This is a genomic window from Bartonella sp. AC70YNML, assembly GCF_042196545.1.
Lineage (GTDB): Bacteria > Pseudomonadota > Alphaproteobacteria > Rhizobiales > Rhizobiaceae > Bartonella.
Map to the genome: position 1 here is coordinate 1 of NZ_JBHIQK010000005.1, position 57,671 is coordinate 57,671.

At 36.9% G+C, this 57,671-nt stretch carries 43 protein-coding genes, 2 tRNA genes and 5 pseudogenes (1 of these 50 running past the window's edge); 41 read left to right on the top strand and 9 right to left on the bottom strand.

The window, feature by feature from the left end; all coding sequences use genetic code 11:
• Window positions 1-1,437, top strand: a pseudogene (locus ACFIMU_RS04785) (filamentous hemagglutinin); the annotation flags it as partial.
• Window positions 1,434-1,835 carry a hypothetical protein gene (locus ACFIMU_RS04790; RefSeq protein WP_375607604.1) on the top strand — a complete coding sequence of 134 codons (402 nt, stop codon included), beginning with the start codon at window positions 1,434-1,436 and terminating at the stop codon, window positions 1,833-1,835. The pseudogene ACFIMU_RS04785 and the gene ACFIMU_RS04790, both read left to right, overlap by 4 nt.
• 102 nt (window positions 1,836-1,937) lie before the next feature.
• On the opposite strand, the gene ACFIMU_RS04795 is transcribed toward ACFIMU_RS04790, so the two are convergent.
• Window positions 1,938-2,138, bottom strand: a complete 201-nt coding sequence (locus ACFIMU_RS04795; protein ID WP_012231078.1) for an AlpA family transcriptional regulator — start codon at window positions 2,136-2,138, stop codon at window positions 1,938-1,940.
• 208 nt (window positions 2,139-2,346) lie between these two features.
• Window positions 2,347-3,515 (bottom strand): annotated as a pseudogene (locus ACFIMU_RS04800) (tyrosine-type recombinase/integrase).
• 806 nt (window positions 3,516-4,321) lie between these two features.
• Between ACFIMU_RS04800 and ACFIMU_RS04805 the strand changes: the two are divergent.
• Together ACFIMU_RS04805 and ACFIMU_RS04810 are read left to right on the top strand one after the other, a co-directional pair.
• Window positions 4,322-5,089 (top strand): alanine-zipper protein, encoded by a 768-nt coding sequence (locus ACFIMU_RS04805; RefSeq protein WP_375696863.1) that lies wholly within the window; start codon window positions 4,322-4,324, stop codon window positions 5,087-5,089.
• A gap of 214 nt (window positions 5,090-5,303) precedes the next feature.
• Window positions 5,304-5,516 (top strand): hypothetical protein, encoded by a 213-nt coding sequence (locus ACFIMU_RS04810; RefSeq protein WP_375606919.1) that lies wholly within the window; start codon window positions 5,304-5,306, stop codon window positions 5,514-5,516.
• A gap of 394 nt (window positions 5,517-5,910) precedes the next feature.
• Here ACFIMU_RS04810 and ACFIMU_RS04815 read toward each other — a convergent pair whose 3' ends face one another.
• A complete protein-coding gene (locus tag ACFIMU_RS04815; protein ID WP_375696864.1) occupies window positions 5,911-6,540 on the bottom strand; it encodes a hypothetical protein in 630 nt (209 codons plus the stop codon).
• A gap of 216 nt (window positions 6,541-6,756) precedes the next feature.
• The gene (locus tag ACFIMU_RS04820) at window positions 6,757-7,230 is read right to left on the bottom strand and encodes an ATP-binding protein (RefSeq protein WP_375696878.1); all 474 of its coding nucleotides are present in this window, start codon (window positions 7,228-7,230) and stop codon (window positions 6,757-6,759) included.
• Window positions 7,231-7,497: 267 nt separating this feature from the next.
• Here ACFIMU_RS04820 and ACFIMU_RS04825 point away from each other — a divergent pair.
• Window positions 7,498-7,899: pseudogene (locus tag ACFIMU_RS04825) on the top strand (XRE family transcriptional regulator).
• Window positions 7,900-8,001: 102 nt separating this feature from the next.
• On the opposite strand, the gene ACFIMU_RS04830 reads toward ACFIMU_RS04825, so the two are convergent.
• Window positions 8,002-8,077 (bottom strand) — tRNA-Val (locus ACFIMU_RS04830).
• Window positions 8,078-8,251: 174 nt separating this feature from the next.
• On the opposite strand from ACFIMU_RS04830, the gene ACFIMU_RS04835 reads away from it, so the two are divergent.
• The 24 genes from ACFIMU_RS04835 (at window position 8,252) to ACFIMU_RS04950 (ending at window position 36,490) form a co-directional block, all read left to right on the top strand.
• A tRNA-Asp gene (locus ACFIMU_RS04835) sits at window positions 8,252-8,328 on the top strand.
• 300 nt (window positions 8,329-8,628) lie between these two features.
• Window positions 8,629-8,994 (top strand): NADH-quinone oxidoreductase subunit A, encoded by a 366-nt coding sequence (locus ACFIMU_RS04840; protein WP_375606830.1) that lies wholly within the window; start codon window positions 8,629-8,631, stop codon window positions 8,992-8,994.
• The gene (locus tag ACFIMU_RS04845; RefSeq protein ID WP_375606831.1) at window positions 8,985-9,566 is read left to right on the top strand and encodes a NuoB/complex I 20 kDa subunit family protein; all 582 of its coding nucleotides are present in this window, start codon (window positions 8,985-8,987) and stop codon (window positions 9,564-9,566) included. The genes ACFIMU_RS04840 and ACFIMU_RS04845 overlap by 10 nt, the downstream gene beginning before the upstream one ends.
• A 17-nt stretch (window positions 9,567-9,583) precedes the next feature.
• Window positions 9,584-10,192 (top strand): NADH-quinone oxidoreductase subunit C, encoded by a 609-nt coding sequence (locus ACFIMU_RS04850; protein WP_375610413.1) that lies wholly within the window; start codon window positions 9,584-9,586, stop codon window positions 10,190-10,192.
• Between the two features lie 119 nt (window positions 10,193-10,311).
• The gene (locus ACFIMU_RS04855) at window positions 10,312-11,502 is read left to right on the top strand and encodes an NADH-quinone oxidoreductase subunit D (protein ID WP_375606832.1); all 1,191 of its coding nucleotides are present in this window, start codon (window positions 10,312-10,314) and stop codon (window positions 11,500-11,502) included.
• Window positions 11,502-12,173, top strand: coding sequence for an NADH-quinone oxidoreductase subunit NuoE (gene nuoE, locus ACFIMU_RS04860; protein ID WP_375606833.1), 672 nt, complete (start codon window positions 11,502-11,504; stop codon window positions 12,171-12,173). Before ACFIMU_RS04855 ends, nuoE begins: the two co-directional genes overlap by 1 nt.
• Window positions 12,174-12,315: 142 nt before the next feature.
• Window positions 12,316-13,623, top strand: coding sequence for an NADH-quinone oxidoreductase subunit NuoF (gene nuoF, locus ACFIMU_RS04865; RefSeq protein ID WP_375606834.1), 1,308 nt, complete (start codon window positions 12,316-12,318; stop codon window positions 13,621-13,623).
• A 63-nt stretch (window positions 13,624-13,686) separates the two neighbouring features.
• A complete protein-coding gene (gene nuoG, locus ACFIMU_RS04870) occupies window positions 13,687-15,756 on the top strand; it encodes an NADH-quinone oxidoreductase subunit NuoG (protein ID WP_375606835.1) in 2,070 nt (689 codons plus the stop codon).
• A 22-nt stretch (window positions 15,757-15,778) separates the two neighbouring features.
• Complete coding sequence (gene nuoH, locus ACFIMU_RS04875) at window positions 15,779-16,825, top strand: NADH-quinone oxidoreductase subunit NuoH (RefSeq protein ID WP_375606922.1); 1,047 nt, start codon at window positions 15,779-15,781, stop codon at window positions 16,823-16,825.
• A gap of 14 nt (window positions 16,826-16,839) precedes the next feature.
• Window positions 16,840-17,331 (top strand): NADH-quinone oxidoreductase subunit NuoI, encoded by a 492-nt coding sequence (gene nuoI, locus ACFIMU_RS04880; RefSeq protein WP_375606836.1) that lies wholly within the window; start codon window positions 16,840-16,842, stop codon window positions 17,329-17,331.
• Between the two features lie 94 nt (window positions 17,332-17,425).
• Complete coding sequence (locus tag ACFIMU_RS04885) at window positions 17,426-18,046, top strand: NADH-quinone oxidoreductase subunit J (RefSeq protein ID WP_375696865.1); 621 nt, start codon at window positions 17,426-17,428, stop codon at window positions 18,044-18,046.
• A 14-nt stretch (window positions 18,047-18,060) separates the two neighbouring features.
• Window positions 18,061-18,369 (top strand): NADH-quinone oxidoreductase subunit NuoK, encoded by a 309-nt coding sequence (gene nuoK / locus ACFIMU_RS04890; protein WP_015856359.1) that lies wholly within the window; start codon window positions 18,061-18,063, stop codon window positions 18,367-18,369.
• Between the two features lie 6 nt (window positions 18,370-18,375).
• Window positions 18,376-20,340 (top strand): NADH-quinone oxidoreductase subunit L, encoded by a 1,965-nt coding sequence (gene nuoL / locus ACFIMU_RS04895; RefSeq protein ID WP_375696879.1) that lies wholly within the window; start codon window positions 18,376-18,378, stop codon window positions 20,338-20,340.
• The gene (locus tag ACFIMU_RS04900) at window positions 20,340-21,809 is read left to right on the top strand and encodes an NADH-quinone oxidoreductase subunit M (protein WP_375695754.1); all 1,470 of its coding nucleotides are present in this window, start codon (window positions 20,340-20,342) and stop codon (window positions 21,807-21,809) included. The genes nuoL and ACFIMU_RS04900 overlap by 1 nt, the downstream gene beginning before the upstream one ends.
• A gap of 17 nt (window positions 21,810-21,826) precedes the next feature.
• Window positions 21,827-23,281, top strand: coding sequence for an NADH-quinone oxidoreductase subunit NuoN (nuoN, locus tag ACFIMU_RS04905; RefSeq protein ID WP_375610346.1), 1,455 nt, complete (start codon window positions 21,827-21,829; stop codon window positions 23,279-23,281).
• A gap of 5 nt (window positions 23,282-23,286) precedes the next feature.
• Window positions 23,287-24,093, top strand: a complete 807-nt coding sequence (locus tag ACFIMU_RS04910) for a biotin--[acetyl-CoA-carboxylase] ligase (RefSeq protein WP_375615195.1) — start codon at window positions 23,287-23,289, stop codon at window positions 24,091-24,093.
• Between the two features lie 49 nt (window positions 24,094-24,142).
• Window positions 24,143-25,819 (top strand): ribonuclease J, encoded by a 1,677-nt coding sequence (locus ACFIMU_RS04915; RefSeq protein WP_375606841.1) that lies wholly within the window; start codon window positions 24,143-24,145, stop codon window positions 25,817-25,819.
• 200 nt (window positions 25,820-26,019) lie between these two features.
• The gene (proS, locus tag ACFIMU_RS04920; protein ID WP_375606842.1) at window positions 26,020-27,345 is read left to right on the top strand and encodes a proline--tRNA ligase; all 1,326 of its coding nucleotides are present in this window, start codon (window positions 26,020-26,022) and stop codon (window positions 27,343-27,345) included.
• An 11-nt stretch (window positions 27,346-27,356) separates the two neighbouring features.
• Entirely contained in the window at window positions 27,357-28,625 is a 1,269-nt protein-coding gene (locus ACFIMU_RS04925; RefSeq protein WP_375614586.1) for a lipoprotein-releasing ABC transporter permease subunit, read from the top strand.
• On the top strand, window positions 28,625-29,305 hold the full coding sequence (locus ACFIMU_RS04930) for an ABC transporter ATP-binding protein (protein ID WP_375606844.1): 681 nt from the start codon (window positions 28,625-28,627) through the stop codon (window positions 29,303-29,305). The genes ACFIMU_RS04925 and ACFIMU_RS04930 overlap by 1 nt, the downstream gene beginning before the upstream one ends.
• A 65-nt stretch (window positions 29,306-29,370) precedes the next feature.
• Window positions 29,371-29,658 carry a succinate dehydrogenase assembly factor 2 gene (locus tag ACFIMU_RS04935; RefSeq protein ID WP_375606845.1) on the top strand — a complete coding sequence of 96 codons (288 nt, stop codon included), beginning with the start codon at window positions 29,371-29,373 and terminating at the stop codon, window positions 29,656-29,658.
• A 5-nt stretch (window positions 29,659-29,663) separates the two neighbouring features.
• A complete protein-coding gene (gene mfd, locus ACFIMU_RS04940; RefSeq protein ID WP_375696866.1) occupies window positions 29,664-33,164 on the top strand; it encodes a transcription-repair coupling factor in 3,501 nt (1,166 codons plus the stop codon).
• A gap of 264 nt (window positions 33,165-33,428) precedes the next feature.
• Window positions 33,429-34,268 (top strand): hypothetical protein, encoded by an 840-nt coding sequence (locus tag ACFIMU_RS04945; protein ID WP_375606847.1) that lies wholly within the window; start codon window positions 33,429-33,431, stop codon window positions 34,266-34,268.
• Window positions 34,269-35,878: 1,610 nt separating this feature from the next.
• The gene (locus ACFIMU_RS04950) at window positions 35,879-36,490 is read left to right on the top strand and encodes an invasion associated locus B family protein (protein WP_375610352.1); all 612 of its coding nucleotides are present in this window, start codon (window positions 35,879-35,881) and stop codon (window positions 36,488-36,490) included.
• An 89-nt stretch (window positions 36,491-36,579) separates the two neighbouring features.
• Here the strand turns inward: ACFIMU_RS04950 and ACFIMU_RS04955 are convergent, their stop codons facing one another.
• Window positions 36,580-39,210: an Rne/Rng family ribonuclease gene (locus ACFIMU_RS04955; protein ID WP_375606849.1), complete on the bottom strand. Its 2,631-nt coding sequence runs from the start codon at window positions 39,208-39,210 to the stop codon at window positions 36,580-36,582.
• Window positions 39,211-39,816: 606 nt separating this feature from the next.
• On the opposite strand from ACFIMU_RS04955, the gene ACFIMU_RS04960 reads away from it, so the two are divergent.
• From ACFIMU_RS04960 to ACFIMU_RS04975, 4 genes and pseudogenes are all read left to right on the top strand, one after another.
• Window positions 39,817-41,046, top strand: coding sequence for an N-acetylmuramoyl-L-alanine amidase (locus ACFIMU_RS04960; RefSeq protein ID WP_375606850.1), 1,230 nt, complete (start codon window positions 39,817-39,819; stop codon window positions 41,044-41,046).
• Window positions 41,047-41,216: 170 nt separating this feature from the next.
• The gene (locus ACFIMU_RS04965) at window positions 41,217-43,682 is read left to right on the top strand and encodes a penicillin-binding protein 1A (protein ID WP_375606851.1); all 2,466 of its coding nucleotides are present in this window, start codon (window positions 41,217-41,219) and stop codon (window positions 43,680-43,682) included.
• A gap of 167 nt (window positions 43,683-43,849) precedes the next feature.
• A protein-coding gene (prfB, locus tag ACFIMU_RS04970) for a peptide chain release factor 2 (RefSeq protein ID WP_375686531.1) occupies window positions 43,850-44,978 on the top strand; the annotation gives its coding sequence in 2 pieces (ribosomal slippage) (window positions 43,850-43,918 and window positions 43,920-44,978; 1,128 coding nt in all).
• Window positions 44,979-45,368: 390 nt separating this feature from the next.
• Window positions 45,369-45,855, top strand: a pseudogene (locus ACFIMU_RS04975) (integrase); the annotation flags it as partial.
• Window positions 45,856-46,048: 193 nt separating this feature from the next.
• Here ACFIMU_RS04975 and ACFIMU_RS04980 read toward each other — a convergent pair.
• The 3 genes from ACFIMU_RS04980 to ACFIMU_RS04990 form a co-directional block, all read right to left on the bottom strand.
• Window positions 46,049-46,534, bottom strand: a complete 486-nt coding sequence (locus ACFIMU_RS04980) for a peroxiredoxin (protein WP_375608374.1) — start codon at window positions 46,532-46,534, stop codon at window positions 46,049-46,051.
• Window positions 46,535-46,747: 213 nt separating this feature from the next.
• A complete protein-coding gene (tyrS, locus tag ACFIMU_RS04985; protein ID WP_375606854.1) occupies window positions 46,748-48,001 on the bottom strand; it encodes a tyrosine--tRNA ligase in 1,254 nt (417 codons plus the stop codon).
• A 320-nt stretch (window positions 48,002-48,321) separates the two neighbouring features.
• Window positions 48,322-49,002 (bottom strand): alpha/beta hydrolase, encoded by a 681-nt coding sequence (locus ACFIMU_RS04990; protein ID WP_375610356.1) that lies wholly within the window; start codon window positions 49,000-49,002, stop codon window positions 48,322-48,324.
• 160 nt (window positions 49,003-49,162) lie between these two features.
• Between ACFIMU_RS04990 and ACFIMU_RS04995 the strand changes: the two genes are divergently transcribed.
• The 8 genes and pseudogenes from ACFIMU_RS04995 to ACFIMU_RS05030 all read left to right on the top strand — a co-directional run.
• Complete coding sequence (locus ACFIMU_RS04995; protein WP_375608373.1) at window positions 49,163-50,338, top strand: cysteine desulfurase family protein; 1,176 nt, start codon at window positions 49,163-49,165, stop codon at window positions 50,336-50,338.
• 139 nt (window positions 50,339-50,477) lie between these two features.
• Entirely contained in the window at window positions 50,478-51,989 is a 1,512-nt protein-coding gene (sufB, locus tag ACFIMU_RS05000) for a Fe-S cluster assembly protein SufB (RefSeq protein WP_375606857.1), read from the top strand.
• A gap of 159 nt (window positions 51,990-52,148) precedes the next feature.
• Window positions 52,149-52,904 (top strand): Fe-S cluster assembly ATPase SufC, encoded by a 756-nt coding sequence (gene sufC / locus ACFIMU_RS05005; RefSeq protein WP_375606924.1) that lies wholly within the window; start codon window positions 52,149-52,151, stop codon window positions 52,902-52,904.
• An 11-nt stretch (window positions 52,905-52,915) separates the two neighbouring features.
• Window positions 52,916-54,178, top strand: coding sequence for a Fe-S cluster assembly protein SufD (gene sufD / locus ACFIMU_RS05010; protein WP_375606858.1), 1,263 nt, complete (start codon window positions 52,916-52,918; stop codon window positions 54,176-54,178).
• Window positions 54,179-54,188: 10 nt separating this feature from the next.
• The gene (locus tag ACFIMU_RS05015) at window positions 54,189-55,433 is read left to right on the top strand and encodes a cysteine desulfurase (RefSeq protein ID WP_375606859.1); all 1,245 of its coding nucleotides are present in this window, start codon (window positions 54,189-54,191) and stop codon (window positions 55,431-55,433) included.
• Window positions 55,426-55,827 (top strand): SUF system Fe-S cluster assembly protein, encoded by a 402-nt coding sequence (locus tag ACFIMU_RS05020; RefSeq protein WP_273787976.1) that lies wholly within the window; start codon window positions 55,426-55,428, stop codon window positions 55,825-55,827. Before ACFIMU_RS05015 ends, ACFIMU_RS05020 begins: the two co-directional genes overlap by 8 nt.
• An 83-nt stretch (window positions 55,828-55,910) precedes the next feature.
• Window positions 55,911-57,551, top strand: a complete 1,641-nt coding sequence (locus tag ACFIMU_RS05025) for a site-specific DNA-methyltransferase (RefSeq protein WP_375696867.1) — start codon at window positions 55,911-55,913, stop codon at window positions 57,549-57,551.
• 22 nt (window positions 57,552-57,573) lie between these two features.
• A pseudogene (locus ACFIMU_RS05030) lies at window positions 57,574-57,671 on the top strand (DEAD/DEAH box helicase) (it continues 2,654 nt past the right edge of the window).

A 57,671-nucleotide genomic window follows, 5' to 3' on the forward strand; every position in this document is an offset into this window, starting at 1 on the left:
ATTTCCTTGAACAAGGATAAATCCTCTAGTGATTATCATAGTGTTGTGGAACAATCAGGCATCAAAGCGGGTGATGGCGGCTTTAATATCATTGTTAAAGACAAAACAACGCTGACCGGAGGAATCATTGCCAGCACCGCGCCAGCAGATAAAAACAGCCTGACCACAGGAAGCATTACCACCAGTGATATCAGCAACAGTGCGCATGCTCAAGCCAGCAGCCATGGGTTTAGCCTTTCTGGGAATGACACGATAAAAAACATTGCCAAGAATGTTTTAAATCACGGCAAAGCCAAGGATGGAGCAGAAGGGGAAACCAAATCTTCTATCAGTGATGGGAGTATCATTCTTACTGATATAACTGGACAGAGGGCGATGGGGCAAGATGCTGGACAAATCATTGATGCACTCAACCGCAACACCGCAGCAGCCCACCAAGCAGTAGAACAGCTCAATGTCGCATCGCTTGAGGGGGTAGTGCATAATCGCGTAGATATGATCAATAATTTATCGGATGAAGGATTGGGATACTTTGATAAAATTTATAAAATTACAAATGTCAAAGAGCACCCAGTAGGTGAGGTTGCGCATGATGAAAATGGCAATGTCCTCTATTTAACCGATGAAAATGGAAAACCTATAAAAGGCAGTGATGGAAAATATATCACTCTGTATCACTTTTTAAAGCCAGAGGAAGAAAAGCATTTACAAAAAGGCCCTAATGGTGCTGTTTATATGTTCTACAATGGCATTTTTAATTCACCAGATGATGCTGCGGGTAATGCTGTCCAATTGGCTGTTAATAAAAAAGGCCCCCTTTATTTTACATACTTCCCCCAAGCTGACGATGCGCTAGTAGAGTTAGGGATAGCGTTTTATCAGAAGTTTTTTGAAGGGAGCACTTGGGGTTTGAGTAATTCGACGAAGAAATTCCAAGACTTTATCACTCGTTATGGCAATGACAAAGCGATTATTAGCATGCATAGCCGAGGTAGCTTTACAGGGGGCAATGGATTGCGTGACCTTAAAAATCGTGGCATCCATGGTATAGGAGAAAAAACAGATATCTATCTTTTTGGACCAGCTGATAACTCTCTATCGATAGCGAATGCATTCTATTATGTGAGTGATGGTAAAAAAGATCATGTTTATTTACAAAACCATGTATTTGATCCCATTGGTATAGGAATTGGTCATAATCCACCTACTGCTTATAAGGTACCCTTGAAGTTCTCTTATGTATTATTTCCATCAGCAATTCCAATGAGAGAGCAAGGGGGAGCTCTCATTGGCCATAACCCTAGTACCCATAATTGTTATGGTGATGTAAGTAAAGAGTGTAGTGGGCGCTATGGAACATATCATACAATAGCAGTTTATGCACCTCATGCAATTTTAGATAATTTAGGTTTAGGTAATTTATGGAGAAAAAAATGAATACACGGTTTAAATTATTCAGCGGGCTTATTCTGTTAAGTATCGCTGGATGTGACTCAAAGCCTCCTTCAAGATACTTTGTTATATGGCAAAAACCAGATGCAGATTCTACTGAAGTAGCAAAAGCATTGTTAGAGTGTGGTAAGCCAACTCCTTATAATGCCGATACAGAAAATAGTGGATTAGGTTTCGGTGAATGGGCAATAATTCATACTTGTATGCTTCAATCTGGCTTCCACTATAGAAGTGAAAATGGAAAGTGGTGTGAAAATTGTCAAGATGATAGGATTCCGGTGTATCCTCTTAGTGGTTCTATCACGCCTCAACGAAGTGTTGAGAGACGCTTAAATAGCCCTTATTGTAAAAAGCATTCAGAACAACTTGAATGCAAACCTTAGGTCTTGCTTCAGCAGAGAAAGCTTTGAATTTACACCAAATAAAGCTCCAGGTTGATGAGCTTGAGAAAGCCTTGTCCGTTCTTACGTGACAAGGTTTTCTTTTTATGCCGCGTCGTTATAACGTTGCTGTTTTGCTTGCTCGATGACATTCAAAAGATCTGATTGTAACCAACGGGATAAAAAACCAAATTTTAAGGGTTTTGGGAGAGAGCCATTGGTAACATGACGGCGGAAAGTTGAGACACTCATATGAAGCAATTTTGCACTTTCACGGTCTGTTAAAAGACTATCATTTTCTGTCATTCTAAAATCCTTTCATTCTTAAAAAATAGAAACAAATCATAAGCATTTATTAACCATATCTTTGAATCCTTGGAAAGGTATTTATTTTATAGAAAACAATATTTTATCATATAAATTCTCATGTGATAAATTATGAGTCTAATTGAGAGCGAATGAGAGAGGAGAGAGAGAAAGTTATCCACAGATATGGGGTTATGCACCCCATATCTTAGGATTGACCAGTGACATAAGCTGCCCATTTATTCATATAGACACGGCGCTGTTCTAGATAGTCAGTACGACGATAGGAGCGCTCTACTTGCCCTCCGGCCGTATGACTGAGAATGGTTTCAGCGACCTCATAAGGGGCATCGGTTGTTTCTGCTAGCCAATCGCGTAAACTAGAGCGAAAACCATGCGGGCAAGCTTCAATTTTATTTTTTCTCATATACGCCGCCATCATCGTATGTGAAAGAGGACCACGACCGGTAAGTGAAAAGATGAAATCACTTTTAGAGATACAGCGGGCTTGTTCAATTACTTTTATTGCTTCAGATGATAGGGGCACGCGAAACTCTGTTGTGGCATCACGCTTGCCTTTCATATTCTCAGCAGGGATTGTCCAGATATCATCTTCAATCTGATCTTCACGAATATGACGCAAAGGATTGCTACGAACCGCTGTAAGGATAAGTAGACGCAAAGCTAAATGTTTTATAGTTGTTGTTTTGCAGAGAAATTGGTAAAAAGCTGGCACATCTCTCCAATCCATGGCTGGTAAGCTTTGTTTTTTATGACGTTGTTTGCCTAAGAGAGCACGTGCTTTTTCTACTACTTGTAAATCAACATCTGACCCTAATGCAGCCGCATGTTTGAGACAAAGATTAAGACGCATCAGTGCTGTTCGAGCAGTTCCAGCTTTTGTATGCCAAATAGGGGCAAGGGTATCACGTATCTCTGTTTGTGTAATCTCTGAAACGGGTAAACAGCCTAATTTGTGAAGAATATGCAGTTTTAAAGGTGCAAACCAGATTCCGTCTTTGCCATCATTCTTTAGTTCAGCTTTACGACTTTCAAAAGTCTCTAAAGCAATGTCTTTTAAATAATGGAGATTGCTTATTGCTTCACGCTTTTGTTTATCGCGTTCTTTAATGGGGTTAGGCCCCTCATGCAAAACAGAGCGCCACCCAGTTGCCAATTCACGGGCTTGTTTTAAAGAAACATCTCGCAAGTCACCCAAGCCCATTTCGAGGCGCCGACCATGAATGGTATAACGATAAAGCCATTGAGCACCTCCATCTTTACGTTTGTGAAGAAGCAAGCCGGCACCATCATTATATTTACCAGCTCCCAATGTTGCGACAACCCTTGGCACTTAAGACGATTCATAAGAACCATTTTTACTCCTTTCTTGTACAATTTTTACCCACACATCAACCCCGCTTGTGATGTGCAAGTAAGTGGTTTTGATTGATTCAAGATAAACAGATTTGAAATGAGAGAATCCTACGTTATTCGAGACTCTCATTCAACATACAAAACAGTAAATTATCATTATAATTCAATGCTTTGTTACAATCATAGACAGCGGTAAGCACGTCAGAAGAGGCAAAGGCTCTTTCAGAACAGACAAAGGATGCGTGTGATAAAGTTAAAGCATCCGTTTCCTCTGTTAAGATAGTTGCAGAAGCTGTTCAGAAGAAATCAGAGGAAGCCGAGAGAGTTGCACAGACAAGTAAGAGAGTCTGTGGAGAAGCCAAGCAACTTGCAACAGAAGCCAAAGACGCTTCCACTAATGCGCTTACCTCAGTCAATGATGTCAAGAATATTTCAGAAGAAGTGAAAGGTATTGCAGAAACGGCATTATCGACCGCGACCATAGCTAAACAGACTGGTGATGAGATTGGGCAAAAGCTTTAGAAGCGTTAACGAAGTCGAGTGAATCTAAGAATTTAGCAGAAATAGCTCATAGCACAGTAGTAAGTTCACAGCAGACAGCCGCTGATGCAAAAGCGAAAGCTGAAAGTGTAGAGACAGTTGCGAATGCAGCGAAGACCACAGCAGAAGAAGCCAAGAGTGCAGCGGATAGAGCAACAGCGACGGCTCATCAAGCTCAACAGGATGCAGAGGAGGCTACAAAATTAGCTTTTGAAGCGAAAGCGGTAGCAGAGTCTGCGGCGCGTTCAGGAAAGACGGCAGGGCAGGTGAGTGGGGAAGCGGTGAAGGGCATAGCACAAGAGGCGAAGCGTAAAGCGGAAGAAGCAGAAAGAATTGCACAAGAATCTAAAGATGCTTTGGATGATGTAAAGCAAGTAGCTGATCGTGCGAAGTCGACGGCAGAAGAGGCAAAAAAGGTTTCTGAAAGCGCCCAGAAGAAGGCAGTACAGGTAGAGACAGTAGCGGATGAAGCCGAAAAAATAGCTAAAGAAGCCAAGGAGTCTGCTGGTTATGCAAGACATGATGCGACGCAAGCGCGCAATCAGGCAGAAAATGCAGAGAAAATAGCCTCGTCTGCGAGGAGTAGGGTTATCGATATCAACCAAGTAGTTGAGAATTTTAAAGCCCCCGTAAGTTTAGCGCGAATGTACTCAGACGAAGCCAAGAAAAAAGCCGAGTCGGCAGATTCACAAGCCTATCAAGCCAAGAGCGAAGCCGAAAAAGCCAAGGAAGTAGCCGATAGAGCGAAAAGGACAGCAGAAGAAGCCAAAAAAACAGCCGATACGACGAAACAAGAGCTTGGAGGTATCAAGAATTCCCTAGCAACGGCAACAACAGCCCATACAGTAGCTTCACAGGCAAAAGCGCTAGCGGAAGAGGTAAACAATTTACTGAAACAGTCCAATTTAACGGTTTTTTCAATTTCCACACCGTTTCTTGTAGCGACAGGGAAAAAACAACTCACATTGAAGAAAGGAACGCGTATAACCTTGGCAAGAAAAACAAACGGCAAAAGCAAACAGAGCATGCTTTAAAGACAGCAACAACCCGTTTTGAGGTAGAAAATGAAGTTAATCGAAAAAGTGATGTTGGTGTGCGCTCTGAACTTTCTCCTTGGGGGGCGCAACAAATAGGTCTATTTTTTGTGGTGGCTGGTTGCCCATTTATTTGGATAATAAGGATGTTGAGGTCATCAGTTCCAACCTTGCAAGAGATATTTTGAAGCATAACAAGCAGAGGCACATTTATGTGGTTGGAAAGATGGTCAAGAAACGAAGCAGCAAAGATAAAGATCTTATCCTTCACGAGATGATAGAGACCTATCAAGGCTTAAAGATGATGTCACGCATCATGAAGTGGTTATTACTGATTATATTTGTGTTTATTCTCGATATTGCACGCCTTATAGATGCGCTAGATAATATCTTCTCACATTTAAAACAGTGTTTTTCAAAGAATTGAAGAACAGAATACTTGACTGTCTTGCTTTGATCGATGATGTAACAAATCTTTTTTAATAATATCCATAAAAGTTCTATTTCTTGCTTTTATATTCCCAATAACAGCACTTGGAGATATAACTTGTACAAATGCATTACCCCTAGAAAGACTTTCCTAATAACATTTTCCTTCTTGAGAAAAAACTTCTATGAAATGATTTGTATCAAGCAATGTATATGCAAAATCATCATCTATTTCAGCTATTAAATATAAATATATCTCATTAACACCATATGCTTTAAGGAATCTGGCATAATTACTTAATTCTGCAACGCCTGAATTTTTGTAATCTGCCGTGGGCTTTTTTAATTCTATTAAGACAACACGTTTTTTTCTTCAGAGTCGAAATAGATAGCTATATCAGATCGGCTACATAATTCTGTTTTTTTCTTTCAGAATTAATAGATAACGAATCAACATTTGAAAGAAGTTCTTGTATTGTTTTCTCACTTTGTAAATGGTTATAACTCATAAATTTATCAGCTGTTTTTCCTTGGTGAATAAATAAATTATGAATGTCTTTTTCTAAAGTTTTTGGTGTTAATAATTTAGAGAATTGATTCAAAATATCATCTCGGAACTGAATGTATTGTGTTAATTCTAAACTAGCAATTTTTTGTGCTTTTTGAATATTTTTTTCCGCGTTTTCAATAAATGAATTTTCTTTGAAGACGCCCCCAATTACATCTTTTGTATCTAGGAAGTCTACTAAATAAGGATATTCTTCAGCAATTTTTTTGAGAAGAGTGCTCTTTTTTTTCTTTAATTTCCGGAAATTGGCTGTTAATATTTTATTTAAAGTGTTTTTTAACGTTTGATTAATATTATCCCAAGTTAGTTGGGTTTCTAAGTCAGGATCTATTTTATTAATTTCAAACTCATTCCTTTCGTCGTTAACATACTTATCCAAAATAGGCGATTCTAATAAAAATATCATCATCACATTGTTTATTGGATTGATATTTATAAACTTTGAAAAAGGCATAACAGTACGATTATTAGCACAATAGTAAGCCTCTACTTTAGTTTTAGAATTTGTGTTCTCTTCAAAATAATAAGAAAGGCTGAAGGGAATATTTGAAAGACCGATTTTGAGAGTTTTATTTTCTAAGTAAGGTAAATCTTTCGTATTGATTGTTCTTTTCTCTAAGCTTTCTACATTATGTACATAAAAGTTAATTTGGATATTTTCATCTTTCTTTTAAAAAAGTAAAGGAAGAAGATGATAGTAAATTTCATTATGAACTAGGTTTATATCTAACACATTTTGTTTATAAGATCCTCCAAAAGATAAATGTGTATTCCACCATTTATCTTTTTCGCCATTTTCTTTTTTAAAAGAATCTTGTGTAAACTGTGGAGTGAAATTCAGTGAAATTTGAGCATGATGTTCATCTTTGCTAAAAATAATGATTTTAACTTCTTCGAATATTTTCAAGTAAGTAATACGTCTAACCCCTTTACATCCTTCTTGAATTTTATAATCACTTTTATAAGTAGAGAAAGATTTGATATTCTCTTTTGTAAATCCATCTCCATTATCAAAAACACTTATAGAAAAAATTGGTTGATTCTCCCACAAATCTGCATTGCCATAAAGTTGGAATAAAATATCAATTTTTGTTGCATGAGCTTGTATAGAGTTAACGATAGATTCCTTAAGAACTGTAACGATATTCGTTTATGAAGAAAGATCGCGGATTATAGCATTAAGATTGACAAGCATAAGTACACCAATATATTTTATTTATATATCTCGTTGTAATATTTAAATTTTATAATGATATTAAACACACTATTCCTGATGAAAAGTTAATAATTTTTCACCATAAGAGATATTGTATATGCTTGATAACGGTTTTTGTATAGAGATATTGGACAAGATCTCCACACACTAAAAATAAAGACTAACCAAAATTTGAAAAACTTTATTAGAATCAGAATAAAATACTTATTCTTTCTAAAGGATTTTTTAAATGTTACCCCCTTTGGTAAAACTTTATGCAAACTTCGTATTGATCACTCAGAACCCCTCTTAGATATGGCTAAGAAATTAGATATATCTGTATCATTTTTATCTTCTGTAGAAATTGGCAAAAAATCTGTTCCTGTAGGACTGGAGGAAAAGATAATTGAACTCTATGCTTTAGATTAAGAGAAGGCTTTACTCTTAAGAAAAGAAGCTTATGTTTGACGCAAAAGTTTTACAATCAAGACTTCTGATCCGTTGAGGCGTGAAGCTGTTGGTGAGTTTGCTAGAAATTTAGAGAATTTTTCACAACAAAACTTAGCAGAATTAAAAGATGTTCTTGAGAAAGTTTGCAAAAAAAGAGGCGTTCTATAGAGATAGGTTGAAAAATCCTATTCCCCTAACTTTATTTAGGCATCCCTTATCTTTAAAAAAATATATGAAGAATCAAAAATTTAATAGGAATATAAAACAGAATGGTGGGCGATGAGAGACTCGAACTCCCGACATCCTCGGTGTAAACGAGGCGCTCTACCAGCTGAGCTAATCGCCCAATGCAATGATCAGCAATTGAATGGAGACTATTTAAGGAAGAATTTTTCTAAACGCAAGAATAAAGATGAGATTTGATAATTTTTTTTAAAAATGCATAATCCTTCTTGACATAAACGCATGAACCCCTTACACGACCGCTTGTACCAAATTAATATTGGTTCGAAAAAAATGCGCGGGTGTAGCTCAGTTGGTTAGAGTGCTGGCCTGTCACGCCGGAGGTCGCGGGTTCGAGCCCCGTCACTCGCGCCATTTCATGATTCCTTATGAAATTTCCTTTATTAAAATATCCATATGCTATGAGTAATGTGGTGGAGTATTTGATTGGGGAATAAATATATTTTTTCTTTCTTTTTATATGGTTTATAAGATATAGGGCTTGCGTCTTTCTTTGCTCTGCGTTACCTATGCCGATAAGAAAAGTATCGCTCTGTATGCCTTTGAAGCAGTATGAATAGAGTTAATAGAGCGATTGTTAAATTTGTCTGTTTGGTCTCGCAATATTGAATCGTTGTGTTAAACTCAGGCATTTCGTTATGATGGAAGAGGGTTATGGCTTATTTATTGAGCTCTTATTTACCGGTCTTGATCTTTATTATTGTTTCGGCAGTTATTGCTGGAGCTTTATTGATTATGCCTTACATTGTAGCATATCGTTCCCCCGATCCTGAAAAGTTATCGGCTTATGAATGTGGGTTTAATTCATTTAGTGATGCTCGCATGAAGTTTGATATTCGTTTCTATTTGGTATCAATTTTATTTATTATTTTTGATCTTGAAGTTGCTTTTCTTTTTCCTTGGGCTGTTTCATTCGAATCAATAGGTATGTTTGGCTTTTGGTCGATGATTGTGTTTTTAGCGATTTTGACTATTGGATTTATATATGAATGGAAAAAAGGAGCCCTTGAATGGAATTAAGATCTAATAATTCAACGATTGAGGCTCCAAAACCAAAAGGAATCATTGATCCAAATACTGGTGGGCTAATAGGATCTGACGATAAGTTTTTTCGTGATATCAATGCTGAATTATCAGATAAGGGGTTTTTAGTTACCTCGGCAGATGCTTTGATTACTTGGGCACGTACCGGTTCTTTAATGTGGATGAGTTTTGGTTTGGCTTGTTGTGCTATCGAAATGATGCAATGCTCAATGCCTCATTATGATAATGAGCGTTTTGGATATGCACCACGAGCTTCACCCCGCCAGTCAGATGTGATGGTGGTGGCAGGTACTCTAACAAATAAGATGGCTCCTGCTTTAAGAAAAGTGTATGATCAGATGCCAGAGCCGCGTTATGTGATTTCTATGGGATCATGTGCAAATGGTGGGGGATATTATCATTATTCCTATTCAGTGGTGCGTGGCTGTGATCGTATTGTGCCTGTCGATATTTATGTTCCAGGGTGTCCACCGACAGCAGAGGCATTATTATACGGCATATTATTGTTACAGAAAAAAATCCGTCGTACCGGATCCATAGAGCGATAGAGAGTTTTCTTGTCATGATGAATGAATCATTGGTTGAACTTGCGGCTTATTTGGAAAATAAGTTAGGAAATAAGCTTGAAGAGACTGTTCTTGCTTTTGGTGAATTGACTATTGTGGCACGTCTTGATGCAATTATCGATGTCTTAATGTTTGTTCGTGATGATTCTCGCTGTCAATTTATTAATCTCACAGACATTAGTGGTGTGGATTATCCTTCTCGCGATAAGCGCTTTGATGTTTCTTACCAATTATTATCCCCTCGTGAGAATTTACGCTTACGTGTAAAAGTTCGTACGGATGAAAATACTCCCGTTGCTTCAGCTTGTATGGTTTATCCTGGTGCAGAGTGGTATGAACGTGAAACGTATGATATGTATGGGATTTTATTTTCAGGACATCCGGATTTAAGACGGATTTTAACAGATTATGGTTTTGAAGGATATCCTTTACGTAAAGACTTTCCTGTGACAGGATTTGTTGAATGCCGTTATGATAATGAAGCAAAGAGGGTGATTTATGAGCCTGTTGTTTTGCGCCAAGAGATGCGTAATTTTGATTTTCTTTCTCCTTGGGAAGGAGGACAATATATTTTACCATGTGATGAAAAAGCAGACGGTAAAAAATGATATTGGTTTTGATAAGGCGTTCTATTAGAGTAGCATATTTTTAAAATAATTAATGTTTTTAATATGATAGATTTTTTTAATATTTGATATGAAGTTTTTAAAAAAGCAAGGGGTTGATTGTGGCTGAGGTCAATGTTCGAAACTTTAATATCAATTTTGGTCCGCAGCATCCTGCCGCGCATGGGGTTTTGCGCATGGTTCTGGAGCTGGACGGTGAAGTTGTTGAGCGTGTAGATCCACATATTGGGTTGTTGCATCGCGGTACTGAAAAATTAATGGAAACAAAGACTTATCTCCAAGCGGGTCCTTATCTAGATCGTTTGGATTATGTTGCTCCTATGAATCAGGAACATGCTTTTGTTCTTGCTATTGAAAAGTTATTAGATATAAAAGTTCCTAAAAGAGGGCAATTAATACGTGTTTTGTTTTCTGAAATTGGGCGTATTCTTAATCATTTGCTTAATGTAACGACACAGGCAATGGATGTTGGTGCTTTAACACCACCGCTTTGGGGATTTGAGCAACGTGAAAGATTGATGATTTTTTATGAGCGTGCCTGTGGTGCTCGTCTTCATGCAAATTATTTTCGCCCCGGTGGCGTGCATCAAGATTTACCAGAATCTTTAGTTGAGGATATTGGTGATTTTATTGATCCATTTCTTGTTTCTCTCGGAAAACTTGATGCGCTTGTGACCCCAAATCGAATTTTTAAGCAGCGTAATGTGGATATTGGCGTTGTAAGTATTGATGAAGCTTGGGCACGCGGTTTTTCTGGGGTTATGATTCGTGGAGCTGGTATTCCATGGGATTTGCGTAAAAGTCAGCCTTATGAATGTTACGATGAAATGGAATTCGATATTCCTATAGGTAAAAATAGTGATTGTTATGATCGCTATCTTATTCGTATGGAAGAAATGCGTCAATCAGCGAAAATTATGCGTCAATGCGTAGAACGGTTACTGGGGACTGAAAAGAATGGACCAGTTTCGAGTTTGGATCGCAAAATTGTACCACCAAAGCGGAGCGAAATGAAAAGCTCAATGGAGGCACTGATTCATCACTTTAAACTCTATACGGAAGGGTTTCACACGCCCCCTGGAGAAGTGTATGTTGCTGTAGAGGCTCCAAAGGGTGAGTTTGGTGTTTATCTTGTTTCTGATGGAACCAATAAGCCTTATCGTGTCAAGTTGCGTGCTCCTGGATTTGCTCATCTCCAAGCTATGGATTTTTTAACTCGAGGCCATATGTTGGCGGATGCTACAGCTATTTTGGGTTCGATTGATATTGTTTTTGGGGAGGTTGATCGCTAATGTCCGTACGCCGTCTTGCAGATGATATCTATCAGCCCGCAGAGTTTTCTTTTACAAAAGAAAATCAAATATGGGTAAAAAATACTATAGAAAAGTATCCTGTCGGGCGTGAGCAATCAGCTGTCATTCCGTTATTAATGCGTGCGCAAGAGCAAGATGGTTGGGTGACACGTGCTGCAATTGAACATATCGCTCAAATTCTTTCTATGGCATATATCCGTGTCTTAGAAGTTGCTACTTTTTATACTCAGTTTCAGCTTAAGCCTGTTGGAACAAAAGCGCATATTCAAGTTTGTGGGACAACGCCTTGTATGTTACGTGGTTCTGATGAATTGATTAAAGTTTGTCAGAAAAAAATTCATCATGAGCCTTTTACAACCAATCAGGATGGAACATTGTCATGGGAAGAGGTGGAGTGTCTTGGTGCTTGTGTTAATGCTCCCATGGTTATGATTTTTAAAGATACTTACGAAGATCTTACAGCGGAACGCCTTGAAGAGATTATCGATGCATTTGAGGCGGGAAAGGGTCCTGAGATAGCTGTTGGTCCGCAAAATAGTCGTAAATCATCGGAGCCAATTAGTGGTTTAACATCTCTTCTTGATGATGAAGAAAAAAGTAAATCTCTCAAGGGATCAAAGAAAAAGGATAATAAGGGAATGGAATCTTAGTAAAAATTTTTTGAAAAGATATTCCATTATGTCACTCATTTATAACAACATTTGATTAAAAGTAGAAAGTTTCAAGATTTTTTTTAAATTGCATTTGAGGAAAAGCTAAAAATGCTACGGGCAATAGAAAAAAAGGTGGGGTATGCTAGCTGATAAAGATCGTATCTTCACCAATATTTATGGTTTAAAAGACAAATCATTAAAGGCTGCGATGTCGCGTGGACATTGGAATGGTCTGAAAGGGATTATTGACAAAGGTCGTGACTGGATTATTGATGAGGTGAAGGCGTCGGGTTTACGCGGTCGTGGTGGTGCTGGTTTTCCTACCGGAATGAAATGGTCTTTTATGCCAAAGCAGAGTGATGGGCGTCCTCATTATTTGGTTGTCAATGCTGATGAATCAGAGCCTGGGACATGTAAAGACCGTGATATTTTACGGCATGATCCCCATACTTTGATTGAAGGATGTGCAATCGCTACTTTTGCTATGGGAGCCAATGTTGCTTTTATTTATATTCGTGGTGAATATATTCGTGAGCGTGAAGCGCTACAGGCTGCCGTTGATGAATGTTATGATGCAGGTTTGCTTGGCAAAAAAACAAAATATGGGCATGCTTGCGATATTATCATTCATCATGGAGCCGGTGCTTATATTTGTGGTGAAGAAACGGCCCTTCTTGAAAGTCTTGAGGGAAAAAAGGGACAACCTCGGCTTAAACCACCATTTCCTGCTAATATGGGGATTTATGGCTGTCCAACAACAGTCAACAATGTAGAGTCCATTGCCGTTGTTCCAACAATTTTGCGGCGAGGAGCTTCGTGGTTTTCATCAATTGGGCGGGCGAATAATGTTGGCACAAAATTATTTATGGTTTCAGGGCATGTTAACGCCCCTTGTACATTTGAAGACGCTCTTGGTGTTTCATTCCGTGAATTAATTGAAAAACATACGGGTGGTATTCGTGGTGGATGGAATAATCTTTTAGCAGTTATTCCAGGGGGGGCTTCTTGTCCAGTCGTCCGTGGTGAGGATATGATCGATGCGATTATGGATTTTGATGGGATGCGAGATGTCGGGTCTTCTTTTGGCACAGGGGGAATGATTGTTATGGATAAATCAACCGATATTATCAAAGCAATTTGGCGTATAGCTGTTTTTTTTAAGCACGAGAGTTGTGGTCAGTGTACACCGTGTCGTGAGGGGACGGGTTGGATGATGCGTCTTTTAGGACGTATGGTTGAGGGAAGAGCGCAAAAACGCGAGATTGATCTTTTATTTGAGGTTTCTCAACAAGTTGAAGGGCATACTATCTGTGCTCTTGGCGATGCTGCAGCGTGGCCTGTACAAGGGCTGATTCGTAATTTCCGTCCAGAAATTGAACGTAGAATTGATGAATATACGCGAAATGTCGTCCAAAGAAAAAATATTGCTTTGGAAGTCGTGGGATAGAAAATTTTTTAAAGAGCAACCGAATGCAAATTTTAAGTGGATTATCCGCAGGTTGGATGGGTGATGATAAATATCAAAGTTGATGGCAAAGAGATTGAAGTTCCTGATTACTACACGCTGCTTCAGGCTGCCGAGGCAGCTGGGGCAGAAATACCACGTTTTTGTTTTCATGAATCTTTGTCAATTGCTGGAAATTGTCGCATGTGTTTGGTTGAGGTTAAGGGTGGTCCTCCAAAACCTCAGGCTTCTTGTGCTATGGGGGTTCGTGATTTACGGTTAGGACCTAACGGTGAAGCGCCTGAGATTTTTACCAATACGGAGATGGTAAAAAAAGCACGTGAAGGTGTTATGGAATTTCTTCTCATTAATCATCCTTTGGATTGTCCAGTATGTGATCAAGGGGGAGAATGTGATCTTCAAGATCAAGCAATGCTTTATGGGCGAGATTGTTCTCGTTATACAGAAAATAAACGTGCTGTAGAAGATAAATATATTGGACCTCTTGTCAAAACTGTTATGACACGGTGTATTCATTGTACACGGTGTGTTCGTTTTACAACGGAAGTAGCAGGTATTTCTGAGCTTGGTTTGATCGGTCGTGGTGAAGATGCTGAAATTACGACGTATCTTGAAAAAGCTATGACATCTGAATTACAGGGAAATGTTATTGATCTTTGTCCAGTGGGGGCTTTAACCTCAAAACCTTATGCATTTCATGCCCGTCCGTGGGAATTGGTCAAAACGGAATCGATTGATGTGATGGATGCGCTTGGTAGTGCTATCCGTATTGATAGCCGCGGTCGTGAAGTTATGCGGATTATGCCGCGCACGAATGAAGATGTAAATGAGGAATGGATCTCTGATAAAACGCGTTTTATTTGGGATGGATTACGGACTCAGCGGCTTGATAGGCCATATGTACGCAAAGATGGAAAGCTTCAACCTGTCAGTTGGACAGAAGCTTTTGCAAAAATTAAAATGGTGATCTCTAAAATTTTTCCAGAAAAAATTGGAGCCATTGCTGGAGATCTTGCTTCTGTTGAAGAAATGTATGCCCTTAAGGCATTATTGAGTTCGTTGGGCTCAACGCTCTTTGATTGTCGCCAAAGAGGAGTTGCTTTATCGCCTGAGTTTGGGCGTTCGAGTTATATTTTTAATCCTACAATTGCAGGTATTGAACAGGCTGATGCTCTGCTTATTGTGGGATCTAATCCACGTCATGAAGCGGCTGTTTTAAATGCACGCATTTTAAAGCGCCAACGAATAGGAAATTTTCCTATTGCATTAATTGGAGAGAAAGTTGATTTACGTTATCCTTATTCTTACCTTGGATCTGGAAGTGATACATTAACGACACTTATTCGGGGAGAGGATGCTTTTTTAAATGTCTTAAGAGAAGCAAAGAGGCCCCTTATTCTTATTGGAGAGGGAGCAATTTCAGGAAATGAAGGTTTACCTGTTTTAAAAAATCTTGCTAAATTAGCGGATGATATAGGTGCTCTTAGTGAGACATGGAATGGATTTGGAGTTCTTCATAATGCAGCATCAACTGTTGGAGGGTTGGATATAGGCTTTACTTCTAAGCTTGGGGTTGCCAATATTCTAAAAACCTGTGAAATTTTATTTCTACTTGGTGCTGATGAAGTAGAATTAGCTGATACAAAAGCTTTTATAGTTTATATTGGTAGCCATGGTGACAATGGTGCGCATGCTGCTGATGTTATTTTGCCTGCATCTGCTTATACTGAAAAATCAGGGCTTTATGTAAATACAGAAGGGCGTGTTCAAATGACAAATCGGGCTGGTTTTGCTCCAGGTGAAGCAAAAGAAGATTGGGCTATTTTACGTGCTTTATCGGATGTTTTAGGACAAAGGCTTCCTTTTGATTCTCTTTCTCAATTAAGACAATGTTTGTTTAATGATTATCCACATCTTTGTGCCGTTGATGATATAGTGCCTTCTGATATAAGTAATCTTAAGGTGCTTGGTTCAAAAATGGTTTCTCTAGAGAGTCAAACATTTACTTCTATGATTAAAGACTTTTATTTGACAAATCCGATAGCACGTGCTTCTGCCGTTATGGCTGAATGTTCATCTCTTGCAAAAAACCGTGTTACGCAAACTGTAGAGTAAAGGCAAAGGAAAAGGAATAATGATGTATGATTTCTTTATGACTTGGCTGTTGCCATTACTTATTATCGTTGGAAAAACACTGCTTCTTTTAGTCGTTCTTTTGATCTTAGTTGCTTATCTTCTTTACGCAGATAGAAAAATTTGGGCAGCGGTACAATTGCGTCGTGGACCAAACGTTGTTGGCCCATGGGGTTTGTTACAGTCTTTTGCAGATTTAATTAAATTTGTTGTTAAGGAGCCTATTATCCCTGCAGGTGCAAATAAGGGTGTTTTTCTTTTAGCTCCTTTTGTTTCAGCGACACTTGCTTTATCAACTTGGGCTGTTATTCCTGTCAATGAGGGCTGGGAGGTTGCAAAGATTAATGTTGGCTTGCTTTATATTTTAGCCATTTCATCTCTTGAAGTTTATGGTGTTATTATGGGGGGATGGGCATCAAATTCAAAATATCCTTTCTTAGGAGCTCTTCGTTCGGCGGCACAAATGGTTTCTTATGAAGTTTCCATTGGTTTTGTGCTTGTGAGTGTCATTTTAATAAGTGGTTCGTTAGATCTCACAACAATTGTTTTTAAACAAACGCACGGGCTTGGTACAACTCTTGGTCTTCCTTTTAACAGTTTTCTCGATTGGAATTGGTTGGTCCTTTTTCCAATGTTTATTATATTTTTTATTTCTGCGCTTGCAGAGACAAACCGTCCTCCGTTCGATTTGGTGGAAGCAGAATCTGAACTTGTTGCTGGTCATATGGTTGAATATTCTTCAACGCCTTACATGCTCTTCTTTCTAGGTGAATATGTTGCGATTGTTTTAATGTGCGCATTAACAACCATTCTATTTCTGGGCGGTTGGCTGCCTCCTTTAGATGTTTGGTGGCTTAATTGGGTTCCTGGTATCATTTGGTTTGTTTTAAAAGTCTGTTTTGTATTTTTTTGGTTTGCTATGGTTAAAGCTTTTGTTCCACGTTATCGCTATGATCAGCTCATGCGGCTTGGTTGGAAGGTTTTTCTTCCTCTCTCACTAGCAATGGTTGTGATAACTGCTTCTTTTTTAAAATTTACGGATTTCGTTTAAGAGGAGATTTTACGATGTCAGGTTTCATTCAGGCGGCAAAATCACTTCTTCTATTGGAATTCGTGAGTGCTTTTTTCTTAGCTATGCGTCAATTTTTTTCACCAAAACCCACAATTAATTATCCTTATGAAAAAGGTTTTGTATCTGGCCGTTTCCGTGGTGAGCATGCATTGCGTCGCTATCCAAATGGTGAAGAACGGTGTATTGCTTGTAAATTATGTGAAGCAATTTGCCCTGCACAAGCGATTACAATTGAAGCAGGTCCGCGACGTAATGATGGTACACGGAGAACTGTCCGTTATGATATCGATATGGTTAAGTGTATCTACTGCGGTTTTTGTCAAGAAGCGTGTCCGGTAGAAGCTATTGTTGAGGGACCAAATTTTGAATTTGCAACAGAAACACGTGAAGAACTCTATTATGATAAAGAAAAACTTTTAATGAATGGAGATCGTTGGGAGCGAGAAATTGCTCGAAATATATTGATGGATGCACCTTATCGTTAAGTGTATCATTAAATGAGGTGTCGGATAGTTTTCCGATAAATTGTAATCTGGTATGAAGTTTATACCAATTGTTTGAATAATTAAGGAGAAGCCTATGCTAACAGATCTAGCGGCGGCATTTTTCTATTTGTTTGCTTTTATTATGCTAACAAGTGCAGTTATTGTTATTACAGCACGCAATCCAGTGCATTCTGTTTTGTTTTTAATCCTCGCATTTTTTAATGCTGCGGCTTTATTTTTACTTGCAGGAGCAGAGTTTTTAGGACTTATTCTGCTTGTTGTTTATGTTGGAGCTGTCGCTGTTTTATTTTTATTTGTCGTTATGATGCTTGATGTCGATTTTGCTGAGTTAAAGAGTGGAACTCTTCGGTATGCTCCTATTGGAGCTTTTATTGGCGTTATTATCGCTGTAGAATTGATTGTTGTTTTTGTAAGTAGCTATTTTTCTCCAGTCTTGAGAGCGCATATTACGCAACCAATGCCTGATTTAGCGCAGCGAACAAATACACAGGCATTAGGAGATATTCTCTATACGGATTATGTTTTCTATTTTCAAATTGCTGGAATAATTTTATTGGTTGCAATGATTGGTGCTATTGTTTTAACACTTCGTCATAAATTAGGAGTAAAGAGGCAATCTATTGCAGAGCAAGTTTCTAGAACGGTAGAAAGTGCCATTGAAATCAAGCAAGTTGAATCAGGAAAAGGTATTTAAGGGGGGCTATATAGATGTATATTGATATTACGCATTATCTCACAGTTTCTGCTTTGATGTTTACAATTGGTATTGCTGGAATTTTTCTCAACAGAAAAAATGTGATTATTATCTTGATGTCTATTGAGCTTATATTACTCTCAGTTAATCTTAATTTTGTTGCATTTTCAGCGTTTCTTCATGATCTCGTTGGGCAGATATTTGCTCTATTTGTCTTAACCGTAGCAGCTGCTGAAGCTGCCATTGGTTTAGCAATTCTTGTCGTTTTTTTCCGTAATCGTGGTTCCATTGCGGTTGAAGATGTTAATGTAATGAAAGGCTAACCAGTGATGTATTATACGATTGTCTTTCTTCCACTTTTGGGTTTTCTCATTGCTGCACTAGGTGGGAAAACGATAGGAGATCGTGCGAGTGAATTGATAACATGTAGCTTTATGGTGATTGTTGCCATATTGTCGTGGGTGGCTTTTTTTAGTATTGCACTTGATCATACTCCAGCGATTGATGTATTGGTATTACATTGGATGACTGTTGGTGACTTAAGCTTTAACTGGGCTTTACATATTGATACATTAACAGCGGTCATGCTTATTGTTGTAAACAGTGTTTCGGCATTAGTGCATATTTATTCAATTGGTTATATGCATCATGATCCCTCAAGGTCCCGTTTTTTTGCTTATCTTTCTTTGTTTACATTTATGATGCTTATGTTGGTGACCTCCAACAATTTGATCCAAATGTTTTTTGGATGGGAAGGTGTCGGACTTGCTTCTTATCTGTTAATTGGTTTTTGGTTTCAGCGTGATTCTGCTAATAAGGCTGCAATGAAAGCTTTTGTAGTTAACCGTGTTGGAGATTTTGGTTTTCTTTTAGGAATCTTTAGTATTTTTGTTTTATTTCAATCGGTTGATTTTGCCTCTATTTTTGCAAAAGCTGCCGATAAGAGCTTTATACAAAATATGACATTTTTAGATTGGCAATTTGATGGGCAGACGGCAATTACCATTACATGTCTTTTATTATTTATTGGTGCGATGGGAAAATCCGCACAATTTCTTTTACATACTTGGCTTCCTGATGCAATGGAAGGGCCAACCCCTGTATCAGCACTTATTCATGCAGCGACAATGGTAACGGCTGGTGTTTTTATGGTTGCGCGTATGTCGCCAATTTTTGAACTTTCTTCAACTGCTTTGACAGTGATTATTATTGTTGGAGCAACAACGGCATTTTTTGCAGCAACTGTGGGGTTAGTGCAGAATGATATTAAGCGTGTTATTGCTTATTCTACATGTTCTCAACTTGGTTATATGTTTGTTGCATTAGGTGTTGGAGCTTATGGAGCTGCTATCTTTCATCTTTTTACGCATGCTTTTTTTAAAGCCTTATTGTTTCTTGGGGCGGGCTCTGTCATTCATGCTGTATCTGATGAACAAGATATGCGAAAAATGGGCGGGTTACGCAAACATATAAAGGTCACCTATTGGATGATGATGGTCGGGACCATTGCATTGACCGGTGTTGGCGTTCCTGGAACACTTTTCGGGACTGCTGGTTTTTTCTCAAAAGATGCGATTATAGAGTCTGCTTTTGCATCCCATAATATTGCTTCAGGATATGCTTTTTATCTTCTTGTTTTTGCAGCCTTATTAACAAGCTTTTATTCATGGCGGCTTATTTTTATGACGTTCCATGGAAAACCACGAGCAACTGTTGATGTTATGCATCATGTACATGAATCGCCCCCAGTGATGTTGATCCCTCTCTTTATTTTATCTATTGGAGCAATATTTGCTGGTGTTATTTTCCAACCTTATTTTTTTGGTGATTTATACGATACTTTTTGGAAGGGAGCATTGTTTACAAGCAGCCACAATCATATCCTTCATGATGCCCACCATGTTTTTAATTGGGTAAAATGGTCGCCTTTTATAGCAATGATTCTTGGGTTTATGTTGGCTTATTTATTTTATATTGCGGCTCCCTCTCTTCCCAAGAAAATGGCGCGTATTATGCCAGGAGTGTATCACTTTCTTTACCAAAAGTGGTATTTCGATCAATTATATAACTTTTTATTTGTTCGTCCTACCTTTAGAATTGGTTCTTTTCTTTGGAAAGTGGGAGACGGTAAGATTATTGATGGTCTAGGTCCCAATGGTATTGCAGCGCGTGTTGTTGATATTACAAATAGAGTTGTTCGAATGCAAACAGGCTATCTTTACCACTATGCATTTGCAATGCTTATCGGCGTTGCATTGCTCATTACATGGATGATGATCGGGGGCGTAAACTAATGACCGATTGGCCTATTCTTTCTACGGTTACATTTTTGCCGCTTGTTGGTGTTCTTCTGATTTTGTTTATCAAAGATGATAGTGAAGTAGCACGCCATAATATACGTAATGTTGCATTTTTTACGACTCTATTTGTTTTTATTATTTCTTTAATTATTTGGATAGGATTTGATTCTAGCAACCAAAATTTTCAAATGGTTGAAAAATCCAGTTGGTTAGGGGGTGGTATTAGCTATCATATGGGGGTCGATGGTATTTCTATTCTTTTTGTTGTTCTCTCGGCTTTTCTTTTGCCTTTCTGTATTTTAGCAAGTTGGGAGAATGTTAAAGAGAGATTAAAAGCCTATATGATTGCGTTTCTTCTTCTAGAAGTTGCGATTATTGGTGTTTTTTGTGCTCTTGATGCAATGCTATTCTATGTTTTTTTTGAAGGCAGCCTCATTCCAATGTTTATCATTATAGGTGTGTGGGGTGGAGCACGTCGTGTTTATGCAAGTATCAAGTTTTTCCTATACACTTTACTTGGTTCAGTGCTTATGTTGGTTGCTCTTATGGTTATGTATTGGGAGGCTGGGACACTTGATATACCAACTTTACTCAATTATCAGTTTCCTGCTCATATGCAAATATGGTTGTGGCTTGCATTTTTTGCTTCTTTCGCAGTTAAAATGCCAATGTGGCCAGTTCATACATGGCTCCCTGATGCTCACGTAGAAGCACCGACGGCGGGTTCTGTTATTTTAGCTGGTGTCTTACTTAAATTAGGTGGGTATGGTTTTCTTCGTTTTTCTTTACCAATGTTTCCTATCGCTTCAGCAGATTTTGCGCCTTTTGTTTTCACATTATCGCTTATCGCTATTATTTATACATCACTGGTTGCACTTGTTCAAAGTGACATCAAAAAACTTATTGCATATTCCTCAATAGCGCATATGGGATATGTAACGATGGGTATTTTTGCTGCGAATGAACAGGGGATACAAGGGGCTATTTATCAGATGCTATCCCATGGAATTGTTTCAGCAGCATTGTTTCTTTGTGTTGGTGTTATCTATGATCGCTTGCATACACGTGAAATTTCAGCGTTTGGTGGTTTAGTGAATAATATGCCTAAATATGCTGTTGTTTTCTTAATTTTCACCATGGCAAATGTTGGTTTGCCTGGAAGCTCAGGGTTTTTGGGTGAATTTTTAACCTTAATAGGTGTTTTTCAAGTAAATAAATTGGTTGTTGTTTTAGCAACAACAGGTGTTATCTTATCGGCAGCCTATGCTCTTTATCTTTATCGGCGTGTGATTTTTGGTTCCTTGGATAAAGAGAATTTAAAAGTATTAATAGATCTTTCTTTAAGAGAAAAATTCCTCCTTTATCCAATGGTTATTCTTACAATATTCTTTGGTATCTATCCAACGCCTATTCTTAAGGCAACGGCGTTTTCCGTAGAAACCCTCATCAATAAACTGCACTAGATAAGGGAAGAATGCACATGCAAACTGAAATAATAGCGCAATTAGTCTTAATTCTTCCAGAGCTTTTAATTGCATTAGGAGCTGTCGTGCTGCTTATGATTGGTGTTTATTCCAATACACGTGCTTCTTTAACAGTGACAGGTTTAGCCATAGCACTTCTTGTGGCAACCATTGTTATTCTTATAGTTTTTCCGGAAAATGGCTCATTTCAAACCAATGCGCTCGTTATCGATTCCTTTAGTCGTTATATGAAAATTTTAATGCTTATTGGTGCACTCTTTTCTCTTATCATGTCTGTTGGTTTTGCCAATGCACAAAAGTTTAATATATTTGAGTTTCCAGTGCTTGTTCTTTTAGCAACCCTTGGAATGATGTTTATGATTTCAGCGGGTAATATGCTGTCGCTTTATATGGGGTTAGAATTGCAATCTTTAGCTTTATATGTTTTAGCAGCGATTAATCGTAATAATGTGAAATCTTCTGAAGCCGGTATAAAATACTTTGTTTTAGGAGCATTATCTTCAGGGTTGCTTCTTTATGGTATTTCTTTGCTTTATGGTTTTACCGGTCAAATTGGTTTTCACGAAATTGCTCTTGCTTTAAAAGGCAAGAATGTACAATTAGGGGTTATTTTTGGAATTGTCTTTATTTTAGCTGGTTTGGCTTTCAAAATTTCTGCTGTTCCGTTTCATATGTGGACACCTGATGTTTATGAAGGAGCGCCCACACCGATTACAGCATTTTTTGCTGGTGCCCCTAAAGTCGCTGCAATGGCTTTAATCATCCGTATTATTGTGGTGACCTTTATTCCCCTAGGACGTGTTGATAACGTGATGCCTGCATGGCAACAAATTTTGGTGTTCATGGCAATTGCATCAATGATACTGGGTGCTTTTGCTGCAATCGGTCAGAATAATATTAAGCGCTTAATGGCTTATTCGTCGATCAGTCATATGGGTTATGCACTTGTTGGTTTATCTGCTGGAGATATGCTTGGGATAAAAAGCGTTATCCTTTATATGACTATTTATCTTGGAATGACGCTTGGTTCATTTGCCTTTATTCTTGGAATGCGCTCTCAGAATGGAAATGTTGAAAATATTTATGATCTTTCAGGGTTAGCAAAAACGAATCCGTTTATGGCTGTTGTGATGACAATACAGCTTTTTTCTTTAGCAAGCATACCTCCTATGGCTGGTTTTTTTGGAAAGTGGTATACATTTTCTGCTGCTGTCCACGCTGGACTTACGCCACTTGCTGTCGTTGGGATGATAGCGTCTGTAGTTGGGGCTTTTTACTATTTGCGAGTCATTAAAATTATGTGGTTTGATGATGCAAAAGCGCATTTTGTTGCTTTATCGAAAGAGCTTCAATTTTGTCTTGGTCTTTCTGTATTCTTTATTTTATTTTACGCGCTTTTTGGAGTTTGGTTCGCTGAGCTAGCAGAAAAAGCAGCAACAGCATTGTTTTAACGAATATGGTTTATACTTTATCAGATTTTGCACAAAAACAGGGATACACTGTTGAAGCGTACGATAGTATTGATTCAACAAATCTCATTGCGCAACGAAAAGCGCAAACTGGTCATCAAGGTAATCTTTGGATTGTTGCACAAGAACAATTACAGGGAAGAGCGAGAAGAGGGAGAACTTGGTCTAGTCCTAAAGGGAACCTTTATTCTAGTCTTTTGTTAATTGAGGATATTGTGCATCAAACTGCTGCTCAACTTGGTTTTGTTGCTGGAGTAAGTGTAGCAGAGGCAATAAAACAATTTATAAAAGATGAAAAGCAAACAAACAATATTGTGAGCTTAAAATGGCCAAACGATATTTTGCTCAGAGGTGTGAAAAGCTCTGGAATTTTGCTCGAGATTTTAAAATTGCCATCACAACAATATGCATTGGTTATTGGTATTGGAATAAATGTGAAATATAATTATGAAAACGCACTCTATCCCACTTCAAGTTTAAAGAATATTGGTTTGCATATTGAAGCAGAACAGTTATTTACGGTTCTGACGGAGTTTTTTTCTAAAAACTATCTCCTTTGGAAACAATCAGGAGGACGCAATATAATTCGCGAAAAGTGGCTTTTATACTCTGCTCATCTTGGGCAACATGTCAAAATAATCAATGATGAAAAAGTCATCGAAGGTATTTTTGATGGTCTTGATAGTGATTTTAACTGCATCATAAAACAAAATAATGGTCAAACAGCCATTATAACAGCTGGGGATGTTCATTTTGGTTCAGCTGCTTCTGCTCATGCAAATCGTATTAATTGATAAAGTTTTATTTCATCATCAGATTATCTTAATGATTTAGGAGATGTTTATGGTTGCGGCCAACGAGAATGAATTTGTTTTTTTACCTTTAGGAGGAGTAGGTGAAATAGGGATGAATCTCGCTGCTTATGGATTTGGTCCTGAAAATTTTCGTGAATGGTTGCTTGTTGATATGGGAGTTAGTTTTGCTGGACCTGAATTACCGGGAGCAGATCTTGTTTTGCCTGATATTCGTTTTCTAGAAAGTGAAAAACACAATATTCATGGTCTTGTTTTAACACATGCTCATGAAGATCATTATGGGGCCGTTCTTGATTTATGGCCAAAGTTACAGGTTCCAATTTACTGTACGCCTTTTACGGCAGGATTATTGGAAAGTAAAAGGCAAGCAGATTTTGAATCTCAAAAAATTTCACTCAATATTTTTCAAGCTGGTGATTGTTTTCAGGTAGGTTCCTTTGCTGTAGAGGCTATAGCCGTTAACCATTCAATACCAGAAGCTGTCTCTTTAGCAATTACAACCTCTTTGGGGACTGTGATTCATACTGGTGATTGGAAAATCGATCATACCCCTTCACTCGGGGCTGTAACCGATGAAAAAAGATTTCGTGCTTTAGGCAAAAAAGGTGTTTTAGCATTACTTTGTGATTCCACAAATGCGTGTCGGGATGGTATATCTCCATCAGAGCAGCAGGTTCAAACCAGTCTTTCTGAAATTATTTTGAAAGCTAAAGGGCGCGTTGCGATAGCAACTTTTGCTTCTAATATTGGTCGGATACGTTCTATTGCTCTTGCCGCTGAAGCTTCTGGGCGTAAGGTACTTGTCATTGGGCGTTCCCTTAAGCGAAGTATTATGGTTGCACAAGAGCTTGGTTATATGAATGGTTTAGCGCCATTTGTAACAGAAGATGATTATGGTTACATCCCGCGAAAAGATCTTGTTTTAATCGTCACAGGAAGCCAAGGTGAGCCGTGTGCTGCTTTGGCTAAACTTTCACGTGATGGAATGAGGAATATTGCACTCTCCGCTGGTGATACCGTTATTTATTCATCACGAAGTATTCCAGGAAACGAAAAATCTATTCTTGAGGTACAAAATCGTTTCATTGATTTGGGTATTGAAATTATTACGAATGAAGATGCTCTTGTTCATGTTTCAGGTCATCCCCGTCGTTCAGAACTTTTACAGATGTATGATTGGATAAAGCCACAGATACTTGTTCCTGTACATGGGGAAGCAATGCATCTTAAGACTCACGCAACTTTAGCCCGTCAAGCAGGTATTCAAACTGTTATGGATATCAGAAATGGCTATATGTTACGTCTCGCACCAAAGCCTGTAAAAGTTGTTGATCAAGTTCCTGTTGGACGTATCTATAAGGATGGTTGCCTAATTGGGGATGAAGATGAATTAGGGATTCGTGAACGCCGCAAACTCAGTTATGCTGGTCATGTTACTATTTCTCTCCATATAAATAATAAGTATGAATTATTGGGGGATATCGGTCTATCAACATTCGGGTTACCTGAAAATAATGGAAAAGGGGAGAGTTTGAAAGATATTCTTTTAGATATTGTAGAAAATACAGTTTATAACATCCCACGGCTAAAACGGAACAATAATGAACTTATTCGAGAGGCAACACGACGTGCAGTAAGAGCAGCTGTTCATGAGATTTGGCAAAAAAAACCTATCTGTACAGTTTTTTTGCATCGGTCAAAATAAAGAATTTTCCTATTACGTTATTTAAAGAGAAAAGCATTTTTATTTTATTGCTAAATAAGAAAAATAGAGAATAGAGCACAATAAATTTTGAAACAATAAGATCGTTATATTTGCAAGTATTCAGAATGCGGCTATAGATGAATGGAGGGTGTGTTAAATTGTTTCAATATGGTAGATCTGATTAGGAGTTAATTATTTCAATGCGTCTTTCTCAATATTTCCTTCCCCTGTTAAAAGAGAATCCTAAAGAAGCAGAAATTGTTTCTCATCGTTTTATGTTGCGTGCTGGGATGATTCGACAGCAAACATCAGGAATTTATTCTTGGCTTCCTTTGGGAAAAAAAGTGCTTGATAAAGTTTGTAAAATTATTCGTGAGGAGCAAGAACGCGCTGGTGCAATAGAAGTATTGATGCCTACAATTCAATCTGCTGATCTTTGGCGTGAAAGCGGTCGCTATGATGATTATGGTTTGGAAATGCTCCGCATTAAAGATCGTCAAAAACGTGATTTACTTTATGGTCCAACCAATGAAGAGATGGTAACAGATATTTTTCGCTCTTATGTTCGTTCTTATAAAGATCTTCCGCTTAATTTGTATCATATTCAATGGAAATTTCGTGATGAAATTCGTCCACGTTTTGGTGTGATGCGGGCACGAGAATTTTTAATGAAAGATGCTTATTCTTTTGATCTTGATTATGAAGGTTCTAAAACATCTTATAACCGTATGTTTGTTGCTTATTTACGCACTTTTTTTCGTCTTGGTTTAAAAGCAATTCCCATGCGTGCTGACACAGGTCCCATTGGGGGGGAGCTCAGTCATGAATTTATCATTTTGGCTGAAACGGGAGAGAGCGCTATCTTCTGTGATAGACAATTTCTTGAACTTACCGTTCCCCATAGTTCAATCGATTTCAGTGATAAAGCTGTTTTAGATGATATTGTTAAGCAATGGACATCTTTTTATGCAGCAACGGAAGAAATGCATGAGGAAGAGGAATGGGCTAAAATTTCTGAGAATAATCGTCTTTCAGCGCGTGGTATTGAGGTTGGGCATATTTTCCACTTTGGTACTAAATATTCCGCTCCAATGGGAGCAAAAGTTATGGGACAAGATGGAAAAGAGCATGTGGTCTCTATGGGATCTTATGGTATTGGGCCTTCGCGTCTTGTTGCGGCCGCTATTGAGGCTTCTCATGATGAAAATGGTATTATTTGGCCAAAGTCGATGGCACCGTTCGATTTTGGGATTATCAATATGAAGCCCGATGATGAAAAATGCACACAGGCATGTGAGTTTCTCTATCAGGGATTAAAGAAGGTTGGTTTTGATCCGTTATTAGATGATAGAAATGAACGTCCTGGATCAAAATTTGCAACAATGGATTTGATTGGTTTGCCAACGCAAATCATTGTTGGTCCTAACAGCATTGCACAAAATGAAGTTGAAATTAAAGATCGCAAAACAGGTGTAAAAAAATCTCTAAAGGTTGAAGATGTACTCAGCCAACTTTCTATAATTTAATAGGAAATATTATGAAGAGGCTGAAAAACAAATGCTTTTCATCTTATGAGTGGATGATCGCTTTTCGTTATATGATTCCGAATAAAAAACATGTCGTTGCCTCTGTTATTTCAATTATTTCTCTTATTGGGATTATGTTGGGCGTATTTGCTCTGGTTGTTGTTATGGCGGTGATGAATGGCTTTCGTACAGAACTTCTCAATCGTATTCTTGGTATGAATGGACATCTTATTGTTCAAACAGTTGATTCTGGTTTTTCTGATTATAAGACTCTTATTTCTTCTTTAGAAACTACAAACGGTGTGAAGTTTGCTTTACCTGTTATTGAAGGTCAAGCGCTTGTTCAAGGTGAAGTTCAAGGTGGCTCTGGCGCGTTAGTTCGTGGTATGCGCAAACAAGATCTAGAAAAGCTTAAAACAGTCTCTCAAAACATTAAATTAGGATCGATTTCTCGGTTTGATCAACAAGAAGGTGTTGCAATTGGAAGTGGCTTAGCAGAAAAATTAGGACTGACAGTTGGAAGAGATATTCGTATTATTACTCCAGATGGTGATGAGACTCCTTTTGGCGTTACTCCGCGCGTGAAAGCTTATAAAGTCGTTGCTATTTTTGAAGTTGGTATGTCTGAATATGATTCAATATTTATCTTTATGCCTCTTCATGAAGCACAAATGTTTTTTAATTTAGGAGATAAGGTTCAGTCTTTAGAGTTATTTCTAAATAATCCTGATGCAGTTGATCAAATAAAACCCGTTGTAGAAAAAGCAGTTGATCAACAGGTTTATTTAATTGATTGGCGTACACGCAATCAGGCTTTTTTTTCAGCTTTACAAATTGAACGAAATGTTATGTTTTTTATTCTTTCTCTGATCGTTCTTGTTGCTGCTTTAAATATTATTTCAGGGCTGATTATGCTTGTAAAAGATAAAAGTCATGATATTGCAATTTTACGCACGATGGGGGCGCAACAGAGTGCGATTTTGCGTATATTTATCATTACAGGAATGATGATTGGTTTTATTGGAACGATATTGGGGTTAGTTTTAGGTGTTATCGCGACCGCGAATATTAATCATATACAAGATTTTATATCTTGGTTATTTAATGTTGACGTTTTTAATCCTCAACTTTATTTTTTAACAAAATTGCCTGCACAAATTGAGTGGAGACAGACCGTCTTGGTTGCTATGATGGCTTTATTTTTGTCGTTTCTTGCTGCTCTCATTCCGGCATGGCGAGCTGCTAAGCTAGATCCCGTACAAGCTTTGAGGTATGAATAATGACAGCTATTTTAGAGCTTGTAGAGATTGAAAGACGCTTTTTCGAGGGGCATAAGCCGCTCATTGTTTTAGATAAAGCGAATTTTATTCTTAATCGTGGAGAGCTTGTCGCACTTGTTGCACCATCTGGTGCTGGAAAATCAACACTTCTTCATATTGCTGGATTATTAGAAAAACCAACCGCTGGTGATGTGATGTTACGGGGTGTTTCTTGTGCAAAGCGTTCTGATAGTGAGCGAACAGCTATAAGACGAAATGATATTGGTTTTGTTTATCAATTTCATCATTTACTTCCAGAGTTTACGGCGTTAGAAAATGTCATGATACCGCAAATGATAGCAGGATTAAAAAAATCCATAGCAGAAGATCGTGCGCGAAAATTATTAACGTATCTGCGTATTTCTCATCGTGCTAACCATCGTCCCTCAGAGTTATCGGGAGGAGAACAACAACGTGTTGCTATTGCACGTGCAGTAGCAAATGGCCCTTCGGTTCTTTTGGCTGATGAACCTACAGGAAATCTTGATCCAGTAACTTCAGCTTATGTCTTTCAAGCTTTATCTATCCTTGTTCGTCAGTCTGGTCTTTCTGCTCTTATTGCAACACATAATTACGCTTTGGCTAAGCAAATGCATCGTCGAATTACACTTAAAGAACAAAAAATTATAGAACTTCCTTAAAGCAATGTATAAAATTTATACGAATAATTGAATAGTTTATATTACTTTATTCAAGGAGATTTTTTATGACAGTTTTTGCCGTTGACAAAAATCAATTAGATGCTCGTCGTCGTCGATTGATTTTTCGTGCATGGCATCGCGGTATTCGTGAAATGGATCTCATTTTTGGACATTATGTTGATGCTCATATCATTGAGATGAATGATAAAACGCTCTCTGAGCTTGAGTATATTATGTCTTTTGATGATCGTGATTTACTCACATGGATTACTGGAGAAATTTTGCCCCCCTCTGAAGTTGATAGTCCACTTTTCCGTGATATTGCCAATTATCGTACTTGCTTAAGTTATTAATCCCGATGCCTATATTTAAAAAAATTGTTGTTCCCAAAAATAATTCTGTTCGTATGATTTTAGATGGCGTTACTGATGGATTTGAAGCCTTTGCGCTTGCTAAATTAAGTTCAGAAATTGCACAAGGTAAACCGCTCATCTATGTTATCCGTGACGGAACAAAAATTGCGCATTTACAACAAGTTTTAAATTTTATTGAACCCAATTTACCCGTACTTCAATTTCCTGCATGGGATTGTTTGCCTTATGATCGTGTGTCACCAGGAATTGCTGTTATGGCACGTCGACTATCAACATTGGCACACATAGCAAATTTACGGAAAGATCCACATCCTGCAATTATATTAACAACAGCAAATGCAATTATGCAAAAGTTGCCTCCTCGTGAAATGATAGAAGCTCAGCTTATTCACGCATGTGTTGGCCAACGCAATAACATGGGAAATCTTATTCAATTCCTAGAAACCAATGGTTTTGAACGCGTTACAGTTGTCCGTGATGTTGGTGAGTTTGCTGTAAGAGGAGGAATACTTGATATCTTTTCTCCGATGGATGTTGAACCTTTACGCCTTGATTTTTTTGGAGATACCCTAGAAAGTATCCGCGTATTTGATCCAGAAAGTCAAAGGACAACACGTCAAAAAACTGAACTTTTATTACAGGCAATGAGTGAGGTTGTTCTTACACCAGAACGAATCAGCCGATTTAAAAGCAATTATACCCGTACATTTGGTGTATCACAAAAAAATAACATGCTTTATGAAGCAATTGCTCAAGGACGGCGTTTTGCCGGTATGGAACATTGGCTTCCTTTTTTTTATGAAAACCTTGACACTTTTTTTGACCATTGTGGCAACCTACCGCTTGTTTTTGAGCATCTTATAGAAGAAGTTTTCATTGAGCGCTATCGCCTTATTGAAGACTATTATAATGCGCGTAAAGAGCGCGAAAATGATAAAGAAATTTCTACTTCTTATCATCCAATAGACCCTAGTCTTCTTTATTTAACGCCAGAGCGTGTTTTGGAATGTGTGCAACAATCTTCACAGCGTATTGATTTTTCACCTTTTAATATTCCACAAAGTTTGGAACAAACAGTTATTCACACCAATGTTAAACAGGGATATGATTTTGTAAAAGAGCGTAATGCGCAAGAAAAAAATGTTTTTTCAAATGTTATTGATCATATCGCCTCTTTACGCACTGCTGGCAAAAAAGTACTTTTAGCGTGTTGGAGTGAAGGGTCTCTCAATCGTTTGATACAAGTTCTTGATGAGCATGGATTGAAAAAAATAGATGTTGTAAAATCCTTGCAAACTGTCAAAGCAACACCACGAGATCATATATTAGCAGCTGTTATCATGATAGAACATGGTTTTGAGGCTGAAGATTTAGCTATTATAGCAGAGCAGGATATCCTAGGTGATCGCTTCATCAGATCACCAAAGCGGCGTAAGAATAATACAAATTTTATTTCTGAAATTTCTGCTTTAAATTCTGGTGATATTGTTGTGCATATCGACCATGGTATTGGCCAATTTGTTGGTCTTAAAACCATCACAACCACTGGAATTTTACGAGATTGCCTTGAAATTAAATATGCTGGAGGAGATCTCCTCTTTTTACCTGTTGAAAATATTGAGCTTCTCTCACGTTATGGCTCAGAAGGAACAGAGGTAACTTTAGATAAATTAGGGGGTGTTGCTTGGCAAGCACGTAAAGCGCGGCTTAAAAAACATTTATTGGAAATGGCAGGGCAATTAATCCGTATAGCTGCAGAGCGTATGACTCGTGCTGCGCCTGCTTTACTTCCACCAATTGGACCATTTGATGAGTTTGTTGCTTGCTTTCCCTATGAAGAAACGGAAGATCAAATGAATGCAATTGATGCTGTTCTGGATGATCTAGCCTCAGGCAAGCCGATGGATCGCTTGATATGCGGTGATGTTGGTTTTGGAAAAACTGAAGTAGCCATTCGAAGTGCTTTTGTTGCAGCATTAAATGGATATCAGGTTGCGGTTGTTGTACCAACAACTTTGCTTTCACGTCAACATTACAAAACATTTATTTCGCGTTTTCAAGGATTACCAGTTAAAATTGGACATGCTTCGAGGCTTGTAAAAGCGAAAGAACTTGCACGAGTAAAAAAAGGTGTTTCAGATGGTACAATCGATATTGTCATTGGAACCCATGCATTATTAAGTGGTGCAGTTAATTTTTTACGGTTAGGCCTTCTTATCATTGATGAGGAACAGCATTTTGGTGTCAAACACAAAGAGCGTTTAAAAGAGCTTAAAAGTGATATTCATGTTCTCACACTTTCAGCAACTCCCATACCACGCACTTTAGGGTTAGCTTTATCGGGTGTACGTGAACTTTCATTGATAACAACCCCCCCCATTGATAGAATGGCGGTTCGTACTTTTATTTCACCATTTGATGCACTTGTTATACGAGAGACCCTGCTTCGAGAATATTATCGTGGTGGACAAAGTTTCTATGTTTGTCCTCGTATTTCTGATCTGGCTTTTGTAGAAGAATATCTCAAAACACATGTGCCAGAACTGAAATTCGTTGTGGCTCATGGACAAATGCCGGCTGGACAACTTGATGATATCATGAATGCATTTTATGATGGGCAATATGATGTGCTACTCTCAACAACCATTATTGAATCGGGGCTTGATATTCCAACAGCCAATACTCTAATTGTGCATCGTGCTGAGATGTTTGGCCTTTCTGCCCTTTATCAGTTACGTGGTAGGGTAGGGCGTTCAAAACAACGTGCTTATGCTCTCTTTACATTTCCTGCTGGTAAAGTCTTAACAGCTGCTGCCGATCGCCGTCTTAAAGTTTTACAATCTCTTGACACCTTAGGGGCTGGTTTTCAATTGGCAAGCCATGACATGGATATCCGCGGTTCAGGCAATTTTTTAGGTGAAGAGCAATCGGGGCATATCAAAGAAGTTGGATTTGAACTCTATCAAAAAATGCTTGAAGAAGCTATTGCTGAATTAAAAGATGGAGAGCTAAATGAAGATAAGCAATGGTCTCCTCAAATTTCTCTTGGTACAACAGTGATGATACCAGAAAGTTTCGTGCCTGACTTATCATTACGTATGGGACTTTATCGTCGTTTAACAGAACTTGATGATTTAGAACAAATTGATGAATTTGCAGCGGAGTTAATTGATCGCTTTGGTCCTTTACCCATTGAGGTTCAACACCTTCTTAAAGTCTTTTATATCAAAACATTGTGTCGAAAAGCGCATGTAGAGAAATTAGATACAGGACCAAAGGGGATTGTTATACAGTTTCGTAATAACTATTTCGCAAATAGTGTTGCTCTTGTTCAGTGGGTTGGAAAACAAGGTTCGATGGCAAAAATTCGTCCAGATCAAAGTATCGCTCTTATTCGTGATTGGTCCACAGCGGATGAAAGGCTTGTTGGAGCAGCGAATATTATGACACAGCTTGTCGAAATGGCAGAACAACATTCTGTTTAAAAAATATCTTTATTATTTCAGAACTATTACTTATTTTTATAAAATTCTTATATAAAAACAATTATTTATTGATTTTATATAAGAATAAAATTTAAGTTTATAATAAAGAACCATTTATATATTTATTTGGTTTTTATTATACACGTATTGATATAATTAAGAAAATAGATTAGATTGTTTAACCCCAATAAATAGCACTTATCATATAATAAGCTAATAAGCTTTTGTAAATTTTTTAGAAAGAAAAAATTTGGTAAAGATAACATGCTTTCTTCATTACAAAAGTGTCTAACTATCGTTTTTTTATTACTCACTTTGATATATGGCGTAAAAAACGCTCACGCTGAGTTATCTTCTGATGAACAATACCAACATTTAAAAAACAAAAGAAAGAATATTAAAGAGAGCATACAATTTATTGAAGAAAGTATGTCTCATTTGAACATTTGGGAAAAAAATATTTCTAAAGCAGAGTACTATGAGCGTTTGCAGGAACGGAATAAGCTATACAAAAAACTGAAAACTCTGAAGAATGAATATTATAATCTTGGTTCGAAATTACAGGATCTAGCTGAAAAAAAACAAAAAATTATCTTTAGAATACATATAGCGAGAGAGTACGAAGTAGGGGAGTATGAAGAAAAGTTGATTAAAGCAAAAGATTATTTAAAAAAAACTCAAATATTTAATGAATGGGGAATGAATGAGAAAAGTGGAGGTGATGATGAGATAATGAAAAATTATCTCATGTTTATTATTGCTTGCAACACGTTAGCGGATATATTGCAGAGTGATATAGGTGCTATTTTGCGCAAAGATTTTGATTGGAAAGATAAAGATTTTAGTTGGGCTAAAGGCGCAAATAATTCAATAAGTCCTAGTTTAGTCAGGGATATTAAAGAATTACTAACAGATGGCTCTTATAGTTATGAAAAACAAATATTTGACGATATAAAAAATAGTCTTACAAAAGATAATTGGTTTGTTAAAAATGCACCTGAGCTTTGTAGAACCATTAAAGAAGTACATAATATAATGCTGCCAAACAAGAAAAAGAATATTATAGATCGTATGCGTTCTCATGTTAAAGAATTATTCAATTAAAAAGTATTGTTTGATTTATGTTGAATTATATTCAAAATAGAAAAATACTTAATTTTTCTTAACAGTATAATTTAGAAAATTCATAAAAAATAATGCCATAAGAATATCCAATTAAAAATTTTCTCATATAAATACAGATAAATTAAGATTATATAATAAATAATATTTAAAATATGTTAGTAAAATATATTTTAATTTTTTGTTTTTAATATTAATTTATAATAAAGTAATTTTATGTATATAATATATTGTTATTATCATATAATATTTAATATATATTAAATAATAAACTCATATATCTTTTTTATGTTTTCTTTTTATGCATAATTTTTTGTGTTTGTAGTTTTTTATTTTTATCTGATTAATTATTTTAATGACGATACATCTCATATCATAAATCTTGTTTCATTAATACGATAAGAGAAATATTTATAGCTCTAAGTTGTGTTATATACGGAAACAAAATGATATTTTGAATTCATTTTTTTAAAAACTTAAATTATTAACGATTTATATCTTTGATGTTGTGAAAGATGAAAAGAATTTACAATTTAGCAGCTTCTTTTATTTGAGAAATAACTTAAAATAAATTGATAAAAGCTATATTTTTATTCACGTTGTAAAGCTGAGAGATGATATTTGTACAGAGGTGCAATAATGGGTGTTTAATATATGAGCATAAATTTATTATGGCTTTGGGCACGTAAGATAATTCATAGGGGGTATTTTTATTCTTTTGTTTAGTAGTTTTATCTATAAAACTAATTCCGCTTATGATGTACAAGTGGAGAAATTTTATTGATTCAATAATAAGAGAGATTCGCGCTATTAGGATCTTTCACACAATATAGAAAAAAGATAAATTATTATTATAAATTAATATGTTATTATATTTTAAGGAAGTTTATTATAAATAAAATATTTTCAGTAGTCATAGATTTTTTCTCTAAGAAAATGTGTTGTTTAATTAAGAAAAAGCGCTTCTTTAGTAGCGTATTTTTAAACTAAACTGTTTAGTTAAACGCTATAGAATATAAAATTTTTTATTACAAAAGCGTATCACCATTGTTTTGTAAACAAGGGCAGAAATTTTAGACAATCAGTGGTTTAATTCATCAAATGTTTCAATAATATCATAGATGATTTTGTTTTTGTGTATCATACAAGGCACATAAGGAAAACAGTAAAATTTATCTGATATTTTGGAGCTTCATGCATTGCAACACCTGTTTCTAAGGTTCTATGAGCTTAACACGAAGAGTAATAAATGTAAAAAGTTTAATTAGTAAGTTTTTTAGAGTAGTATTAGAGTTTATTTTAATTAATATTGCAATATTGATTCGTTTGTGTAATCTTAGTTTAAATGCACAGAGGTGTTTTATGGATAGATTGCATCAAATACCAATGTGATGAAGAGGGGAAATGATATGAGTGTATAAAATTAGAATGGCTCGTCGTATTTTTTCTCTAAATTTGACTTTTTTTTTTATATTGAAGTAAAAATAGTAAAATTAATTGTTATTTCATTATAAGTTAATAAATTAAGTTGGAATTATATTTAATATTTTTTTGAAGTTACTTAAAAGCGCGTTGAAAGGATTAACTTAATCATGTCGCATAAAAATGTTTATTCTGCTGTTTCAGTATTAGTTGGAGCCGCTGCCCTTTTTCTTATAGCTGGTATTTCTGCAAATGCGCAAACTTTATCACAAGGTTGGTACAAAGTTTGCAGTAAGCAGCATGATGTTGATATTTGTAATACAATGAATACTGTATTATCGAATACGGGACAACCTTTAACGGCTTTTAATCTTGTTGAAATAAAAGGGAAGCAAAATGAAAAACGTATAGGCATTCAAGTGCCGACAGGTCGTTTCTTGCCAGAAGGTGTTCATATTAAAATTGGTGATGATTTCTCTAAAAAAATCCCTTATGTGATTTGTAATGGACCAAGTTGTATTGCCAATGATGTTTTAGATGATAAGCTTATAGCAGCTATGAAAAGTGGTACAAAAATGGTTGTAACCACAGTTAATTTCCGTGGTTCAGCTAATCCTATTGAATTTTCTCTGAATGGATTTACAGCAGCCTATACCGGTCCTGGTATGGAAGAAAAAGATTTTCAACAAGAACAAATAAAGCTGCAGCAAGCTATTCAATCAAAACAAAAAGAAATTGAAGAGCGTATGCGTGCTGAGCAAGAAAAAGCAAAACAAAAGTAATAAAACCACACCATAAAATTTGGTCAAAACGTTTTCTATAATTGTTTATTTGAACCGCCACAGTTTTCTGTGGCGGTTTTTTAAAATCCTTAATTTTTCGAAAGAATTCTGCGTTTCCACCAACCAATACGTTCAGTTTTGGAAGAATCATTAGGCGTTGATGAAATAACAACGGGTTGATTAATTGTTTCTTCAATTTGGGAAGGAGAGGTTTCGATAATTTCCTCCATCTCGATTACAGTTTCTTGCTCTAATATTTTTTGTACTTGCGTTGTCTCTTTAGAAGATGATTTTTTACGTGTTCCACGTGTTGATTTTTTACTCTTTTCAAGAGCTTTATCTTCTACCTCATGAATAGATTTGTCTGCTTTTTTTGTTTTAGTTTTACGCACCGAACTGGTTGTAGGTTTTTCTTCAAGAGATTTTTGTTCTGCAATATTTTGATCATTCTCTAAAGAAAGTTGATTTTCTATTACTTTTGAAGAACGTGTTTTACGTTTTTTAGGTTTAATACTTGTATCATTTTTTTCAGATTCACTCTGTTGTTGTATACCTAGAGCTTGTGTATTATTTTTTGTTTCTTCAAGTTCAAAAGATTTAGCAGATGAAACACGACGTTTGCGATGCGCTGCTTTAATTTCTGCTAAAGCTTGCTTAGCAAAATCTCCCACTGGTTCTGCATAAGGAACGCGAATCTGATGAAAACTATTATCTTGATTGCGTCGACCACCACGACGTCCTCGACGACGTCCTCGATGATAAGAATCATCATTCAAGGTATCTTCTTTTTTATGAACGTTGGAGAGAGAATGATCAGTAATTTCACCGTGACGATTTTTGCGCCGACGCTTTTGGTTTGTTTCAATGGGAGATGGATTTTCAATAGATTCACTCTTTATGAAAACAGAATCTTCAATTTCTTGCTTATTGTCACCTTCCAATGAAGATTGAGAAATTCTCTCTGCTATTGAGCCTTTAGAAATAACAAGATGTTGTGTTCCAATACTATCATCTGCTTCAATACTAATATTAAGTTTAAAGCGAGCTTCTAAATTAACAAGAATATTGCGTTTATGATTTAATACATAAAGCGCAGTTGCTACGGGAGTGCGCACGATAATATTATGTTGCGAATTATGAAGAAGATATTCTTCAATTGAGCGCATGACATGTAACGCAATTGATGATTCAGAACGTATAGTTCCTGTTCCTGCGCAATGTGGGCATGGCTGTGTCGTACTTTCTAAAACCGATATGCGAATACGTTGACGACTCATTTCTAAAAGGCCGAAGTGTGAAATATGACCAACTTGAATACGAGCACGATCGTTTTTTAAACAATCTTTTAATTTTTTTTCGACAAGCTTCACATTACGTTCTTCAAGCATATCGATAAAATCAATCACAATTAAACCAGCAAGGTCACGCAAGCGTAATTGACGCGCGACTTCTTCAGCAGCTTCAAGGTTAGTTTGTAAGGCTGTCTTTTCGACAGAGAATTCTTTTGTAGAGCGGCCAGAATTTACGTCAATAGCAACAAGTGCTTCTGTTTGATTAATAACAAGATAACCACCAGATTTTAAAGAAACTTGTGGTTGCAACATTTTATCAAGTTGAATTTCAATATTATTTCTTGCAAAAATGGGCGTAGGATCACGGTAAGGTTGCACAACTTTTGCATGACTTGGCATGAGCATACGCATAAAGTCTTTCGCTTCACGATATCCTTGGTCTCCAGATACAAGAATTTCACTAATGTTCTTATTGTAAAGATCTCGTATAGAACGCTTGATGAGATTGCTTTCTTCATGGACAAGGCATGGCGCCGTTGACTCGAGTGTCAAAGTGCGAATAGTATCCCATAACCGCATAAGATATTCATAATCACGTTTAATTTCAGCTTTTGTTCTATTGGCACCAGCGGTTCGTAAGATAACTCCCATACCTTTTGGAACGGCTAATTCTTTTACGATTTCTTTAAGACGCTTACGGTCTTGTACGTTCGTAATTTTTCGTGAAATACCACCACCACGTGCTGTGTTGGGCATTAGAACAGAGTAACGACCAGCTAGAGATAGATATGTTGTAAGGGCAGCACCTTTATTACCACGCTCTTCTTTGATAACTTGTACCAACAAAATTTGACGTCGTTTAATGACTTCTTGAATTTTATACTGGCGCCCTTGTTTTCTTTGATAAATCGGGAGCTCTTCACGGATGTCCTCAGCACCGACCATTTCAATCTCATCGTAAGAGATATTGGCATTTAATGCTTCTTCTGTATTATCAATTATTGTCGCTTCAGATGTGATATCATTTTCAATATCGGCTGCTATAACATTGTTTTTTTCACTTTTTTTTGTTCTTCTGGAGCGTTTTTTATTTTTAGTTGCTTCTTCCGTAAAGGTATCTATAGAATTTTCTCCTACAGCTTCTTTTTCTTCTTCTTCAAGAAGAGCAAGGCGATCAGCAATAGGAATTTGATAATAATCAGGATGAATTTCAGAAAATGTTAAAAAACCATGTCGGTTTCCACCATATTCAACAAAAGCTGCTTGGAGAGACGGTTCTACACGCGTAATACGTGCGAGATAAATATTCCCCTTGAGCTGTTTTCTATGTTCTGATTCAAAATCAAGTTCTTCAATTTTGTTGCCGTGAACAACAACAACACGTGTTTCCTCCGGATGGGAGGCATCTATAAGCATTTTGTTTGACATAAGTTAATATCCTGAAGGCGACATGCACAATTTTATTCAAACGAATGCTATAACTATTCGTAAACATAAAAGGCTGTCTGCCATAAAAGGGAGGTACCAGAAAAACAGGACGGAACACCACGTGCAAAGGCATGACTGCATTTACACCATTTCTCATCATTATTTCCATCTGTTTTTTATGACTCATATTTCTTAAAAGTCTCCGGTAAAATAATCTTTAAAACAGTTCGGATATCCGAACCAACGAATCTTAAGTAATGCAATCCTAATGTTACAACATAGAAATTTTTCATCCATAAAAAAGTCTCAACGCATAATAGACAAAAAACCCCTAAAGACAACTTAATATGAGTTGTAGATAATTTAGATGACTATTATCAGCTAGGAAGCATAAATATTCTTTTATGTTGATATCATGCGTTTGGCAAGTAACAATGTAAATTTGGCAAGTAACAATGTAAATCATGTATAATTATAATATCTTTATGACCTTAATTCCATTTTGAGGTGTTTATTTAGCTTTTATTGAAAAATAGAGATAAATTGGTGTATCGTTTTATGTAACCAAGATAAATTATTACAAAGGTAATGTAGAGTATTTTGCTTATGATAAAAGTTTTTTTTACCAAAAAGCTGAAAACAGCTTATGGGGATGTTATTGTGCTCGTCACATACTTTTTATTATCTTTTTTGCTACTCCAAACTAGTGTTCAAGCCGCAGATCCTCTGAGACTTATTAATTTTCGAACCATTGGTGATAGTGTTCATACGCGTATTATTGCGGTTTTTAATTCAAAACCAAATGTTCGTTTACAGATTTTGGACAGGCCCGCACGTTTGGTTATCAATTTACCTACAATTGACTTTTCGATGCAAAATACGCCTTTAAAGAAACGGAATACATTATCCGTTATGCTTTCAGATGTGCGTTATGCTTTCTCTGACATACAGACTTCACGCATTATTTTGACAAGTAAAACGGCTTTTGTGGTTGAAAAAAATGTCGTAAAAAAATTAAATAATGGTTTATGGCAGTTGCTGATTGATATTCGTAAAAGTACACAAGAAAAATTTGATGAGATATTAAAAAAACAGCAAAGAAGCAATTTTGATACAAAAACACAGTTAATGCCAGCATATAATTTCCGTGTTGTTCTTGATCCTGGTCATGGTGGTATTGATGGTGGTGCACGGGGTGTTACTGGAATTTTAGAAAAAGATGTGACTTTAGACTTTGCGCGTGCATTGCGAGACGAATTACAAAAGGATTCTCATATTACCGTTGCTTTAACACGAGATTCCAATATTTTTTTAAGACTAAGTGAAAGAGTTAAAAAAGCGCAAGAGTTTGATGCTGATCTTTTTATATCTATTCACGCGGATACGATTGATCTACATTCTCTTCGCGGTGCCACAGTGTATACCATATCAGACAAAGCCTCTGATGCCATTGCAAAATCTTTAGCTGAAAATGAAAATAAAGTTGATTTGCTTGATGGTTTGCCTGCAGATGAAACGCTCGAAGTTACAGATATTTTGATGGATCTTACACGACGTGAAACACATACATTTTCGGTTAATTTTGCAAATAGTGTTATTTCAAGTTTATCAAAGAATCATATTAACTTGATTAATAACCCACATCGGTACGCTAATTTTCAAGTTTTAAGAGCTTCAGATATACCCTCAGTCTTGATAGAGATAGGTTATTTATCCAATAAAGAGGACGAAAAGTTATTAAATGATCCTCATTGGAGAAAACAAATGGCAGCCTCTATTGCTCATTCTATTCGTCAATTTGCTGATTATAGGCAGAAAATGATACAGCCTCTTTAAATTTGTGAGAAAATAGAGTATCAATAGGGGCTTCTAGTGTACCCTAGTATAAATAAAAGATAGAAAACAATTTCTCTTGATCTCAATCTTGTGGTGTTATCCACTTGGTGTGTTTGAAGTATAACGTATTTTTTCTTTGATTAATTCTTAAGAAAGCGATAGCCGTTTTTATGATGATTTTTTTAAGATATCTTCTTCGTTTTTTTGTTGCTATTGGACTTTGTGGTGCAATAATGTGGGGTGTTATGACCAGTGGTCAAGCAAATGCGCTTCCTGATTATGAAGTTCTTTCACTTTATGAGCCGCCAGTAATGACCCGCGTCCATGCTTCTGATGGTCGTCTTATGGCAGAGTTTGCAACAAAACACCGTCTTTATTTGCCGATTCAATCAATACCAAAGCTTGTTATAGATGCTTTTGTTTCGGCTGAAGACAAGAATTTTTATCATCATTTTGGTTTAGATCCCGAAGGGCTTTCTCGCGCTTTGATCAATAATATTCGTAATATTGGTTCTGGAAGACGTCCAGAGGGTGCATCAACTATAACGCAACAAGTCGCTAAAAACTTCCTTTTAAGTTCAGAAACAACGTTAGAACGTAAATTTAAGGAAGCTATTTTAGCAATGCGTATTGAGAAAACTTATTCAAAAGATCATATTCTCGAGCTTTACCTCAATGAAATTTATCTGGGTCGTGGCACTTATGGTATAGCAGCAGCTTCTTTGACTTATTTTAATAAATCCGTTAATGATCTGACGTTAGAACAATGTGCTTATTTGGCTGCTCTTCCAAAAGGACCAGCAAATTATGATCCATTTAAGAATACACAACGTGCTATTGAACGGCGTAATTGGGTTATAGACCGTATGATTGCAAATGGATATGTAACGCGTGAACAAGGTGAAAAAGCGAAAGCTAAACCTTTAGGAGCGACAATACGTGGGAGTGATAGCTATGTTTTTGCGGCTGATTATTTTACTGAAGAAGTGCGGCGTCGTTTAATACATCGCTATGGGGCTAAAACACTTTATGAAGGTGGGCTTTCCATTCGTACAACGCTTGATCCGCATTTACAACTTATTGCACGACGTGCTTTGCACAATGGATTAATTAGATTTGATCATGCGCAAGGATGGCGTGGAGCTTATGCGCATATTGATGAGAAAGGTGATTGGGGGACAGAACTTGCAAATATCACAGGGCTAAGTGATGTTCCTGAATGGCGTTTAGCTGTTGTTCTTTCTACTAATCCCAACAAAGTAGAGATTGGTTTACAGCCACAGCACGAAGCTTCAGGTATATTATCCCAAAAACGGGAAATTGCTGTTTTATCTGAAGCTGATTCAAAATGGGCTCTCCATGTTGTAAAAGAAAATGGTTATCGAAAAACTGTTCAGAACTTATCTCATGTTCTGCAAGTTGGGGATGTCATTTTTGTTGAAAAACTATCCAATACAAACAACACTTATCGTTTACAACAAATTCCAAAGGTTGAAGGTGCAATTGTTGCTATGGAACCTCATACAGGGCGTGTTCTTGCTATGGTGGGAGGATTTTCTTTTGCCGAATCTGAATTCAATCGTGCAACCCAAGCTTACCGCCAACCGGGGTCTGCTTTTAAGCCTTTTGTTTATGCAGCAGCTCTTGATAACGGATATACACCAGCATCCGTTGTTTTAGATGGCCCCATAGAAGTTCGTCAATATAATGGTGAAGTTTGGCAACCCAAAAATTATGGTGGTACCTTTGCAGGACCTTCAACGTTGCGTTACGGTATTGAGCATTCTCGTAATCTTATGACAATACGGCTTGCCAATGATATGGGAATGCCTCTTGTCGCTGAATATGCAGAACGTTTTGGGGTGGTAGATAAATTGCAGCCTTATCTTCCCATGGCTTTAGGGGCTGGTGAAACAACAGTATTACGGATGGTTACAGCTTATTCCGTTATTGCCAATGGCGGACGCTCTATTAAACCTTCTCTGATAGACAGAATTCAAGATCGTTATGGGAAGACAATTTATCGTCATGATGATCGTATTTGCGAAAATTGTAATACGAATTCATGGAATAATCAAAGTGAGCCCACATTGATTGATGAGCGAGATCAAGTTCTTGACCCTATGACGGCTTATCAAATTACATCGATGATGGAAGGGGTTGTTCAGCGTGGTACTGCGGCACGTTTACGTTATCTTAATCGACATATTGCCGCTAAAACAGGAACAACCAATGACTCTAAGGATGTCTGGTTTATGGGATTTACTCCTGACATTGTCGTTGGTATTTTTGTCGGTTATGATCAACCAGCTCCGTTAGGATATAATGGAACAGGAAGTTCATTAGCTGCACCTATTTTTGGTGATTTTATGGTAGATGCTCTTAAAGGGAAGCCAGATGTTCCCTTTAAGATGCCAAAGGGTATGATTTTAATGCCAATTAATCGAAAAACAGGAATGCTTGCCGAAAGAGGAGATCAAGATGTCATTATAGAAGCATTTAAACCAGGGACTGGTCCTGCTGATATCTATCAAGTCATTGGGAGTACGAATTCTTTTCAAGAAGGTGTTCCTGCAGTAACCACTTCTCCACAAGTCAATAAAGCTCTTGAAAGTGGGACGGGTGGGCTGTATTAATCGATAAATTTTTTTGCCATGAGTTATGGTTTTTATCTATTTTTTACAATGTCGGTTCCGTAAATAGAATGATAAAACCCTACTATTTTCTGATAGCTGCTTTTAAATTTGTATAAAATGCTAAGAGACATAACCAAAAAGAGTATTAAAAAATACGGTGTTAAATTATGCGAGCAGAAATAGAAACATTAGTTGATGAAATCCAGAAAGCAATTCAATTGCTAAGGGGGCATCTTTGACTGGGATCAATCACTAAAACGTCTCGAATATCTTAATCAAAAAGCGGAAGATCCATCCTTATGGGATGATGCGCAACGAGCACAGGATATGATGCGTGAGCGTCAACGTCTTGATGATTCAATTAATGGCCTTTTATCATTTACAAAAACTCTTGAAGAATGCATTGAGCTTATCGCGATGGGCGAAGAAGAAAGTGATGTTGAAATTATCGCTGAAGCAGAAAATTCAATACGTAATCTTAAAAGTGAGATAGATAAAAAGCAAATTGATGTGCTTCTTTCAGGAGAGGCGGATCCAAATGATACCTATTTAGAAGTTCATGCTGGGGCAGGGGGAACTGAGAGCCAAGATTGGGCTTCTATGCTCTTACGCATGTATATACGCTGGGCTGAACAGCATGCAATGAAGGTTGAAGTTTTAGAAATTCATGATGGAGAAGAAGCAGGAATAAAGTCAGCGACTATTCTTGTAAAAGGGCATAATGCTTATGGAATGTTAAAAACAGAATCAGGCGTTCATCGCTTAGTGCGGATTTCCCCGTTTGATTCGAATGCAAAGCGCCATACCTCTTTTGCAAGCATTTGGGTTTATCCGGTTATTGATGATAATATTGAGGTTGATGTTTCAGAGGCAGATGTGCGGATTGATACATATCGTGCATCAGGAGCAGGAGGGCAACATGTTAATACGACAGATTCTGCCGTTCGCATCACACATATAAAAACGGGTATTGTTGTTCAATGTCAAACAGAGCGTTCTCAACATAAAAATCGCGCTACGGCTTGGTCGATGTTGCGTGCACGGCTTTATGAAGAAGAGCTTAAAAAAAGAGAAGAAGAAACCAATGCTGCTGAATCTTCTAAAACAGAAATCGGATGGGGACATCAAATTAGATCTTATGTTCTTCAACCCTATCAGCTTGTCAAAGATTTGCGTACAGGAATTGAAAATACTGATCCACAATCTGTACTTAATGGTAACTTAGATGTATTTATAGAAGCAGCGCTTGCTCGACGCATTTATGGACAAGATAAAGAAATTGAAGATATTAATTAATTATATATCATCCTTCAAGGATGCAAATTTGTTTCTTAAGTTGTTCATTTTACTGAGGTTGTGATTTACGGTAGCTCTTGATACTTGAGAGGTTCAAAGAGGTATTCTCTTTTTTCCTTTCTTCAAGTTTTTTCTCACACGCCAATCCTGCTATATAAACGAATTGATTTATAATGATAATTCACTGTTTTGCCTATTGAATGAGAATCCCGCATATCGTAAGATTCTTTCATTTCAAACTTGTTTATGTTGAATCAATCAAAATCACTACTTGCACATAACAAACGGGATGAGTGTGTGGATAAAAATTATAGAAAAAAGGACTCAAAATGGCTCTTATGAACTGTCTTAAGTACTAGGAGCGGTCTCAATCATCCACGAGCTGGCAAAGTGTGTGATGGTGCCGGCTTGTTTCTTCACAAGCGTAAAGATGGGGGTGCTCAATGGATTTTTTATTATTTCATGGGAGATTTATCATTATACCATTCACGAGGTGTCGTCGTGAAATGGGTTTTGGAGGCAGATGTCTCTTTAAAACAAGCTTGTGAATGTGCACCCTAATGGCGCTTCTGTTTTACGTGAGGGGCGTGATCCTATTAAAGAACGCAATAAACAAAAGCGTGAGATAATAAGCAATCTCCATTATTTAAAAGATATTGCTCTAGAGACTTTTGAAAGTTGTAAAACCGAACTAAAGAATGATGGCAAAGGTGGCAAATGGTTTTTATCTTTACGGCTTTAATTCTCCCACAATTAGGCTGTATTTCCGTTTCAGAGATTACACAATATCTTGCTCTTATTTGGCATACAAAAGCTGGCGCTGCTTACAAAGCTCTCATTTCGTTTCAATCGTTGTCTCAAACATGCTGCTACACTATGACGGATGCAAGTGAATTGATTTTGATTCATTCAAAATAAGAAGAATTTACGATATTCAGGAGGATAATTTAAATGTAGAATAATCAGTTGTTCTTATAAAGCAATATATTATAAAAATTGAAACCATTGGAAAAATTAATATCAATTGGGAAGGAAAACTTTTGCTTTTTAAGATAAATCAAGCATTCTCTTTACAAGTCACCATTACTATGTAAAAGTGTTGCAGCAGCTAAAACATTCTCAGCATGTCCAGATACACTTACTTTGCGCCATTCTTCTGTTATTATTCCATGTGCATCAATTAAAAAAGTGCTCCGTTCAACACCCATATATTTGCGTCCATACATACTTTTCTCCACCCAAACACCATAAGCTTCAAGGGTCCTTTTTTCTTCATCAGAAACCAAGATAACATCAAGTTCATGTTTTACTTTAAATTTATCATGTTTTTTTACATTATCTGGAGAGATTCCAATAACAACAACACCAATTTCATCAAATTTTGTCTTTAATTTTGTAAAATCAAGCGCTTCGCTTGTGCATCCACTGGTATCATCTTTGGGATAAAAATATAAAACAACAGTTTTTCCTTTAAAGTCAGAAAGACATACTGTCTCTCCTCCATCGCGTGGTAAATTAAAATCAGGAGCAAGAGTACCTTTCATTGAGTTTATCATTTTTTTATCTTTCTTTTTAAGCGCAAAGATCAATCACTAGCATACAGAGAAGGAATAAAGTTTCAACTCTCTAAAATAGAATTATTTTAAAGACTTTTTCGCCATCATATAAAATTATTCTGTCATAAGAATTAAATTAAAAAATGAGGGAAGAAAGCGTAAGAAAGATCAATATCATGGATATAAATATAGAATGAATGAGAAATCAATAGATTATAGCGGTTTGATCAAAATATGTTTTTTCTTTCCGAAAGAAAGTTTAATGATTCCTTCTGCTGTCACATCTTTTTCAATAATAAGGTGTGTTTCATCCTCAATAATTTGATCATTAACACGTACGCCCCCACCTTGAACGTGTCGGCGTGCCTCACTATTAGATTTAGCAAGTCCTGCTTGTACTAAAAGAGTGAGTAATCCAACACCTTTTTTTAATTTTGAGGAATTAATTTCAACAGTTGGAAGATTTTCTCCCAGAGTTTTTTCTTCAAACGTTTTGCGAGCCGTTTCTGCAGCTTCATCGGCAAGAGCGCGTCCATGCAACATTGCTGTAATTTCTGTTGCAAGAATTTTTTTTGCTTCGTTAATTTCAGTTCCTTGTAATAGAGAAAGTTTAAGAATCTCATCCATCGGTAATGGAGTATAGAGCTTTAGAAATCGTGTTACATCAGCATCTTCTGTATTGCGCCAGTATTGCCAAAATTGATAAGGTGAAAGCTTATCCGCATTCAGCCATACAGCCCCATTCAATGATTTACCCATTTTGGCACCGGAAGAGGTTGTCAGCAATGGTGATGTTAACGCATATAATTGCGGTGTTCCTAAACGATGCCCTAATTCAATTCCGTTAATAATGTTGCCCCACTGATCAGAGCCGCCCATTTGCATACGCAACCCATAACGTTTATAAAGTTCAACAAAGTCATAAGCTTGCAGAATCATATAATTAAACTCTAAGAATGACAAAGAGTGCTCACGCTCAAGTCTGAGTCTGACAGAATCAAATGACAACATACGGTTGACAGAAAAATGCTTTCCTACATCACGCAAAAATTCTAAGTAGTTTAAATTGCATAACCATTCAGCATTATTCACAATACAAGCATCGGTTTCTCGGTCACCGAATGTCAAATAGTTAGCAAATACCTTTTTAATACCATCAATATTTGCAGCAATATCATCTTGTGTCAGAAGGCGTCGCGCTTCGTCTTTGAAGGAAGGATCACCAATCAATCCGGTCCCTCCACCCATTAAAGCAATGGGGCGATGACCCGTTTTTTGTAACCAATAAAGCATCATAATCTGAAGAAGACTTCCAGCATGTAAACTCGATGCTGTTGGATCAAATCCAGTATAAGCGCTTACAGTTTCTTTTGAAAAAAGATCATCTAAGCCTTTTTCATCTGAAATTTGGTGGATAAAACCACGTTCGCTCATAATATGTAAAAAATCAGATTTAAAGGCAAACACAGATTTAATTTCCTAATTTAAGAGTGCATTTATTGTATATAACAGGCGATTATATAATAAGTTATTAATGTGTTATCTATCATAACTGACGCACACCTCACAAGAGAAAGAGACATATTGGTAGTATAAAGATAATAACACAGGTATTATTTCTTTTTTACGCTAAAAAAGAGCCTTCTTAGTAATAGAAAAAAGGTATTCTGTTACTCTCATTTCTATCCTGAAATAAAATTTAGAAAAGTTTTAATATAGACTGAAAAAATACTTTGTTATGATCAGGGACGATTTTTGCTAATTTTTTATAAATCTATCGTATTTTCCTAAGTTAGTGAAAGTATTTCAGAAGGAGGAGCGAGAAGTTCATTGGAGATATGGTTATCCAAATAGTGTGCACATCGCTCAATAAGTTCTTCATGACATCCACTGAAAAAGTGATTAGCCTCTTCCAATATTTCTTGTGTGATGATGATACCTTTTTGTGTTTTTAATTTATCGACAAGTATTTGAACATCTTTTGGAGGGGCAACTTTATCGATACCGCCATGAATGATAAGTCCAGAAGATGGACAAGGTGCAAGAAATGAAAAGTCATAAACATTAGGCTGAGGAGCAACTGAGATAAATCCCTCAATTTCCGGTCGGCGCATTAAAAGCTGCATACCAATCCATGCTCCAAATGAGTATCCTGCTACCCAACAATTTTTAGAGTCTGGATGTTGTGTTTGCACCCAATCCAGAGCAGCAGCAGCATCTGAAAGTTCTCCTATTCCATAATCAAATTCACCCTGACTACGACCAATACCACGAAAGTTAAAACGTAAAGTTGTAAAGCCACGTTGTTGGAACATATAAAAGAGGTCATAGACAATTTTATGATTCATAGTTCCACCAAATTGGGGATGAGGATGCAAAATGATCGCAATGGGTGCATTTTTTTGTTGTGAAGGTTGATAACGCCCTTCGAGCCGACCCGCAGGACCGTTAAAAATAATTTCTGGCATAAAATGCTCCTTAATGCAATAAAAGGCTCTCTTTGACCCTGGTCGACTTTTACCATAGAATCTCTTAAATAATTATTAGATATTCTTTTTTTAGTGCACTTTTCAAGAAAATTGCGCTATTTTTTTAATCAATTCATAAGATTAATGATTGCGATGTAAAATGGTTATAAAACGCCGATATTTTGATCATAACGCAACAACACCACTCAAAAAAGTGGCACGGATGGCGCTACTAGAATCTTTAGAGATATTTGGTAATCCATCATCGGTTCATAAGGAAGGGCGTGCGGCTAAAACTTTGTTGCAAAAGGCCCGTCGGCAAATCGCTGAAAATCTTAAAACAGATCCAGATCACGTGATATTTACCTCTGGTGCGAGTGAAGCTGCAATGACTTTGTTAACACCCTTTTACAATATTGGGAAAGCAAAAGTTAAATTTTCTCATCTTTACCTTGGAGCGACTGAACATCCCTCTGTTGCAGAGGGAGGACGTTTTTCTAAAGAGTTGATAAGCGTCATTGCTGTTGATCAAGATGGGCTCATTCAACAAGATAAATTAACATCACTCTTAGCGGCTCACGATAAAACAAAAGGTTTACCTCTTGTTGCTATTCAAGCTGCAAATAGTGAAACTGGTGTTGTTCAACCATTAAAAGAAATAGCTGCTGTTGTTCGCGATTTAGGAGGCACTCTTGTTGTTGATTTGACACAATATGTAGATAAAAATTTTGTTGATATTCATCAGCTAGGAGGAGACTTTTTTATACTGTCTGCCCATAAAATTGGCGGTCCTAAAGGGATAGGTGCTTTTGTTTCATGTGGTAATCTTCTCACTCCACATCCTCTTATTGTCGGGGGAGGACAGGAAAAAGGTTTACGGGGAGGAACAGAAGCATTGCCTCTTATAGCTGCTTTTGGAGCAGCAATGGCTGATTGTTTCACGCAAGAAGAAAGAAAACAATTAATATATTTACGCAATAAATTAGAAGATGGACTACAAAAAATAAGTAGAAATGTTGAAATTTTTGGTAAAAGAGTTCAACGTTTGCCAAATACAACTTACTTTACCGTGAAAAATATAAAAGCTGAAACGATGCAAATTGCTTTTGATTTAGAAGGGTTTTCTGTATCAGCTGGTTCTGCCTGTTCTTCGGGAAAAGTAAAACAAAGCAAAGTGTTGGAGGCAATGGGGTATCATGTTCCAAATGGTGCCATTCGCATTTCGCTAGGGCGTGGTACAACTTCTGAAGATATTGATGATTTTCTGTCGTTTTTTTCTCAAATTATAAGCAGGAAAAAAGGAGAAGATTTATCATCAGAAAGTTATAAAAATTAGAATTATTTTAAAAATAAAATAAGTTTGATTGAAATTTTTGCACTTTACCTATAGCCTAGGAGATAACTTGCTTACTTTAATCTTGTAAAAAACAAGACTTTAGTTACCGGTTTTTGACGCCAAAAAATGGAGAAAATTTATGCCGGCAGTACAAGAAACGATACGCCAAGTACGTGAAATAGATGTTGACCAATATAAATATGGTTTTGAAACCAATATTGAAACCGATAAAGCTCCAAAAGGCTTAAATGAGGATATTATCAAATTTATTTCCGTTAAAAAAAATGAGCCTGAATGGATGCTAACATGGCGCTTAAAAGCTTACCGCCGTTGGCTGACAATGCAAGAGCCTCATTGGGCGCGTCTTGAATATCCTAAAATTGATTTTCAGGAGCTTTATTATTATGCTGCTCCAAAAAATCATACAGGACCAAAATCTTTGGATGAAGTGGATCCTGAGTTATTAGCAACGTACGAAAAACTTGGCATTCCTCTTAAAGAACAAGAGATTTTGGCAGGAGTAAGAAAACAGTCTGATCCCTCCACTTTTGATGACAGTATGTCTGTATCGGGGCAGGTGGCTGTTGATGCAGTCTTTGATTCTGTTTCTGTTGTAACAACATTCAAAAAAGAGCTGGCACGTGCTGGTGTGATTTTTTGTTCTATTTCAGAGGCGATTATTGAACATTCTGAGCTTATTAAAGAATATTTAGGAACAGTTGTACCTATAAGTGATAATTATTATGCGGCTTTAAATGCAGCTGTCTTTACAGATGGTTCATTTGTTTATATTCCCAAAGGGGTTCGTTGTCCTATGGAGCTTTCAACTTATTTTAGGATTAATGAACGTAACACTGGCCAATTTGAACGAACATTGATTATCGCCGCTGAAGATTCCTATGTTTCTTATCTTGAAGGGTGTACAGCACCCCAACGTGATGAAAACCAACTTCATGCTGCTGTTGTTGAGCTTATTGCGCTTGAAAATGCAGAGATTAAATATTCTACAGTACAAAACTGGTATCCTGGCGATAAAGATGGAAAGGGCGGTATTTATAATTTTGTGACGAAGCGTGGAGATTGTCGAGGTGATAACTCTAAGATTTCATGGACACAAGTTGAGACCGGTTCTGCGATTACTTGGAAATATCCATCCTGCTTACTGCGCGGTGAGAACGCGCGTGGAGAATTTTATTCTATTGCTGTTGCAAACGGTCATCAACAAATTGATTCCGGTACAAAAATGATTCATTTAGGAAAAAATACATCCAGTCGTATTATTTCCAAAGGCATTTCTGCTGGTTTTTCAAATAACACGTATCGAGGACAAGTTACAGCGCATAGAAAAGCACAAAATGCGCGTAACTTTACGCAATGTGATAGTTTGTTAATCGGGAATGATTGTGGTGCGCATACAGTTCCTTATATTGAAGCAAAAAATGCAACAGCTCAGTTTGAACATGAAGCCACAACATCAAAAATTTCCGATGACCAACTTTTTTATGTTATGCAAAGAGGAATTCCTGAAGAAGAAGCTATCGCATTAATTGTAAATGGTTTTGTAAAAGAGGTCATTCAAAAACTTCCCATGGAATTTGCTGTCGAAGCGCAAAAGCTTATTGGTATTAGCCTTGAAGGTAGTGTTGGATAATTTTATTTAATGAGATAAATAGAAGACTTTATGTAACAAGGCTGTAACGGTAGCACATAATGCTAAAAATGACCTCTATGGTAATTACAAAAGTAGATGGATGCTAAGGTAAAATAATACGCATTGATATCTGAAAAACAGCCAAAACAGGATTAAATGATGTTAGAGATCAAAAATTTGCACGCCCGTATTGCTGAAACCGATACAGAAATTATTCGTGGTTTAAACTTGACAGTTCAAGACGGAGAAGTTGCCGCTATCATGGGACAAAATGGAGCCGGAAAATCAACTTTATCTTATTTGCTTGCTGGTCGTGATGATTATCAAATAACAGAAGGAGATATTCTCTATAATGGACAATCACTTTTAGAAATGGATCCAGCAGAACGTGCTGCATATGGTGTTTTTCTTGCATTTCAATATCCAATGGAAATACCAGGGGTAGCAACAATGGAATTTTTAAAAGTTGCGATGAATTCTCAACGCAAAGCGCGAGGTGACGAAGAACTTAAAATTCCTGAATTTATAAAATGTGTTAAAGAAGTTTCAGCCAAACTTGAAATAGATATGGATATGCTAAAGCGTCCATTAAATGTAGGTTTTTCAGGTGGAGAAAAAAAACGCGCTGAAATTTTACAAATGGCACTTCTTGAGCCTACACTTTGCATTTTAGATGAAACGGATTCTGGTTTAGATATTGATGCGCTAAAAATTGTTGCAGATGGTGTTAATAAACTTCGCGATTCAAAACGTTCATTTTTGGTGATTACCCATTATCAACGGCTGCTTAATTATATTATTCCTGATACGGTACATGTTCTTTATAAAGGACAAATTATCAAAAGCGGTGATAAATCCTTAGCACTTTATTTAGAGCAAAATGGGTATGCTGATCTTATTAGGGAAGCGGTTTGAGGTTATTAAATATGAATGCACAGCAAAACTTGTTAGCGGTTGAAGAAAATATACTCAGTAATTTTAATCAGTATGTAAACCACTTACCTGGTGATAAAGCTGTACAGGAAATCCGCAAGAAAACTATTGAGCAGTTTCAAACGACACGGCTTCCTTCCCGTAAAATCGAAAGTTGGCATTATACCAATCTGCGTACCTTACTGAAGTCTATTAGCAATTTTTCAAAAGTTCAAGACAATCAATTGGTTGATGCATTGCTTTCAGAAAGTGCTGTTTTCTCCATAAACAATGGAAAAACATCGATAGAGTCAAAGATAGACAATATTGCAGTAAAACGCCTTTCAGATGCATTAGAAGATAATTCTTTACAGATAAATCAAAACATTTCTGATGAAGATTTTATTGGACAGTTAAATACAGCTTTTGTTACAGATGGTTGGCTTTTTCACATCCCTGAGAATACAAAGTTAAATATCCCCATTGAGTTACAAAATATACAAATGGGGGGACAATCTCATATTTTTTCGGATATAAAAGTTGATAAAAATAGTCAAGTTATGTTTATTGAACATCAGGTTGGCAATGATAAAGATACCTTTGTCAGTTCAATATTTTCATTAAATGTTGCTGCTGATAGTGATGTTACGTGGATTCTCATTCGCAATCGTGATTTTAATTCTACACAATTTGGTCGATTTTGTGCTGTTCTTGATCAAAGAGCGAAGTTATCACTTTATGTCATTAATATAGGGAGTCAATTAAATCGCCAAGAAATCGATATTGAATTACAGGGAGAAGAATCTGACTTTCAATTACGCGTCATAAATTTATTATCAGGACAAACACATAGTGATCTTACAATGACTGTTCGTCACGTGGAAGAAAAATCAACATCAACCGAAATTATACGCAATGTGGTTACAGATAAGGCTGTTGGTGTTTTCCAAGGAATAATACGTGTTTCTCAAAAAGCGCAAAAAACAGATGCACGCATGGCTTGTAATAGCCTTATTCTTTCAGATGATGCAGAATTTAATGCAAAGCCTGAATTAGAGATTTTTGCTGATGATGTTGCATGCGGTCATGGTGCAACAGTTGCTAATATTAATCATGATTATCTTTTTTATCTCATGGCGCGCGGTATTCCATTTAAAACGGCTCGTGCACTTTTAATCAAAGGATTTATCTCTGAGCTTATTGATGACATCAAGCAAGATAATATTCAGATTATTTTGGAGAATATCATTGGTAAATGGCTTGAAAAAAATGTTTAAGGTGGAAAAAATGGAAAATAACGTACAAACATTTACTTATAATGTAGAAGAAATTCGGCGTGATTTTCCTCTTTTGCACCATCAAGTTTATGGAAAGCGATTAGCCTATCTTGATAGTGCTGCTTCTGCCCAAAAACCACAATCAGTACTCAGTGCAATGAATAATTATTATCACTATAGTTATGCTAATGTGCATAGGGGAATGTACTTTTTAGCCAATGCAGCAACGCAATCCTATGAAAATTCTCGTGAAACCGTTCGTGTTTTTCTAAATGCACAAAAAGCGGAGGAGATTGTTTTTACGAAAAATGCAACAGAAGCTATTAATACTGTTGCTTATGGTTGGGCTATGCCTAAACTCAAGGAAGGTGATGAGATTGTTCTAACGATTATGGAACATCATTCAAATATTATTCCTTGGCATTTTCTTCGGGAACAAAAAGGTGTTAAACTTATTTTTGTTCCTGTCGATGAAAATGGTGTTCTGCACATTGAAGATTTCCAAAAGTCTTTAAGCGAAAAAACGCGGCTTGTTGCTATAACGCATATGTCCAATATATTAGGAACTGTGCCTCCTGTTAAAGAGATTATTAAGCGAGCACATCAAAATTCTATTCCGGTTCTTGTTGATGGTTCTCAAGGGGCAGTACATTTAACCGTTGATGTGCAAGATCTCGATTGTGATTGGTATGTCTTTACAGGTCATAAGCTTTATGGACCTACTGGTATTGGTGTTCTGTATGGTAAAGAAGATAGATTAGAAGAAATGCGTCCTTTTCAAGGGGGAGGGGAAATGATCGAGGAGGTAACAACCGATAAGGTTTTTTATAATGCTCCTCCTTACCGTTTTGAAGCAGGCACTCCTCCTATCGTTGAATCTATTGGATTAGCAGCGGCTATTGATTATATACAAGAGAAAGGTTGTAGCACGATTCATGCCCATGAGAGGTCCCTTTTAGCTTATGCGCAGGAAAAACTTAAAATGGTTGAGTCATTGCGTATTTATGGTCATTCTCCCAATAAAGGAGCTATTATATCATTTACAATTGAAGGGATTCACGCCCATGATATCGCTATGTTTATTGATAGAAGAGGAGTTGCAATCCGCGCCGGAACTCATTGTGCTCAGCCTTTATTACAGCGCTTTGGTCTAGCATCTATTTGCCGCGTATCGTTAGCCATGTATAACACTCAAGAGGATATAGATCAATTAGTAGAAGCATTGCAAGAAACAAGGACATTTTTTAATGGCTGAATCAATTGAAGAGCGTCATTCTACAGAATCCGTTGAAACTGTAAGCGAAAATAAAAAATCTTACATATCAGCAATTCCAGCAGACGAAATTGATCGTATGACAAATGATATTATTGCTGCTCTCAAAACAGTTTATGACCCAGAGATTCCTGCTGATATTTATGAGCTAGGACTGATTTATCGTATTGATATTGAAGATGATCGTTCAGTAAAAATTGAAATGACTCTTACAGCACCGGGATGTCCTGTTGCAGGTGAAATGCCGGGGTGGGTAGAAAATGCAGTTAGTGCAGTTGAAGGGGTTTCATATGTTGAAGTCACTATGACTTTTGATCCACCATGGACACCTGATTGTATGTCAGAAGAAGCTCAAATTGCTGTCGGATGGTACTAAAAGTATTGTTAAGAGACTCTAATCTAGCCATTCATGAATAAGCTGTTTACTTTTCACAAGCGTTTAAATTTAAGGGCGATCGCATGAGTTATAATAAACAAAAATTAGAACTTAACTGGATTGGAAAAGAAAAACGCCCCAAACTGGAACCTCGTATTTTATTGGAAGATCTTGAAAAATCTTATCACGCTCCGCACCAAGTATCTACCCAAGATATTTTTGATAATAAACTCATTTTTGGTGATAATTTATTCGCGCTCAAAGCGCTGGAACAAGAATATATGGGGAAGGTAAAATGTATCTATATCGATCCGCCTTATAATACAGGCAATGTCTTTGAACATTATGAAGATGGTTTGGAGCATTCCCTATGGCTCAGTCTTATGAGAGACAGGCTAGAATTGTTACATCGTTTACTGGCGGAAGATGGAAGTATTTGGATTTCCATTGATGATGATGAACAAGCCTATCTAAAAGTGATGATGGATGAAATTTTTGGTCGCCAAAATTTCATCAACAATATTATTTGGCAAAAGAAATATGCCCCACAGAATGATACAAAGTGGCTTTCCGATAACCATGATTTTATAATGGTTTATGCCAAAGATAAAACGATTTGGCGCCCTCACTTGCTTCCTCGTTCAAACGATATGGATGCGCGCTATAAAAATCCTGATAATGATCCTCGTGGTCCTTGGAAATCGGGAGATTTATCCGTGAAAAGAGTAACACCTGAGGATATTTATGAAATCATCACACCTTCTGGACGCAAGGTAATGCCTCCTAATGGTAGAAGTTGGGCTATGAATAAAAAAAAATTCTTTGAATTATTGAATGATAATCGTATTTGGTTTGGCCCCACAGGAAGCAATGTTCCTTCTTTGAAGCGTTTTTTATCAGAAGTAAAGAATGGTATGGTTTCAATGACCATTTGGCTTTATGAGGAAGTAGGGCATAACCAAGATGCCAAAAAAGAGGTTAAAGTTTTTAATTCTAAGAATGTCTTTACAACTCCCAAACCTGAGCGGTTAATGGAACGCATTATTCAACTTGCCACCAACTCTGGTGATCTTGTCTTGGATTCCTTTGCTGGTTCTGGTACGACCGGCGCTGTTGCTCATAAAATGGGCCGCAAGTGGATTATGATTGAACTCGGTGAACATTGTCATACACACATTATTCCTCGTTTAAAACAAGTAATTGATGGAACTGATCAAGGGGGAATTTCTAAAAGTGTCAATTGGCAAGGTGGCGGTGGATTTCATTATTATCGCCTTGCACCTTCTCTGTTGCAAAAAGACCCATGGGGACAATGGATTATTAGTCGCGAATATAATGCTGCGATGCTTTCAGAAGCCATGTGCAAACATATGGGATTTACCTATGCTCCGGATGAAAATCATTATTGGATGCAGGGATATTCAACGGAAACGGATTATATTTATGTCACAACGAGCGCCATGACCTATGAACAACTCCGTATCATGAGCGAAGAGGTGGGCTCTCATCGCACCCTGCTGATTTGTTGTACAGCCTTTGATACAAAATCATCATCCTTTGAGAATCTTACACTTACAAAAATCCCCCGTGCAATATTGGAAAAATGCGAATGGGGAAGGGATGATTATAGTTTAAATGTAGCCAATCTTGAACCAATGATTGTGGTAAAAGAAAGCGGCAAAGATAAAGATATTGCGCAACAAGAATTAGATCTATTTGAATAATATATAAAAAGCGGAGTTTTTTATGAACAGTGTTGAAAAAAGGATTTCAGCTCGCTTATCGTTGCGTGATCCTCAACGTGAATCATTAAATATTTTGGTGAAAATTTTAGAAAATATAGA

Bases quoted from the DNA above. Each gene is read 5' to 3' on its own strand.
- sufC (WP_375606924.1), top strand. From the start codon at position 52,149: ATGTTAGAGATCAAAAATTTGCACGCCCGTATTGCTGAAACCGATACA.
- ACFIMU_RS04950 (WP_375610352.1), top strand. From the start codon at position 35,879: ATGTCGCATAAAAATGTTTATTCTGCTGTTTCAGTATTAGTTGGAGCC.
- ACFIMU_RS04925 (WP_375614586.1), top strand. From the start codon at position 27,357: ATGAAGAGGCTGAAAAACAAATGCTTTTCATCTTATGAGTGGATGATC.
- ACFIMU_RS04850 (WP_375610413.1), top strand. From the start codon at position 9,584: ATGAATGAATCATTGGTTGAACTTGCGGCTTATTTGGAAAATAAGTTA.
- ACFIMU_RS04795 (WP_012231078.1), bottom strand. From the start codon at position 2,138: ATGACAGAAAATGATAGTCTTTTAACAGACCGTGAAAGTGCAAAATTG.
- ACFIMU_RS04910 (WP_375615195.1), top strand. From the start codon at position 23,287: ATGGTTTATACTTTATCAGATTTTGCACAAAAACAGGGATACACTGTT.
- ACFIMU_RS04815 (WP_375696864.1), bottom strand. From the start codon at position 6,540: ATGCCTTTTTCAAAGTTTATAAATATCAATCCAATAAACAATGTGATG.
- ACFIMU_RS04900 (WP_375695754.1), top strand. From the start codon at position 20,340: ATGACCGATTGGCCTATTCTTTCTACGGTTACATTTTTGCCGCTTGTT.
- ACFIMU_RS04995 (WP_375608373.1), top strand. From the start codon at position 49,163: ATGGTTATAAAACGCCGATATTTTGATCATAACGCAACAACACCACTC.
- ACFIMU_RS04945 (WP_375606847.1), top strand. From the start codon at position 33,429: ATGCTTTCTTCATTACAAAAGTGTCTAACTATCGTTTTTTTATTACTC.
- nuoI (WP_375606836.1), top strand. From the start codon at position 16,840: ATGTCAGGTTTCATTCAGGCGGCAAAATCACTTCTTCTATTGGAATTC.
- ACFIMU_RS05025 (WP_375696867.1), top strand. From the start codon at position 55,911: ATGAGTTATAATAAACAAAAATTAGAACTTAACTGGATTGGAAAAGAA.
- ACFIMU_RS04980 (WP_375608374.1), bottom strand. From the start codon at position 46,534: ATGATAAACTCAATGAAAGGTACTCTTGCTCCTGATTTTAATTTACCA.
- ACFIMU_RS04790 (WP_375607604.1), top strand. From the start codon at position 1,434: ATGAATACACGGTTTAAATTATTCAGCGGGCTTATTCTGTTAAGTATC.
- ACFIMU_RS04955 (WP_375606849.1), bottom strand. From the start codon at position 39,210: ATGTCAAACAAAATGCTTATAGATGCCTCCCATCCGGAGGAAACACGT.
- nuoH (WP_375606922.1), top strand. From the start codon at position 15,779: ATGTATGATTTCTTTATGACTTGGCTGTTGCCATTACTTATTATCGTT.
- ACFIMU_RS04840 (WP_375606830.1), top strand. From the start codon at position 8,629: ATGGCTTATTTATTGAGCTCTTATTTACCGGTCTTGATCTTTATTATT.
- ACFIMU_RS04965 (WP_375606851.1), top strand. From the start codon at position 41,217: ATGATGATTTTTTTAAGATATCTTCTTCGTTTTTTTGTTGCTATTGGA.
- ACFIMU_RS04915 (WP_375606841.1), top strand. From the start codon at position 24,143: ATGGTTGCGGCCAACGAGAATGAATTTGTTTTTTTACCTTTAGGAGGA.
- sufD (WP_375606858.1), top strand. From the start codon at position 52,916: ATGAATGCACAGCAAAACTTGTTAGCGGTTGAAGAAAATATACTCAGT.
- proS (WP_375606842.1), top strand. From the start codon at position 26,020: ATGCGTCTTTCTCAATATTTCCTTCCCCTGTTAAAAGAGAATCCTAAA.
- nuoE (WP_375606833.1), top strand. From the start codon at position 11,502: ATGTCCGTACGCCGTCTTGCAGATGATATCTATCAGCCCGCAGAGTTT.
- ACFIMU_RS05020 (WP_273787976.1), top strand. From the start codon at position 55,426: ATGGCTGAATCAATTGAAGAGCGTCATTCTACAGAATCCGTTGAAACT.
- nuoL (WP_375696879.1), top strand. From the start codon at position 18,376: ATGTATTATACGATTGTCTTTCTTCCACTTTTGGGTTTTCTCATTGCT.
- ACFIMU_RS04845 (WP_375606831.1), top strand. From the start codon at position 8,985: ATGGAATTAAGATCTAATAATTCAACGATTGAGGCTCCAAAACCAAAA.
- nuoN (WP_375610346.1), top strand. From the start codon at position 21,827: ATGCAAACTGAAATAATAGCGCAATTAGTCTTAATTCTTCCAGAGCTT.
- ACFIMU_RS04885 (WP_375696865.1), top strand. From the start codon at position 17,426: ATGCTAACAGATCTAGCGGCGGCATTTTTCTATTTGTTTGCTTTTATT.
- ACFIMU_RS04935 (WP_375606845.1), top strand. From the start codon at position 29,371: ATGACAGTTTTTGCCGTTGACAAAAATCAATTAGATGCTCGTCGTCGT.
- nuoF (WP_375606834.1), top strand. From the start codon at position 12,316: ATGCTAGCTGATAAAGATCGTATCTTCACCAATATTTATGGTTTAAAA.
- ACFIMU_RS04960 (WP_375606850.1), top strand. From the start codon at position 39,817: ATGATAAAAGTTTTTTTTACCAAAAAGCTGAAAACAGCTTATGGGGAT.
- mfd (WP_375696866.1), top strand. From the start codon at position 29,664: ATGCCTATATTTAAAAAAATTGTTGTTCCCAAAAATAATTCTGTTCGT.
- nuoK (WP_015856359.1), top strand. From the start codon at position 18,061: ATGTATATTGATATTACGCATTATCTCACAGTTTCTGCTTTGATGTTT.
- ACFIMU_RS05015 (WP_375606859.1), top strand. From the start codon at position 54,189: ATGGAAAATAACGTACAAACATTTACTTATAATGTAGAAGAAATTCGG.
- ACFIMU_RS04990 (WP_375610356.1), bottom strand. From the start codon at position 49,002: ATGCCAGAAATTATTTTTAACGGTCCTGCGGGTCGGCTCGAAGGGCGT.
- ACFIMU_RS04930 (WP_375606844.1), top strand. From the start codon at position 28,625: ATGACAGCTATTTTAGAGCTTGTAGAGATTGAAAGACGCTTTTTCGAG.
- sufB (WP_375606857.1), top strand. From the start codon at position 50,478: ATGCCGGCAGTACAAGAAACGATACGCCAAGTACGTGAAATAGATGTT.
- nuoG (WP_375606835.1), top strand. From the start codon at position 13,687: ATGATAAATATCAAAGTTGATGGCAAAGAGATTGAAGTTCCTGATTAC.